This window comes from Nonomuraea sp. NPDC005730 (assembly GCF_040630865.1).
Taxonomy (GTDB): Bacteria; Actinomycetota; Actinomycetes; order Streptosporangiales; family Streptosporangiaceae; genus Nonomuraea.
Window position 1 is genome coordinate 1 of record NZ_JBEXYK010000057.1, and the last position, 54,085, is coordinate 54,085.

Consider the following 54,085-nt stretch of genomic DNA (forward strand, 5'->3'; position numbering starts at 1 on the left):
GCCAGGGCCGCCCGCCGGGTCCGGCCCCGCCGGTGCGCCCGCCCGAACGCCCAGACGACCGCGCCCACGCCGGCCGCCAGCAGCGCCACGCCCGCCAGCGCCTGCGGCGGCCATCCGCGGGCCGCCGCGACGACCGTCGCCGCCGTCACCAGGGCCGCGGCGACCGTGATCGTGATCCCGGCCGTGCTCCGGACGGCCGCGCCGAACAGGAGGGCGACGCCGACGAGCATGCACCACAGCAGAACGGAGCTCACGGCGTCAGGCTAGCTTCCGCGCATCGGCCGCGCCCATGCCCGCGTTCGTTGGCTACCGTCGGGACATGACCCTCTACTGCCTGGCCTGCCTGCAGCAGAAACGTTCCACCGAGGCGTACACGATCATGCGTGGCTACGCGCTCTGCTTCGACCACGTCGAGCAGATCCTGGCCGACCGGCGGATGAGCCACCCGTCGCTGGACGGGTCGGCGTTCCGCAGGGACCTCGCGCGGATCATCGGCCGCGACTGACCCGCTGGCGGCGTACCTTGTACCGCAGGTGCAGCACCGCGTGATCGATCGGAGCGGGCCCTCGACCGGGCCCGGGGACGTTCGCTGGACCTTCGGCCGCGCGTTCCCGGCCGTCGCCGCGATGGCGTGCGCGACCGCGGGCACCTGGTACGAGACCTCCTTGGTGGCGCACGCGCACATCTATCGCGCGGGTGACCTGAGCGCGGGTGAGGGCTTCGCCGGCGCGGTCCGGGTGCTCCTGACGGTGCTCGCCCTCGCCGTCACGCTCGCCGGGCCGGTCGCGCTGACCCTGTACGACCTGGCCACCCAGGGCACCCCTGACGACTGCGTCCTGCCCTGGTGGCCTGCGTGGCTGCCCTCGTAGGACGGTCGCCCGGGGCTCGGCGGGCCCGGCCGCGCACCTACAGTAGGGGCTTGTGCTCTACGGCAGATCTGCGGAAATCAGCGTTCTCGACGAGGTGATCGCGCGCGCCCGCGACGGCGCCGGCGGCGCGGTGGTGTTGCGCGGCGAGGCGGGGGCGGGCAAGACGGCCCTGCTCGACGCGGCGGCCGCGCGCGGCGGCGAGATGCGGGTGTTGCGGCTCACCGGCGTCGAGTCGGAGTCCGACCTGGCGTTCGCGGCGCTGCACCAGCTTCTGTGGCCGGTGACCGGCTCGCCCGACACGCTCGACGCCCTGCCCGAGCCGCAGCGCCTCGCCGTCCGCGCGGCCCTGGGGCTGGCGGCCGGGGGCGCCGGTGACCGGTTCCTGCTGGCGGCCGGCGTGCTCTCGCTGCTGGTCGAGGCCGCCGCGCCGGACGGGCTGGTCTGTGTGGTGGACGACTTCCAGTGGGTCGACCGGGCCTCGGCCGACGCGCTGCTGTTCGCCGCCAGGCGGCTCTCGACGGAACGCGTCGCGATGCTGCTCGCCGTGCGCGGGGACGCCGCGGTCAAGGGCGTGCCGCTGACGGTGGAGGTGCGCGGCCTGGCCGAGACCGCCGCGGACGAGCTGCTGGAGTCCCGGCACGGCGCGCTGCCCGTCCAGGTGCGGCGCGAGCTCGTCACGCTGACCGGCGCGAACCCGCTCGCCCTGCGCGAGATCGCCGCCCGCCTGACGCCCGCCCAGCTCGCCGGACGCGAACCGCTGCCCGACCCGCTGCCCGGCGGCGCCCGGCTGTTCGGCGACCGGGTGGCCGCGTTGTCCGCCGCCGCCCGGCTGGCCGCCCTGGTCGCCGCCGTGGAGGGCGACCTCGACGTGGCCCTTCGCGCCACCGCCCGGCTGCTCGCCGAACGCGCGGGCCGGACCGGCCCGCAAGCCGACCGCCCGGCGCCTGCTTCCGCGGAGGCGGAGGCTGAGGCTGAGGCTGAGGCTGAGGCTGAGGCGACGGCGACGGCGACAGCGACGGAGGCCGGGCGGGCGGCGCTGGCCGAGCTGGAGGAGGGTGGGCTGGTGGAGGTGTCGGGCACCGGCGTGCGCTTCCGCCACCCGCTGATCCGTTCGGCGGTGCACGAGGCGGCCACTGCGGCCGAGGTGCGCCGGGCGCACGCCGTCCTGGCGGAGCTGACCGCCGACGACCGCCGCGCCTGGCACCTGGCCGGGGCCGCCCTGGGCCAGGACGAGGAGGTCGCCGCCGCGCTGGTGGCCGCCGCCGGGCGGGCCCGCGACCGCGGCGGGTACGGCGCCGCCGCGACCGCCCTGGCCAGAGCCGCCGAGCTGACCCCCGAGCCGCGCGCACGGGCCGTCCGGCTGAAGGACGCCGCCGTCGCGGCCTGGCTCGGCGGCCGTCCGGGGCTGGCGGAGTCGCTGCTGGCCGAGGCGCGCGAACGGGCCGGCGGCGACGTCGCCGTGACCATGGAGATCGCCCAGCTCCGGGGCCGGTTCGAGCTGAACTCGGGCAACGCCGCCGAGACCGTGCGGATCCTGGCGGCGGGCGAGAGCCTGGACATGCTGGCCGACGCCTCCGAGGCGGCCGCGTACGTCGGCGACACCGCGATGATCGTCGAGCTCGGCCGGCGGGCCGCCGCGTATCCGGAGGGTTTCCTGCGGGACACGGTGGCCGGCATCGGCCTGACCCTGGGCGGCGACGCCGCCGGGCCCGGCCTGCTGCGCCGGGCGCTGGCGCGGGCCGGCGAGCTGGAGGACCCGGCGGGCCACCTGTGGGCGGCGGCCGCGGCCAGTCAGCTCGGCGAGACGGACCTGGCCGCCGAGCTGAGCGACCGGGCCGGGCAGGTGGCCAGGGTGTCGGGGATGGCGGGGCAGCTGCCGGTGGTGCTGGAGTTCGTGGCGACCGCCGAACGCCTGGCCGGGCGGCTGGCGCGCAGCCAGGCCCTCTCGGAGGAGGGCCTGGAGCTGGCCCGCGAGGCCGGCTACGAGAACACGGTGGCCGCGCATCTGGCCAACCTGGCGGTGGTGGCGGCGCTGCGCGGCGAGGAGGAGGACTGCGAGCGGCAGGCCCGCGCGGCGCTGGCCATCGCCGTCCCCCATCGGGTGGGGCTGCGGGCGGGGGTGGCGGCGTACGCGCGGGCGATGCTCGACCTGTGCCTGGGCCGGCACGCGGCGGCGCGCGACCGGTTCGCGGCCATCGCCGCGGCCGGACCGGGCACCGGGCATCCGGCGGTCGTCTGGCGGACGACCCCCGACCGCGTCGAGGCCGCCGTCGGAGCGGGCGACGAGGCGGGCGCGCGGGCGGCGCTGGAGACGTACGAACGGTGGTCGCGGCACGCGGCGACGCCGGAGTCACGCGCGTTGCTGGCGCGCTGCCGGGGCCTGGCCGAATCGCGCGAGGACGCCTTCGACGAGGCGCTGCGGCTGCACACCAACCCCTTCGAGGCGGCCAGGACGGCCCTGCTGCTGGGCGAGCGGCTGCGCCGCGGGCAACGTCCTGGCCAGGCGCGGGCGCATCTGCGGATGGCGTGGGAGACGTTCGAACGGGCGGGCGCGCGGCCGTGGGCGCGGCGCGCGCAGGAGGAGCTGCGGGCGGCGGGCGAGAGCGGGCCGGCGCCGGCCGCGGCCGTGCTCGACGCGCTGACCCCGCAGGAGTTGCGCATCGCGGGCCTGGTCGCCGACGGGTTGTCGAGCAAGCAGATCGCCGCCCAGCTCTTCCTGAGCCCGCGGACGGTCGAGTACCACCTGTACAAGATCTATCCGAAGCTGGGCATCGGCTCCCGTACGGATCTGGCGCGGCTGGTAGTTCTACAGAAGGCGCCCGTGGCCGGGCCGGGCAAGCTGTGAGGCATGCAAAACGTGAACATCTGGAGTGAAGAGTTCGGCGCCGCCACCGACGAGCCGATCCTGCTGATCATGGGTTCGATGTCGCAGGGCGTCCTGTGGCCGGACGAGTTCGTCGGGCTGCTGACCGCGGGCGGCCGCCGGGTGGTCCGGTACGACCACCGCGACACCGGCATGTCGGACACGGTCGACTTCGCGGCGCACCCGTACACGTGGGACGACATCAAGGACGACGTCTACCGGGTGATGGACGCGCACGGCCTGGACAGCGCGCATCTGGTCTGCCATTCGGCGGGCGGCCTGCTGGGGCAGTTCGTCGCGGTGGAGCGGCCGGAGCGGGTGCGGTCGCTGACGGTCATCGGCTCCTCGCCGCTGGGTGGTGGCGAGGGGCAGGTCATCATGCGGGCGCTGCTGGGGCAGCCGCAGCCGGAGGGCAGCCTGCCGGTGCCCGCGCCGGAGTTCGTGGCCTTCTACCAGGCCCTGATGGCCGCGCCGGCGCCGCGGGACCGGCGGGAGGCGATCGAGGGCATGATCGCCGAGCAGCGCCTGCTGCACGGGACCGGGCTGCCGTTCGACGAGGACACGGCGCGCCGGTTGCAGGAGCGCATCTACGACCGGGCGCGCGACCTGTCGGCGACGGTCAACCATCGGCTGGCGGCGGGCGCCAAGCCGGATTTCGAACCGGTGGGCGTGCTGCACCAGGTCAAGGCGCCGACGCTGGTGATCGAGGGCACTCACGAGCCGGCCAAGCCGGGTCATGGCGCGCTCATCGCCGAGCAGCTGCCGGGGGCCCGGTTGATGATCGTGGAGGGCATGGGGCACACGCTGCCGCCGGAGGTGCACGAGGAGCTGGCCGCCGCCGTCCTCGCGCACACGGCCCCTCGCGATCGCTGACTGGCGGGCTCGCCGATCATGCCCGATGCTGGGCCGGTGATCAGCATCCCGCCGCGTACGGCCACCGACGCCTATTTCACCGAGAGGGGCGGGTCGAGGCGTCTCGACCTCCTCTTCGACATCGATCTCGGCGAGCTGCTGGCGGGCCATCACGTGGTGGCCCGCGGGCTGGAGCCGTCGGAGGGCAGGGCCGCGCACGGGAGCCGTTACCTCGGCGGGGTGGTCCCGCGGTCGGCCCGCCGGTTGAGCATCGGCTTCGAGCCGGCCTGGGGGTGGACGCCGCCGGGGCCGTGGTGCCGGCGGCTGGACGTCGCGCTGCCGGACGGTCCCGTCACGGAGGTGTGGACCGGACCGCGCGAGGCCGATTGACGACCGTTCGGCCGTCGGCGGGCCGGTTTCGGATGCCCTGAACTGCTCGTTTTCCGTCCGTAAAGAGATTTAGTACGGTAGGCGTCCACCTTACAGCTGTGGCAGAAATCGGCCGCTGGTACGAGAGGTACGCCGTTTGAGCGACGAGTTCGGGCTGACCGTCGAAGCGTTGGCCAAGGAGTACAACCGGCAGGCCCGCGAGCTGCGCACGGCGTACGGCAAGTTGTCGGAGCTGGTGGCGACCGCGGAGAGCCGCGACGGCCTGGTCAGCGTGACGGTGGGGCCGCGCGGTCAGGTGCAGGACATCGCGCTGGACCCCCGGGTGTACCGCAAGCTCGCGCCGTCGCAGCTCGCCCGCTCGATCATGGAGCAGATCGGCGCCGCCACCGAGCAGGTGGCCGACCAGACCAAGGAGCTCATGAGGCCGTTCATGCCGCAGGGGCTGCCTCTGGAGGAGGTACTGGGCGAGGGGGCGGGCATCGAGTCGTTCCTGCCGAAGCCCGTGCGGCTTGCGCCGGAGGACGGCGCGGCGCATGAGTGACCCCGGCGGCCAGGGATACAAGGCGGTCTTCAGCGGTCTGCGGCAGCGTTCCGCGCAGGCCGACTCCAGCCTCACAGCCCTGTGGAGCCTGCGCGACGTGTTGCAGGCCGCCTTCTACCGCGAGGGCAACCCGCTGGGCGACGACCATTACGGCGCAGAGCTGGAGAAGAACCGTTACAAGATCGAGGACGCCGTCATCGGCGCCTTCGACAGGTACTACAAGGCGCTGGCGGACATCCGGGACGGGCTCCGGGACAGCGCGAGGAACTACGAGGACGCCGAGGGCTACGGCGACCCGGGTGGCGACGACCCCGGCTATCCGGGCTCGGGCGGCGAGGGCGCTCCGTATCCGCCCCTCGACGGCCAGGTCCCGCCACGCGGGGACATGCCTGCCCAGGGCGACGACCCGTCCCTGCCGATGCTGCCGGGGAGGTGAGCTGCCTTGGGGTTCGACGGTTTCCTCGTCCCTGACTGGGCGAAGCCCTTCATCGGCTACGCCGTCGGCATGGACTGGCCCGAAGGTGACGAGGACGGCTGTTTCCGGCTCGCCGACGCGTGCGTGTCCACCGCGAAGGGCGTGCTGGAGGCGCGGGGCGTGGCGGTCTACAGCCGGCTGGGCGACGACTGGGACGGCGACGCGCTGCGGGAGTTCCTCAAGTACGTCCAGGAGGGGCCCGATCAGCTGCTGGCCGAGCTCATCAGGGAGCTCGTCTCGGCCGCCCTCCACTACAACGATCTCGGCGTCCAGGTCCAGTACACCAAGCGGATGATCGAGGTCTCGGTCTGGTTCCTGATCCTGCAGCTCATCTGGCTGCTGGCGGCGGCGGCCGGCCCCTGGGGACCGGCCGCCATGGCCGTGGCCGGCTCCCGGATCCAGCTGACCCGGCTGGTCATCCGCCAGCTCGGCACGCGGCTGCTGATCAACATCGGGCTGTTCGGCGGCCTGATGGGCGGCATGGACTTCGGGGTGCAGGCCACGCAGTCCCGGCGCGATCACGTCGACTGGGACCAGGTCATGACGTCTGCCGGCACGGGCGCCCTCCTGGGCTTCTTCCTGACGGGCTTCACGGGGATCCTGCCCGCCCGGTCGATGCTCGGCTTGATGGGCCGTTCGGGCCTGGCCAGCATGGCCACGGACGGGTTGACGCAGTTCGCCGGCGGGCAGCCGTTCGACCTGGAGAGGCTGCTCAAGAGCTTCACCTCCGGCGTGGTGGGCGGCGCGGACGCGCACTGGGCGAGCTGGAGCCCGGGAGCGCACGTCAAGCCCGACGCCGGCCCGCCGGTGGACTCCGCCGTGAACTCCACGGTGAACTCCGCGGTGAAGTCCGGTGTGGATTCCGGCGTGGGCTCAGGGGTGAAGTCCGGCGCGGACTCCGGTTCGGCCGCCACGCTTCCTCCCGAGTGGATGGGCGGCCTGTACCAGTCCTACGAATACCAGTCCCCGTCGTCCTCGCACTCGTCCTCTTCGTACAACTCCTCGCACGCCTCCTCCCTGCACGACATCTCCTCGTCGTCGTACACCTCGTCCCACTACGGGGACGGTTCGGCGGGGCTTCCGTCCGGGCACTTCCCGGAGAACACCACGCTGGCCGGCGCGGGCGCCAAGCAGGACCTGTCCTTCGGGAGCGGGCACGACTTCGACGCCCTCCTCAACGACGCGCGGACCGGGGACGGGCCGGCCACCTCGCACGCGGGCGAGGGTGTCCTGCCCGCCGGCGCCAAGCCGCAGGGACCGTTCCGGATCCTGGAGAACCCCGGCAAGTCGGGCGACGGTTACGTGAGCGGGGGCCAGTGGGGCAAGTACGGCGCGGCGGGCGTGCTGATCCGGGGCATCGACCAGCACGGCGAGCCGCGCTACCTGCTCATGCAGCAGAGCGAGTTCGTCTCCAACGCCGGCAGGTGGCAGCTGCCCGGCGGCGCGCTCGACAGCCTGGAGAGCCCCGTGCACGGCGCCGCCCGGGAGATCAGCGAGGAGCTGGGCGTCAACCAGGCCTACCTGAACGAGCTGCAGCTCAAGGGCGAGCACGCCGTGCACGTCGGGGACGGCGGCTGGACGTACACCAACCTGGCCGCCGACGGGCCGATGTTCGCTCCGAAGCTCGACACGTTCGAGGCCAGCGGCGCCAAGTGGTTCACGCTGAAAGAGCTCACCTCGATGGCGAACGACGACAAGCTGCACCCCGCCCTGGCCAAGGCCCTGCCGGACATCCTGGGCCTCTACCACCAGGACGCCGGCCCGCCGAAGGACCACTACACCGCCCCGGACACGGCCGGCCGGATCAAACCCCCGGTGGACTTCGGCGCGCACTCCGGCGACCTGCCCTCCTCCGCCCTGGCCCACGGCAAGGGCGGCGCGCCGCCCGCGTACTCGGGGCTGGTCGGCGACGGGTCGAACCCGTCGCTGGGGCAGACGATCCGGCGTACCGAATCGGGCCTGTACTACACCGCGGCCGCGCCGCACGTCCCCGTGGACGCGCCCTTCGGCTCCCGCGTGGTCTCGCCCACGTTCGGCCAGGCCGTCTGGTCGGACGTCTCGGCCGGGTTGTCCCAAGCCGAGCGCGCCGCGGGCCAGGCCTACTCCGGCAGCGGCTACATCGGGATGAACGACTATCTGCGCAACGGCGACTCCTCCATCGAGGGCCGGACGGCCGAGGAGATCGCCGCGAACAAGGCACTTCTCATCGAACAGATCCAAGCGCTGCAGGGGGTCATGGAACGCCGGCCGGTCCCCGAGACGATCGACGTGTTCCGGACGCTGCAGCTGACCCCGAATCTGTTCACCGTGCCCGTCCACGAGCTGCCGGGAACCGTGCAACGCGACCCCGCCTTCTTCTCGACGAACCTCGGCGACAAGAATGTCTTCCCCGGGGACGTACGGCTGCGCCTGCGCGTACCCGCAGGCACCCCCGCCTTCTACCTGGACCTGATCAGCCACCACCGCGAGAACGAGCTGCTCCTGGGCACCGGCGTGTCGTGGTTCGCCGAGGACGTGCAGCGGAAGGACGGCGAATGGTACGTCTACGCCTGGGTGCTGCCGCCGGAGTCCGGCGGATGACGGGAAGGACGAAGAAGTGTCGCTGAAGGACCAGCCCGAGTTCCGGACCCTCTACGCCCCGGACGCCTACCCCCGCACGACGACGTCCGCGGTCCGCTACGTCCCGGTGCTCAAGGACGACACCGTGATCGGCTACCTGTGGGCCGCCGTCACGGACGACGCGGCCCAGTACGTGCCGCGCGAGCAGGCCGGTGACGCCGCCTTCGACGCCGCCGTGGCGTGGACCCGGCGTCTGCGCTGGGCCAAGGCCAACGACGTCACCCCGTTGCGGGCGTTGCGGCACTGGGCGGGCGAGGCCGAGGACGCGCGCGCCGGCCAGGTTCCGGTGCGTCAGCCGTTCGAGCTGCCTTCCCTGCGCGCGCTGGAGGAGCTGGCCGCGGCCGCCTGACGTCCCGCCGTGCGGCCGCCCACGGGCCGGGCCTCACCGGGTGGGCGCCTGCGCGGGAGCGCCGACGGCCCGGCCGGTGCCGCCCCTGGTCAGGGAGGCGACGACGCCGGTGCCGCCGACTCCGGTGACGACGTCGAGGCCCGCCGCCGCCAGCGCCTCGGCCAGGTAGGCGCTCGTCGCGTGCTCGGCGAAGGCCGGCTCGGGCCGCCGGTGCAGGTCGTGCCGCCAGGCGCGCAGCCGGGTGTCGAGGTCGGTCACGAGCGGGTCCTTCCGTGCCGGTGGAGGCACCATGATGGACGCGTCCGGCCGCCCGATCAATGTGGGGAGGGCCGCAGGTGCTCGTCGAGCCAGTTCAGCACCTTGGAGACGAGGCTGACGCGGTTGGCGCGGTTGCGGATCTCGTGGCCTTCGTCCTCGAAGAGCAGCAGGTCGCAGGGCACCCCGCGGGCGCGGGCCGCCCCGAACGCCTGCCGGGCCTCGTGCACCGGCACGTTGGTGTCCTGCGTCCCGTGCACGACCAGGAGCGGCGCGGCCAGCCGGTCGAAGGCGCGCAGCGGGGACAGGGCGTGCAGCAGGTCGCGGTCCGCCTCCGGGTGCCCGTACTCCGACACCGCCGCGGCGGCGATCCACGGTTCGGTACGGGCGTAGAAGGTCGCGAAATCGGCGATGCCGCTCATGTTCACGCCCGCGCGGAACAGGCGGGGATGGGTGACGAGGGCGGCCAGGGTCAGGTAGCCGCCGTACGACCAGCCCATGCAGGCGAGCCTGGACGGGTCCGCCGCGCCCGTCCGCACCAGCTCGGCGGCGCAGTCGGCGACGTCCTCGACGGCGCGGAAGCGCAGCGCCAGGTCGTCGGCCTGGCGGAAGGCCCGCCCGTACCCGCCCGAACCGCGCACGTTGGGCGCGAGCACCCCGATCCCGGCGGCCAGCAGGTTCTGGTAGAGCGGGTTGAAGGTGGGGCGTTCCTGGTCCTCCGGCCCTCCGTGCAGCGACAGCACGAACGGCGCGGGCCCATGGACGTGCGCGGGCCGGTAGAGCCAGGCGGCCAGCTCCAGCCCGTCGCGGGCCGGGAAGCGCAGCAGCTCGGCGCCGGTCGCGTCCGGCAGCCGCCCGGCCCCGGCGGCGTACCGGTACGTCCCGGAGGTCAGGTCGCACAGCAGCACGTGCGAGGGCTCCTCGGGGCTCTCGGCGGCGAGCACCGCCGTGCCGCCGTCCCAGGCGACGCGGACCGAGGTGACCACGTCGGCGGGTGGCGGCGGAAGCGACCGGACGTGCACGGCGGGGAGCTCCACGACGTCCAGCGCCGAGCGGCCGTGCACGTTCCACAGCAGGACGCCGCGGCGGCCGTCGGCGCTGAGCGCGAACCGGTCCAGCTCGGCGTCCGGCCGCTCGGCCAGCACGACGGGATAGGCGTTGCGCCGCACCGCCAGCAGCGCGGCCCGGTCGCGGCCCGCGTCCGACACCAGGTAGGCGACCTCGCCGTCGGGCGACAGGGCCCCCTGGTCGGTCGAGCCGGGCAGGCCGGGCAGCAGGTCGCGCTCGCCGCCCGGCGGATGACCGGGGACGGCGTCGGCCGCGTACATCCGGCGCAGGCCGCGCGGCCCGCGCCGGAGCAGCATGCGCGCGTGGTCGCGGCTGACCGCGGCCGGCCACAGCAGCTCGCCCGCGGCGATGACCTGGCGCGCGCCGGTGACGGCGTCGGCCAGCTCGGCCCGGGTCAGGCCGGCGGCGGAGGTCTCGGCCACCAGGACCGACTCGCCCCGGCCGGTCCAGCGTACGAGCGCGGCCGACCCGTGCGGCGGGACGGCGAGCGGCCGCAGCTCGCCGCCGTGCGGGCGCACGGTCCACACCTGCGTGTGCTCGCCGCCGCCCGGCGCCACCAGGACCGCCAGCCGCTCCCCGGTGGGCGCCCAGCTCACGTCCACGACCGGCTGGTGGCCGGTGTCGACCGGCCACGCCTCCAGGTCCGCGCCGAGCGGCTGGACCCACACCCGGGGCACGCCGTCCTGGTCGCTGACGAAGGCCACGGCGCTGTTGTCGGGCGCCAGCGCGGGCCGGCGGCAGCTCCAGGCGCGCAGTGCGGCGCCCGACGGCAGGTGCGACAGGTCGCCGAGGATGTCCGGCATCACATCTGGTGGGCCTGGAGCCACAGTTCGAGCAGGCCGATCTGCCAGAGCGTGTTGACGCCGGTCGTCGCCCTGTCGGACTCGGGGTCGGCCAGCAGCCGCCGCACGAACTCCGGCCGGAACAGGCCCCGCGCGCGGGCGGCCCGGCTGGTGAGGGCGTCCCGGACGAGGTCGAGCAGGGCCCCTTCGACGTGCCGGACGGCGGGCACCGGGAAGTAGCCCTTGGGCCGGTCGATGATCTGCGCGGGCAGCAACCGGCGGGCGGCGTCCTTGAGCACGCCCTTGCCGCCGTGGGCCAGCTTGAGCCCGTCGGGGCAGGCGGCGGCCAGCTCGACCAGGTCGTGGTCGAGGAACGGCGTGCGGGCCTCCAACCCGTGGGCCATGGTCATGTTGTCGACGCGTTTGACCGGGTCGTCGATCAGCATGGCCGTGGTCTCCAGGCGCAGCACGGCGTCGAGCGCGGTGTCGGCGCCCGGCCGCGCCACGTGTTCCCGGACGAAGTTGCCGCTGACGTCCCGCTCCAGCAGGTAGCCGGGCGCCAGGACGCCGGACAGCTCGTGGTGCGGGCGGTCGGCGAACTCCCTGATGTAGACCTCGGCCGCCCGCTCGCGCGGCACGCCCGCCAGCGGCGGGAACCAGCTGTAACCGGCGAACACCTCGTCGGCGCCCTGGCCCGACTGCACGACCTTCACGTGCCGGGCGACCTCCTGCGACAGCAGGTAGAAGGCGACGCAGTCGTGGCTGGCCATCGGCTCGCTCATGGCGCCCACCGCCCGTTCCAGCCCGTCGAGCAGGCGCTCGTCGGGGATCCGGATGCGGTGGTGGTCGGTGCCGAACCGGCCGGCGACCAGGTCGGAGTAGGCGAACTCGTCCCCCTTCTCGCCGCCGGCCGGCTCGAAGCCGATGCTGAACGTGGTCAGGCCGCTCTGCCCCTCCTCGGCCAGCAGCGCCACGATGAGGCTGGAGTCCAGGCCGCCGGAGAGCAGCACGCCGACCGGCACGTCGGCGACCATCCGGCGGCGCACCGCCGTGCGCAGGGCGTCCAGGGTGGCCCGGCGCCACTCCTGCTCGCTCAGCCCCGCGTGCTCGGGAAGGGCGGAGCGGGTGTAGGACGGCTCCCAGTAGCGGTGGTCGGTGCTCGTGCCGTCCGCCTCGACGACCCGGACGGTGGCCGCCGGCAGCTTGCGCACGCCGGCGAGGATCGTGCGCTCGCCGGGCACGAGCGAGTGGAAGGTCATGTAGTGGTGCAGCGCCATCCGGTCGATGCCGGTGTCCAGGCCCCCGCCCGCGGCCAGCGCGGGCAGGGTCGAGGCGAAGCGCAGGCGGCGGGCGTCGTGGCTGACGTACATGGGCTTGATGCCGAGCCGGTCGCGGCCGAGCACCAGCCGGCCGCTGTCACGCTCGTGGATCGCGAAGGCGAACATGCCCTTGAACCGGCCGACGCACCCGGCGCCCCACCGGTGGTACGCCTTGAGCAGCACCTCGGTGTCGGAGGTGGAGTAGAACCGGTAGCCCGCGCCGCGCAACTCCTCGCGCAGCTCGCGATAGTTGTACAGGCAGCCGTTGAACACCACCGCCAGGCCGAGCCCGGCGTCCACCATCGGCTGGGCGGCCTTCTCCGACAGGTCGATGATCTTGAGCCGCCGGTGGCCCATCGCGACGGCCCCCTGTGCCCACAGGCCGGAGCCGTCCGGCCCGCGGTCGTGCATCGCGTCGGTCATCCGGCCCACCGCGCCGATGTCGGCTTCCTCGCCGTCGAACCTGAACTCGCCGCTCAGCCCGCACATGCCGCCACCCCCGCCTCGCAACCGCCGGCCATCAGGCCGCCGGCCGGTACGAAGGGAGGTCGTGGTCCCCCGTCGGCCGGTCCCACTCGCACGTGCGGGTCTCGCTGAGCACCAGGTCGACCACGTCCGCCAGGCTGCCCCGCTCGGCGTACGCCGCCCGCTGGCGGGCCGCCGACGTGCCCGTCTGCAGGACCTGCCGGGTCAGCCTCGTCACCAGCTCCCAGTCACCGGCCGCCTCCAGTTGCGGGCGCAGGCTCGTCACCAGGTCCTCGACCACCTCCTTGGCCGGGCGCGGCACGCCCTCCACCGGGTCGACCAGGTCACCCTCCAGCCCCCACCGGGCCGCCTGCCAGCTCGCCGCGCGCGCCGCCTCCACCTGCACCTCCGGCCCAGGACCGCGGCGCGCCGCGGCCACCTCCCTGGCCACCAGCGCCCGGAACAGCCCGGCGATCAGCACGACGTCCTCCACCCGGGGGCAGGCGTCGCAGATCCGCAGCTCCACCGTCGGCACGTGTTGCGAGGGCCGGACGTCGAAATAGAGCATCCCCGCGTCGCTGATCACCCCGGACCGGATCAGGCCCCGCACCATCTCCTGGTACTCGGCCGCCGAGCCGAACTTGCCGATCGGCCCCGTCGTCGGCCACCGCTGCCAGACCAGCGTGCGATAGCTGGCGTAGCCGGTGTCGGCGCCGTCCCAGAACGGCGAGCTGGCGCTGAGTGCCAGCAGCGGCGCCAGCCAGGGCGTCAGCCGGTGCGCCACCGCGACCGCCAGGTCCGGGTCGGGCACCTCCGCGTGCACGTGCGTGCCGCAGATGAGCTGCTCACGGGTCAGCACCTGGAAGTCGCTGAGCATCTTCTCGTAACGCTGGTCGGGGAACACCTTCACCTCGTCGAGGTCGGCGAGCTGCGGCGTGCCGACCGCCGCGATCCCCAGCCCCAGCTCGTCGGCGGTGGAGATCAGCTTGCGCCGCAGGCGGCACACGTCGCGGGCCAGGTCGTCCAGGGCCAGGAACGGCGCGCTGTTGGCCTCGACCATCGACCGCTGCAGCTCGTGCGTGAAGCTCTCCTCGGGCAGCGCGCTCAGCAGCGCCCCCGCCCGCGCGGTCACCCGGCGTGTGGTCGCGTCGACGATGTGGTACTCCTCCTCCACACCGACCCGGATCGCTCCCCCGGACCCCTCCACGGTCACCACTCCCATCACTAGGCACTCGAAGCCACCCCCTTCTCCCCCGAAAACGGGCTTCAGCACCTGTTGACCTCCACAAATGAAGGTCAGGCCGCAAATGCGGCCCGTCGGATGCTCAGTGGGCGGGCCGGTGGGGGTCGGCGTGGAGGTGGGTGCGCATGCCCTGGGGGTCGAACAGGATGAGCAGCTCGACCGTGCCGCCGTCGGCGCTGCCCAGCCAGTGGGGCATGGACGTGTCGAACTCGGCCGCCTCGCCGACCGGCAGCGTGAGGTCGCGGTCGCCGAGGACGAGCCGCAGGCGCCCGGTGAGGACGTAGAGCCATTCGAAGCCGTCGTGGGTCTGCGGGGTCGGTTCGAGCGGTCCCGGCCGCGCGGGGATGATCATCTTGAACGCGTGGACCCCGCCCGGCCGCCGGGACAGCGGCACGAAGGTCATCCCGAACCGGGTGATCGGCTTGAGGTGGATCCGGGGGTCGCCGGTGCGCGGGGCGCCGACCAGGTCGTCGAGCGGGACGTCGTAGACGCGGGCCAGCGGGAGCAGCAGCTCCAGCGTCGCCCGGCGCTGCCCGCTCTCCAGCCGCGACAGCGTGCTCTCCGAGACGCCGGTCGTGGTCGCGAGCTCGGCGAGGGTGATGCCGCGGTGACGACGCAGGGCCCGAAGGCGCGGCCCCACCGCGCCCAGCACCTCGTCCATGTCGTCGTGCACGACGGCCATCTTGCCATAACCGCAAGTTTTCGTGCCAGATCGGCGGCCGGCTGGTCGGATTGCTCCCACACCCACGGAAGGAGCACCCATGAGCACGTTCTGGGACGGCGTGTACGCCGCCCGTCCCCCGGCGGCCGATCCGCGGCCGAACGTCCGCCTCACCGAGGTGGTCGCGGATCTCCCGCCGGGCGACGCGCTGGACCTGGGATGCGGCGCGGGCGGCGACGCCCTGTGGCTGGCCCGGCGGGGCTGGCGGGTCACCGCCGCCGACGTCTCGGCCGTGGCGGTCGAGCGGCTGGCCGCCCTGGCCCGCGGGCACGGCCTGGCCGACCGGCTCACCCCCGTACGGCATGACCTGGGCACGTCCTTCCCCGCCGGGGAGTTCGACCTGATCTGCGCCCACTACCTGCACACCCCGGGCGACCTGGACCGGGCGAGCGTCCTGCGCGCGGCCGCCCGCGCCCTGCGCCCCGGCGGCCGGTTGCTGGTCGTCGACCACGGCTCGACCGCGCCCTGGTCGTGGAACCAGGACCCCGGCGTACGGCACCCGGGCCCGCGCGAGGTGGCCGCGGACCTCGCCCTGGACGCGGCGGCCTGGACGACCGAGCGCGCCGACGCGCCCCGCCGGACCGCCACCGGGCCGGACGGCCGCACCGCCGAGGTCACCGACCACGTCCTCGTGCTCCGCCGCACCGCCTGACCACCACGAAGACGACCACGAAAGGAGACGACCGTGCGCCGCCGCGACACCCCGCCGCCCCGCACCGGAGGCAGCGAGATCGAGACCCTGCGCGGCTTCCTCGACTACCTGCGCTCCTCGATCGCCGCGAAGGTCGAGGACGCCCCGGAACCGCAGGTGAGGACCGCCGCCGTGCCCTCGGGCACGAACCTGCTCGGCCTGCTCCACCACGTCACCCACGTCGAACGCGCGATCTTCCTCGGCGCGGAGGTCACCGCCTGGCCCGCGACCTTCCACGCCGACCCTGCGGACGGCGTGGCCGAGGTCGTCGCCCGCTACCGGGCGGCGGTCGAGCAGGCGAACGCCGTGCTCGACACCTGCTCCGACCCCGGCGCGCCGGTCCCCCGCCCGCGGCCGGGCCGGCCCGCCCCCAGCGTGCGCTGGGCGCTCACCCACATGATCGAGGAGACCGGCCGGCACGCGGGCCACGCCGACATCCTCCGCGAACTGATCGACGGCAGCACCGGCCGTTGACGCCGCCACTCTCCTCAGGACAGGACCACATGACCACCGCTCCACGGCCGTCGCCGGGCCGCCTCGCCCGATCCGCGCGCACGGCGGCGACCGTCGCGCTCGCCCTCCTGCTCCCGCTGGCCGCCGCCTGTTCGACGCCGGCCGCCGCTCCCCCGCCCGCCGCCGCCTCCCACACCACCGCCACCCGGGACGACCCGCGGTTCGGCAAGACGTTCCGGCACGAGTTCGCCGAGGTGGACGGCGTGCGCATGCACTACGTGAAGGGCGGGACCGGCACGCCGGTGGTGCTGATCCACGGCTGGCCCCAGACCTGGTACGGCTGGTGGCCGATCATGCCGGACCTGGCCCGGCACCACACCGTCTACGCCGTGGACCTGCCGGGCCTGGGCGACAGCGAAGGCTCGCCCACCGGGTACGACAAGGCCACGCTGGCGCGGTACGTGCACAGGCTGATCGCCGAGCGGCTCGGGATCCGGGACGCCGCCGTCGTCGGCCACGACTTCGGCGCCGCGGTGGCGTTCCAGTACGCGAGCCGGTTCCCCGCCGACACCGCCCGCCTCGGCTACCTGGACCTGCCGCTGCCCGGCCCGGCCGTCGACGCGGCCACGTACCGGTCGCTGAGCTGGCACATCGCCTTCCACTCCCAGCGCCGGGTGCCCGAGGCGGTGGTGGGCGACGACGTCCGCGAGTACCTGGCGCTGTTCTATCCCCAGGTCTCCTACGGCGGAACGGCGTTCGGCGGCACCTCGGAACGCTCCCCGTTCACCGAGGCCGAGGTCACCGAGTACGCCCGGACCTACAGCCGGCCGCAGGCCCTGTCGGGCGGCTTCGAGCTCTACCGCGCCCTGGACCAGGACGTGCGCGACACGACGGCGGCGCCGCCGGTACGCGTCCCGGCGCTGCTCATGACCGCCCAGGGGCAGCTCGACGCGATCCGGGCCACGGTGTCACCGCGCCTGACCAGGATCGTCCGCGCGGTGGACGTCCCGCGCGCCGGGCACTGGCTCGTCGAGGAGAACCCCGGTTTCGTCACCGCGGAGCTGGAGCGCTTCCTCGACGGCTGACCCGGCCGACGCCCAGGACGGCGGGTCCACCCGCGCCAGTTTGCTCCAGCCGGTCCAGCCGCGCCGGCGCAGCAGCCCGATCAGCCGGCGGGCGGGCGGGACGGCGTCGAACGCCAGGGCGTCCATCAGGCGGACGAACTGCGGCTCCACGTCGAGGTCGTCGACGTAGCCCGCGCCCCGCTCGCCGGTCAGCCGGGTGAGGCAGGCGGCCAGCTCGTCGGCCAGCTCAGCCAGCCGCGGGTCGTCGGCGGACAGCGTGAGTGCCTGGCCCAGGATGCGGAAGAAGCCGACGAAGTCGGGGTCGGCGAGCTGCTCCCGTTTACGGGCCATCCATTCCGGCACGCGTCCGGGCGAGTGCGCGGCCAGCAGGATCCAGCCGTCGCGTTCGGCGTGGACGATGTGCTCGTCCACGCCGAGGGCCCGCAGCCGGTCGAGGTAGCCGACCACCTCCGGCGGCAGCGCCAGGCCGTCCCCGGCGGCCAGCCGGGCGATCCGCTCCCGGTGGCGCTGCTGCCGCCGGATCTCCGCGCGCAGCCGCCGGTCGATGTCGGCGAGCGCGGCGGCGAACTCCTCCTCGCCGGCGCGCAGCAGCTCCCGCACCCGCGCGAGCGGCACCCCGGCCTCGGCGAGGGTCCGGATCCTGATCAGCTCGACCACGGCGGCGGCGTCGTACCTGCGGTAGCCGTGGCGGTCGCGCTCGGGCTCCGGCAGCAGTCCCTTGGCGTGGTAGTGCCGCACCGCCCGCACGGTCACCGCCGCGTACGAGGCCAGTTCGCCGATCGTCAGCATGGGTCCAGCCTTCCAGGGGTCGTCAAGAAGCCGCCTTCCGGATGATCCGGGCGATCTCGGCGGCGTGCGTGAAGACCAGCCCGTGGTCGGCGTCGAGCCAGGTCGTGGCGATGCGCGGCTCACTCCGGGCGAGCCGCTCGATCCCGGCCCGCCAGTTCCGGTTGAACCGCGCGGCGTGCCCGCCGTCGCCTACTTCCTCCGTCGGGGCTTCCCCCGCCATCGAGGCCGACATGATCATGCTGATCGGCCGGTCGATCATGCGGTACCGGGACAGGATCACGGACCGGACCACGTCGATCTCGACGTTCAGGTCGAGGATCTGCCGCGCGGTGAGCAGCACCTGGCGCGGGGTGCCGCGCCGGCTCTGCTGCTGCGCCGCCAGCTGCGCCCACATCGCGCGGAACTCCGGCAGGACGTCCTCGGTGAGGAACGGCTCGGGCACCGGGTTCGCCCCGTCGATCAGGACGAGCCCGGCGACGCTCCCGGGATGCCCGGCGGCGTGGTGCACGGCCAGGTCGGCGCCCAGCGAGTACCCCACGAGCACGGGGGCCTGGTCGAGGCCGAGCCGTCCCACCCGGGCCATCACGGCGTCCAGGTCGCCGAGGAACGCCTCGAAGGAGTACCGGTCCGCGGCCGGGGTGCGGCCGTGGCCGCGCAGGTCGAAGGTCACCACGTCGTGGTCGCGCCGCAGCAGCCCGATCAGTTCGCGCAGGTCGGCTCGGGTCGAGTTCAGCCCGGGGCACAGCACCAGCGGACGGCCCCGCCCGCCGCGGGACAGCGGGATCGCGAGGCCGTCGTGATGGGCCGTCAGCTCGCCGGACGGCGGGCGGTTCGTACTGGTCGTCGTGGTCATGCCACCATGCTGGGACATTGACCCTGCGTCAGGGGAAGAGCGCCGGACGCGGCCCGGAGGACGCGCGTTCTCCCGGTCCGGCATGATCCTGCTAGCCTGATCGCCGTTTCTGCCGGAGGGCGGGAGCCGAGACGATCGTGTGCCCCGGCCGCGGCGAGCCGCTCGGCCCACCCCGCCATGGAGTCTGGGGCGACTGACGATGAGCGCGGAAGAGGATTTCCTGCAGGTCGGCGCCGAGCTGGCCGACCTGGGGGTGCAGATCTCCAGAATGATGGGGAGGCCGGCGCTCAAGGATCAGGCGGGCAAGGTCTTCGCCAGCCTGCAGCGTGACGGCGCGATGGTGTTCCGGCTGGTCAGGGACACCCCTGAGCACGCGGCCGCGCTGGAGCTGGCCGGGGCGTGCCTGTTCGATCCCTCGGGAAAGGGCAGGGCGGTCAAGGACTGGGTGGTCGTGCCGCACTCCTCGGCCGAGAAGTGGACGGATCTGGCCGAGGCCGCCCTCAGCCGGCCCCGCTGACCGGCGGACGAGGACGGGGCGCCCCTACGACGGGTGTGCCCGGCGCCTCGACTCCCAGGCCCAACCGGCCGTGAGCACCAAGGCGGACGTGATCACGATCAACGGGATCACCCAGATGCGGTCGCCACGCCCGACGCCGGCCATGGCCAGGAACACGGCGATGCCGTCGAAGGCGAGCGCCACGGCACCGGCCCCGGCGAGGAACCCGGCGGCGCCCCCGGCGACCGCGACGGTCGTACCGGTGACCGGCGCCAGGAGCCGGGCGACCCGGGCGCACAGCAGGCCGGCCAGGCCGGCGTCGACGACGAGGACGGCCGCGAGGGCGGCGCCCCAACGGTGTCCCGTCACCAGCGAGCTCATGTAGTCCCAGGGGTCGTCGGCTTCAATGAGGCCGAGCACCTTCGTGAGGCCGAGCACCGCCAGTACGGCGACGGCCGCCGTCATCACCGTGACGGCCCTGCGCTGCCACCCCCGCGCGGGGATCTCGGCGGGAGGCAGGACCTTGGTGCGGTCCCCGGCATCGACCCGGCCCGGCTGCTGCCCGCCGAGCAGGGCCGGCGCCTCCTCGGCGGTCGGCCGGCCGTGCGGCTCCTTGTCGAGCAGCCGGGTGATGAGCGGCGCGAGCCGGCCGGCCCGGCGTGGCGGCGGGGGCTCCTCCAGCAGGACGGCGGTCAGCGTCGCCGGCTGGGTGTCGCGGCGGAACGGCGAGACGCCCTCGACGGCCTGGTAGAGGGTCACGCCGAGGGAGAACAGGTCACCGGCCGGGAGCCCGTCGGCGCCGCGCAGCCGTTCGGGGGCCGTGTACTCGGGTGAGCCGACGAGCATCCCGGCGGTCGTCAGGGCGGTGTCGGCGGTGTGGACGGCGATGCCGAAGTCGGTGAGCAGCACCTTGCCGTCCGTGGCGAGCATGACGTTGGCCGGTTTGACGTCGCGGTGCACGATCCCGGCCCGGTGCGCCGCGCCGAGCGCCGCCAGCAGCCCGGCGGCCAGCTGTGCGACGCGGTCCACCGGCAACGGCCCGTGCGTGTCGAGGTGCTCCTGCAGTGACCGGCCCTCGACCAGCTCCATCACGATCCAGGGCAGCCCGTCCTGGACGATGTCGTGGACGGCGACGACGTTCTCGTGCGCCCGCAGCCGGACGGCGTTGCGCGCCTCGCGGGCGGTGCGCTCCAGCCGCCTGTCCTGCTCCGCCTGCGGCAGGCCGGGCGGCAGCCGCAGTTCCTTGATCGCCACCTCGACGTCCAGGACCTGGTCGTGGGCGCGCCAGACCTGCCCGAACCCGCCGGCGCCAAGAAGGGCGACCAGCCGGTAACGTCCGCCGACCAGGTGACCAGGCTGCGCCGATGTCATGACCATCCGCCCTCTTGCCCTGCATGACGGTGATCACAATAGCCACCGGACGGGTGCCCGGCGGGTCACATGACGATCAGGGTTCGCCGGAGTCGAGGCGGGCGCGCAGGGCGCTGGGCGTCTCGGCGAGATGCTTGCGGACCGTCCGGGTCAGGTGCGCGTGGTCGGCGAAGCCGTACATGGTGGCCAGCTCGGCGAGCTGGGCGCCGCCGTCGGCCAGGTGCTCCAGCACGGCCCGCACCCTCAGCTCGTTGCGGTACTCGCTGATCGTGCGCCCGGTGACGTGGCGGAAGATCCGGCCGACGTGTTTGGGCGAGGCGCCGACCAGCCGCGCCAGGTCCTCGACTCCGTCGTTGAGATGACCGCAGGAGAGCGCTTCCTGCAGGGCGACGGTCATGCGGCGGTGGATCACCCGCGTCGTGGGCGGCATGCCGGGGCCGGGCCGCTCGGTCCGGGGCGGGAGGGCCGCCAGCAGGCTCTGCACCCGTTCGCCCACCTCCAGGCGGTCGGCGCCCTTCCTGCAGGCGGACAGCTGCTCGCGATGGCGCAGGTCGAGCAGGGCGGTGATCGCCAGCATCCAGCCCGGGGCGCCCTGGACGCCCGCGACGTGCTCGTCGTAGGCGTCGGGGGTCAACGCGATCCAGGTGTAGCGGATCTCGCCCGCCGACGGATAGGCGAAGCGTTCCTCCAGCCCTTCGCTGGTCACGTAGCCGCCGGCCGCGTCGAGGAAGGAGTCCTGCCCCGACGCGTGCCGGCGGAAGCCACCCATCCGCATCAGCACCACGGCGTGGCCGACGTCCGGAGCCCAGGGCGACCAGCCCTTGACCTGCCCTCCACTGCGCATGTCATGGACGGACACGCCCAAGCCGGGATCCTTGCCGAGCTCCTGTCGCCACATGACATCCAGACTCGCCGCCCGATCGCCCTCACCGGCGCCGAGATCATCGCGATTCGGCAACACCTGGGCCGGGCGCGCGATCGCCGGCGGAGCGCGACGCCGGCGCCGGGGCTCCGGCGGCGGACGGCCGGCGTCAGCGAATCGGCTGGATCAGCTGGGTGCGCCAGGTCTCAGGGGCCGGCCAGCTCGCCGGATCGGGCTGCGCGTCGAGGTCGAACCAGTGGTAGATCTCCCACGCCCCGCCGTCGGGCTCGCGGTCGTGCTCCTTCAGCCATGCGTCCAGCAGGGCGTAGGTCTCGCCCAGACTGTCGTGCGATCCGAGGTGCCAGGTGGCGACGGCCGTGCCGCCCGGCAGTTCGGCGGCGGCGACACGTCCCGCGCTGACCGGGCGTCCGGCCACGGGCACGCCCACCTCCACGTCCGTCTTGCCGTCGGTGAAGGTGTGGTACCTGACGAAGGGCTGTCCATCCACTCTCACGCCGGACTCCTGGGTGTACTTCCACAGTTCCGCGAACCCTTCGCCCTGAGCCTCCGCCAGGCGGGCGATCGCGACCGTCGTCCTGATGCTCACCGTGGTCCGGGGATCGCGCTGGAGGATCTCGAACGTGGGCCCGTGCGGCTGTTGCGTCATCGTCGTCCTTTCCTGGGCGGCTGGTCGCGTCTCATCCTGTCCGAACCGGTCGGGGCGAGGCTTGAACATCGGTGCGCGACTCGCTTCCGTATGGTGTACGGTACGTCGTACGATTTGAGGAGGAGCAGCATGTACCAGCCGAGCGCCGAGGAACTGAGGAACATCGACGATTGGTTCGCCGCCTACGACGCGCTGGCCGAGGAGGGCGCGATCGAGCGGCTCGCCGACCTGGCGGTCTTCCCGATGAACGTGGCCACCGACGTGCCCGACGGCCACGCGAGCGTCGCCCAGTGGACGCGGGCCGAGTACGTCGAGGGCATGAAGCAGTCCATGGGCGGCGGCACCGCCGGGCTCGACCTGCGCTCGACGCGCACCCCGCGCTTCGTCAGCCGGAACCTGGTGGTCGTCGAGACCGAGGCGACGATGACGATCGAGGGCGAGGAGCACCGCATGCACTACGCCGACCTGCTGGTGCGCACCGAGGACGGGTGGGCGTTCCAGACCATGGTCCAGGGCGGCTGGGGGCACGGCTGGCCGTCCGCCAGGCGCGGCTGACCCTGCCGCCCCCGGTCAGGGCGCGGCTCCGGCAGACCTGACCGGGCGCTACCGGACGCCGCCGCGGGTCATCCTCGCGGCGGCGTCGCGGAGCACCTCGGGAGCCAGCCGGCGATGGATCGCCGACAGGGGCGGCCACACGACGCGCCCGAGGCGCCGGTCGTGGCGCAGGAGGGTGGTCAGCGACACCCGCCCGTCCGCCGCCCGTACGACGAGGTTGGCGGTCAGGAACCAGGACGCGGTCTCCAGCCGGATCCAGTCGTCGCCACGTGCGGCGATCCGCCACCCGGCCACGGTGGCGGGCGATCGACCGGGGACGAGCCGGAGCCCCAGGAGACCCCGCCAGATGAACCGCTCCGCCGCGCCGGGCACGTCGCCGAACATCGCCCGCGCCCACCGCTCCGCCGTCGCCCCGGCATCCGCGGCGTCCGTGGCGAGGGCGTCGGTGGCGAGGGCGAAGTGGTCGGCGTAGTCGACGACGGGCAAGGAGCTCAGCGCGCGGACGGACGGCGGGAGGTCGCCCGTCCCGACGACGGACTCCAGGACGCCCGCGGCACGCTCCCGCCAGGCGCGCTCCAGCCGCCGGACGAAGGCGGGCAGGACGAGGGCCCGGCGGAACGGCGTGATGGCGGCCATGTAGCACCGTCCGAGCAGGCCGTCGGGGCGTACGAGGACCGCCATCCGGAGCTCGTGCCCGCCGCCGGCGGCCGGCGCCCACGCCAGGTGCATCACCGCGTGCACGGTGCGGTTCGCCAGCTCCAGCGCGCATTCGTCGTCCAGCGCGTAGACCGGGGAGAAGGGCGCCAGGCCGGCGTCGGAGCCGCGCGGGGCCCGGCGCAGGTCGGCGGGCAGGCGGTCGCACAACGACGGGACGCGCCCTCCGACGCCCGCCGACGGCCCGTCCCAGCCGAACAGGGCGCCCAGCTTCCAGCGCACCGCGAGCAGCAGCCGCAGCGGCAGGGGGCCGCCGCCGGCGTCGCGCATCGCGGCGAGCACCGCGGAGAAGTCCTCCCGTCCGGCGCCCGGGGTGCGGATCAGCCAGACGTCCTCCAGCTCGAAACCTGCGGCGATGTCGTGGATGCGCCAGGGCCGGCCGGTGTGGGCGGCGTTCGCCAGCCTCATGATCCCTCCAGATCTATACGCTGCCGTATATACTGAGGTAACCACGGTTATACGGTGGCGTATATATGCATTCGAGTGAGGTGGCACACACTGTGGGCGCGGTCCGTACGACACGTGAGGGGTGGATCGAGGAGGGGTTGCGGGCGCTGGCCGCCGGCGGCCCCGACGCCGTGCGCGTGGAGGCGCTGGCCAAGCGGCTCGGCGTCACCAAGGGCGGGTTCTACGGGTACTTCGCCGACCGCGAGGCGCTCCTTGAGGCGATGCTGGACACCTGGGAGCGGGAGAGCACCGACGAGGTGATCGAGCGCGTCGAACGCGAGGGCGGCGACCCGAAGACCAAGATCAGGCGCGCGGGCGTGCTCACCTTCTCCGGCGACCGCCTGCTGCCCATCGACCTCGCCGTCCGCGACTGGGCCAGGCGCGACGAGGGGGTCGCCGAACGCCTGCGGCGGGTGGACGACCGGCGCATGGCGCTGCTGCGCGAGATGATCGGCAGCTTCTGCTCCGACCCCGAGGAGGTCGAGGCCCGCAGCCTCCTCGCCTTCTGCGTGGCGATCGGCGCACACTTCCTGGCCGCCGACCACGGTGGCCGCACCCGGGCGCAGGTGCTCGCCCGGGTGGCCGGCCTGCTGCTCGACAAGGCGGAGGACCAGCCGGGCCTCGCGGACGTGCGCCCGGCCGCGGCAAAGCAGCCGTATCTCTGCGCACCTCATGACATGCGGGCCAAAATGGCCCATATGACGATCATGCCCGAGAACCGTGTCGCGGATTCACCCGAGAGCAACGCCTACGACGCGATCGCCGAAGGTTACACGGCCGAGAACGAGACCAGCCTCGTGAACGCGTACTACGAGCGGCCCGCGATGCTGGAGCTCGCCGGGGACGTGACCGGCCGGCGCATCCTCGACGCGGGCTGCGGCTCGGGCCCCCTGTTCGCCGAGCTGCGCGATCGAGGCGCCGTCGTCACCGGGATCGACGCGAGCGCCGGGATGCTGGAGATGGCCCGGCGGAGGCTGGGCGCCGACGCGGACCTGCGGGTCGCCGACCTGGCCGACCCGCTGCCCTTTCCCGACGACACCTTCGACGACGTCGTCGCGTCGCTGGTGCTGCACTACCTGAAGGACTGGGGGCCGGCGCTGGGCGAACTGCGACGCGTGCTGCGGCCCGGCGGCCGGCTCCTCGTCTCGGTCGATCATCCCTTCGCCATCACCCTCACGCAGCACAAGGCCGGCGAGAGGCCCGCTTACTTCGGAACCCGTAACCGGGTCGAGGAATGGACCATGGGCGGGCAGACCAGCCGGCTCAGCTTCTGGGACCGGCCGCTGCACGCGATGACCGAGGCCTTCACCACGGCGGGCTTCCGCATCGGCGTCATCAGCGAACCGCCGTACGTGCCGGAGGCCCGCGAGCTGTTCCCCGAGGAGCTCCGCGAGATCACCGGCGCGCGGTTCCTGAGCTTCCTGTTCTTCGTCCTGGAAGCCGGCTGAAGCGGCCCGGCGCCCGCCCGGCGTCAGGACGTCACGCGGGCGGCTGGGTGACGGTGACCGCCTGGGTGGTGCGCGCCGACTCCACGGCCGAGTTGCCCACCAGGTTGACGGTGCAGGTGTGTGCACCGGCCACGGCCGGCGTGTCGGGAAGCTGAACGACCCGTCGGCGGCGGGGACCGACTTCGCCACGTTCCTTGAGGTGACGGCGCCGTCCGGGCCGACGACCTTGGCGCCCGTCCGCCGCCGTGGTGACCTCCGTGAAGCGTGGTGGTGCCGTCCGGAGGACCCGTCCATGGGTCCGTCGAAGCAGTCGCTTGACTTACGGGGGCGCGCGTCGGTTACTGGACGCGTCAGGCCGGAAGTCGACGAGCGCGTCCGGGCCCGGCGAGCGGAAGGAACACCGTCATGACGGCCATTCCGGATCAGGACATGTCCGGCACGTTGCCCGAGTTCCCCGGCGTCAGGGCGGCGGCGTGCCCGTTCGACCCGCCGCCGGCCCTGCAGGCGCTCCGGCAGGACGCGCCGCTGACCCGGGCACGGCTGCGCGACGGCGGCACCGTGTGGCTGGTCACCGGCTACGCCGAGCAGAAGGCGGTGCTGAGCCATCCGCAGGTCAGCTCCGACGTCACCCGGCCCGGCTACCCGTTGCCGATCCTGGCGCCCGACCGGCCCGACAGCACGATCAGCTTCGTCTTCATGGACGACCCCGAGCACCACCGGCTGCGCCGCATGGTGCAGGGGGCCTTCACCGTCAAACGGGTCGAGACCATGCGCCCGGCCGTGCAGCGCATCGTCGACCGCCTCATCGACGACCTGCTGGCCGGGCCGAGGCCGGTGGACCTGGTGGAGGCGTTCGCGCTGCCGGTGCCGTCGCTGGTGATCTGCGAGCTGCTCGGCGTCCCGTACGCCGACCACGGCTTCTTCCAGGACAACAGCCAGATCATCGTCAAGCGGGACGTGTCGGCCGAGGACCGGGCGGCCGCGGGCGGGCGTCTGAGGCAGTACCTGGACGGGCTGGTCGGCGACAAGCTCGTCCGCCCCGGCGACGACCTGCTGTCGCAGGTGGCCGCCCGGGTCACGGCGGGTGAGCTGACCAGGCAGGAGGCGGCCCAGATGGGCGTGCTGCTGCTGGTGGCCGGCCACGAGACCACCGCCAACATGATCGCCCTCGGCACTCTCGCGCTGCTCCGCCATCCCGGCCAGCTCGCCCTGCTGCGCGGGAGCGACGACCCTGCGCTGATCGCGGGCGCGGTGGAGGAGCTGCTGCGCTACCTGAACATCACCCACGGCGGACGCCGCCGGGTGGCCAAGGAGGACATCGAGGTCGGCGGCCAGATCATCCGCGCGGGCGAGGGCATCATCGTGGCCAACGACATCGGCAACCGCGACCCCGAGATCTTCCCCGCCCCTGACGAACTCGACGTGCGCCGCGACGCCCGCCGGCACGTGGCCTTCGGCTTCGGCGTCCACCAGTGCCTGGGCCAGCCCCTGGCCCGGCTGGAACTGCAGGTCGCCTACGGAACGCTCTACAAGCGCATCCCCACCCTCGCCCTGGCCACCGAGTTCGAGAAGATCCCCTTCAAGCACGACGGCCAGGTGTACGGGGTGTACGAACTTCCCGTGACCTGGTGACCGCACAAGCTCGACCTGGTGCCGGAGGCGCACCCCGGCGGCCTCCGGGGTGCGCGCGAGCACGCGGCCGGTGGTCACCATGTGCCCGTCCGCCGAGATCAACGCTGCGGGCCGCCCGTGAGAGGATTTCCCCGCAAGACGGGTGAATCCGGGACGGAAAGGCAGTAATGTTCGCGATCTCCCTGGGCGATGACGGCGCGGAGCTGCGTCCGCTGGAGCCCTGGCGGGCCGAGGAGTTCCTGAGCCACATGGACCGCGGACGCGAGTTCATCGGACGGTTCATCTCCCTGCCCGACCTCGTCGCCGACGTGGGGTCCGCCAGGTCGGTGCTGCAGGCGTACGCGGACAAGGCCGCGGCCGACACCGGGCGGATCTACGGCATCTGGACCGGCGGCAGGCTGGTCGGCGGCGTGTTGTTCCGGACGATGGACGTCCGGCAGGGCACCGCCGAGGCGGGCTGCTGGCTGGAGCCGTCGGCGGCGGGCAAGGGCCTGGTGACCAGGGCCATCCGCGTGATCATCGACTGGGCCGTCGAGGAACGCGGCATCCACCGCGTGGAGTGGCAGGCCGCGGCGGGCAACACCGCCAGCATCGCCGTGGCCCGGCGGCTCGGGATGAGCAAGGACGGCGTCCTGCGCGAGAGCTACCCCCTGCGGGGCGTACGGCACGACGTCGAGGTCTGGTCCGTGCTCGCCCCGGAATGGCGGGCCGGCCGCCGGAAGGACTGAACCGCTTCCGGACTCGCGGCTACCCGGCTTCGTCCAGCTGCCTGGTGGTCTGGTCGATCCGGCGGATGCGGCCGTCCGGGGCCAGGCGGCCGAACATGAAGATCTCCGCCGCGAAGGTCCTGCCCTTGCGCAGCTTGGTGCGCAGGGTCCAGCGAGCGGCGATCCGGTCGGCCGAGACCAGCGTCTCGTGGATCTCGACACCGGCCCGGTCGCCGGCGGCCATGGCCTCCGTGTCGACGTTCCGCCGGACGGGGCCGACATGATCGATCATGCGCTGCCGATCGATCACGAGCCCGTCGTTGCAGTACTCGAAGTCCGGCACGAAGTAGCGGTCGATGATCGTGGCGGGCTCCTCGGGGGAGACGGCCAGGTCCCGGGTGTAGGTGGTCAGGAAGTCGGCGAGGTCGCGCTCGCAGGTGATGCCCATGAAGCGTCCTTGAGGGAGTGGGGTGGTTGCCGTCCCGATCCTCGCCGCCCGTGCCCACCGCCGTCGTCGTACGGCCGGAGACGGTCGGCGCTACTCCCGGCGTCGTACGTCCCCGCGCGGCTACGGCGCCGGGACCACACGACCGCCCGTCAGGGCCGGGCCGTCACGTCGTTCACGGGGCTGCGGGGCGCCTGCCCGGTCAGGACCCGTACGGCCTCCTCCGCGGCGAACCGCCGCACCGTCTCGACCGCCTGCTCGGAGTAGTAGGCGGCGTGCGGGGTGACGATCACGCCGGGCAGCGTGAACAGCGGGTTGTCCGGACGCCAGTCGCGCTGCTTGGCCGGCTCCTCCTCCAGGTCGTCCAGGGCCGCGCCGGCGATCCACCCCTCGGCGATCGCCTGGTGCAGCGCCTCGTCCTGCACGATCGGGCCGCGCGCGGTGTTGACGAGGACCGCGCCCGGCTTCATCCTGCGCAGCGTCGCGCGGTCGAAGGCGTGGTGCGTCCCCGAGGTGAGCGGCGCCTGGATCACCAGGTAGTCGGCGCCCGCCACGAGCTCGTCGAACGACACCGGCCGCACGTGGCGGGACAGGAGCTCGGAGTCGTCCTGGAAGGGGTCGTGCGCCCAGACCTCGACGCCGAAGGGCCGCACGCGTGCGGCGATGAGCTGGGCGATGGCGCCGAAGGACAGCAGCCCGAACACCCGGCCGCGCAGCCGCCGGATCGGCTCGCCGGTCTGCCAGCGCCACACGCCGCGCCGGGTGGCGCGGTCGTACTCGCAGATCTTGCGGGCGGCGGCCAGCCAGAGCGCGACGGCGTGGTCGGCGACCTCCTCGGCGCACCACTCGTTCGGCGCGTTGGTGACCTGGATGCCGCGCCTGGTCGCGGCCTCGACGTCGACGATGTCCACGCCCGTGCCGTAGCGGGCGATCACCCGGCAGCGGGTGAGGGCGTCGACGGCGCGGGAGCCGATCCGGGCGTACTGGGTCAGGACGCCGTCGGCGTCCCGGCCCTTCTCGATCACCTCGTCCTCGCTCTTGCACTGCTCGGCGCGGAGCTCGAACCCGGCGCCCTCGACGATCGCGCGTTCGATGTCCACGTCGCCGAAGTCGGAGTCGGCGATCATGACGGTGCCTCTGGCGTCAGTGCGAGTCACGGGGAATCCCCTTGGTGTGTACGAGGTCCTGGTACGACAGGGCCAGCTCCAGGCATCCCCCGCCGTCGAGCTGCCCGACCGTGGCGCGGTAGATCTCCTGCCACGGCGTCTGGTTCTCCAGCGCCGGCGGCGTGTGGCGGGCCCAGCGTCCGGCGATCTCCTCCTCCGTCAGCAGCACGTCGACGCGCGCGTTGTCCACGTCGACGCGCACGAGGTCGCCGGTGCGCAGGATGGCGAGGTTGCCCCCGGCGGCGGCCTCGGGGCTGGCGTTGAGGATGGACGGCGCGTCGGAGGTGCCGCTCTGGCGGCCGTCGCCGAGCGTGGGCACCGTGGTGACGCCCAGCCGCAGCAGCGCGGCCGGCACCTCCATGTTCACCACCTCGGCCGACCCCGGGTAGCCGATCGGCCCGGTGTAGCGGATGACGAGGATGCAGCTGTCGTCCACGCCGAGCTCCGGATCCTGGATGCGGGCGTGGTAGTCCTCGGGCCCCTCGAAGACGATCGCGCGGTAGTCGCGGGCCGTGCGGAACTCCTCGCCGAGGACCGAGGTCTTCATGACCGCGGAGTCGAACAGGTTGCCCGTCATGATGAGCAGCCCGCCGCGCGCGGCGAGCGGGTCGTCGTAGGGGCGGATGACCTCCGGGTCGGCGGGCGGGGCGTCGGCCAGGTTCTCGGCCACGGTACGGCCGGAGACGGTCATGGCCTCGCCGTGCAGCCGCCCGGCCGCCAGCAGCGTCCGCATGACGGCGGGCACGCCTCCCGCGCGGTAGAAGTCCTCGCCCAGGAACTCGCCGGCGGGGGCGACGTCGGCCAGCACCGGGACGTCGGCTCCGACGCGCTGCCAGTCGTGGATCGTCAGCGGCACCCCGGCGTGCCGGGCGATGGCGTTGACGTGGATGGGCACGTTGGTGGAGGCGGCGATGGCCGAGGCGACGACGATCGCGTTCTCGAAGGACCGCATGGTCATGATCTTGCGCGGGGTGAGGTCCTCGTGGACCAGCTGCACCGCCCGCAGGCCCGTGTCGTAGGCCATCTGCGCCCGGCGGCGGTAGGGCGCCGGGATCGCCGCGCAGCACGGCAGCGACATGCCGAGCGCCTCGGCCAGGCTGTTCATCGACAGGGCGGTGCCCATGGTGTTGCAGTGGCCGATGCTGGGCGCGGAGGCGGCCACGCGCGCCATGAACTCGTCGTAGTCGATCTCGCCGGTGGCCAGCAGCCGCTTCGACTGCCAGATCACCAGCCCCGACCCCGACGCGGCCATGCGCTTGCCCTGGTGGTAGCCGTTGAGCATCGGCCCGCCGGACAGGACGATCGCCGGGAGGTTCACCGTCGCCGCCGCGGCCAGGCACGCGGGCGTGGTCTTGTCGCAGCCCGTCGTCAGGACGACCCCGTCGAGCGGATATCCGTAGAGCACCTCGACCAGCCCGAGGTAGGCGAGGTTGCGGTCGAGGGCGGCGGTCGGGCGTTTGCCGGTCTCCTGCAGCGGATGGACGGGGAACTCCAGCGGGATGCCGCCGCCGTCGCGGATGCCGTCCCTGACCCGGTCGGCCAGGGCGAGGTGGTGGCGGTTGCAGGGCACGAGGTCGCTGCCCGTCTGGGCGATGCCGATGATCGGCCGGCCGGACTGGAGCTCCTTCGGGGTCAGCCCGAAGTTGAGGAAACGTTCGAGGTAGAGAGCCGTCATCTCCGGATTGCCGGCGTTGTCCCACCAGGCCTGGCTGCGCAGGCCGCCGCTCTCGGGATGCCCGGTCGGACGCATCAGCTCGCTCCTCACTCGCGCGGGCCGCCGGCCGGGTGTCGGCGCACCTCGGGCGGGCGATGACTGGCCTACCCCGCCGCCGTCACCGCCCAAACGCCTCAGATCATCGCCGCCATCACCTGCTCGACGCTGCTGACCTCGGGAAACTCGATGAGCCACCAGGTCGCGCCCGCGTCCTCGTAGGGGCCGGGATGCACCCCGGGCGGGACGCCGACCGCGACCTCGAAGCCCTCGAGCCCCCCTCGGTGCTCGGCGACGACGGCCAGCATCTCCCGCAGCCCGACCGGGGTGGTCTCTGGACAGAGACCGTCGAAGCGGGCGGCGCGGCGGAGCGGGCCCTGCTTGACCGACTGGGCGGCGACCCAGACGGGGATCCGCGGCCGCTGCACGGGCTGGGGCTGGAACGCCAGGTCGTCGACGCGGTAGTGGCGGCCCCGGTGGCGGACGGGCAGGCCGGTCCAGAGCCGGCAGATGACGTCGAGGCCCTCGTCGAGCATCTCCGCCCGGACGCGGGGGTCGCCGGTCTCGCCGAGCCTGCTCAGCTCCCCGCCGTTGTCCGAGCCCAGCCCGACGCCGAGCACCATCCGCCCGCGGCTGAGGTGGTCGAGGGCGGCGGCCTGCCTGGCCACCTCGTACGGCCTGCGCCGCGACAGCGGGGTGACCCTGGTGCCGATCCGGATGCGCTCGGTGGCGGTGGCGATCGCGGCCAGAGCGGTCCAGGCGTCGCAGACGGCCAGCCCGGGGCTCAGCGGGCGCACGACGTGGTCCCACAGGAAGACGCCGTCGAACCCGGCGTCCTCGGCGCGGGCGGCCAGGTCGGCGAGCACCCGCGGGTCGGCCAGCTCCCCGAACGGCGGCAGGTACAGCGCGCGGCGCATCACAGCAGGCCCTTCAGGTGCGGCGCGGTACGGCTGCGCGGGCTGGCGGCGACCTGCGCCGGCGTGCCCGCGGCCACCACCGTGCCACCGGCCGAGCCGCCGCCCGGCCCGAGGTCGATGACGTGGTCGGCGGTCGCCACCACCCGCATGTCGTGCTCGGCGACCACGACCGTGCCGCCGCCGCCGACCAGGTCGTGCAGCCGGTCCATGAGCACGTCGGTGTCGTGCGGGTGCAGGCCGGTGGACGGCTCGTCGAGCAGGTAGATCGTGGACTCGGCGCGGCGGCCCTGCAGCTCGGCGGCGAGCTTGATGCGCTGGGCCTCGCCGCCCGACAGCTCGGTGGCGGGCTGCCCGAGCCGCAGGTAGCCGAGCCCGACCTCGTGCAGCGTCTCCAGCGGGCGGCGTACGGCGGGGACGTCGCCGAAGAAGCCGGTGGCCTCGTCGACCGTCATCTCCAGGATCTGGGCGATCGTGCGGTCGCGGTAGGTCACCCGCAGCGTGTCGGGGTTGTAGCGGGCGCCGCCGCAGTCGGGGCAGGGCGCGTACGTCGTGGGCAGGAACAGCAGCTCGACCGCGACGTATCCCTCGCCCTGGCAGGTCTCGCAGCGTCCGCCGGGCACGTTGAAGGAGAACCGGGCCGGGCCGTAGCCGTGGGAACGCGCGCCGTCGGTGGCGGCGAACAGCTTGCGCACCGTGTCGAACAGGCCGGTGTAGGTGGCCAGGTTGGAGCGCGGGGTGCGGCCGATGGGCTGCTGGTTCACCCAGACCACCCGCCGCTCCCCGGCGGCGGCCTCGGCGACGGCCGCCAGCAGGCTGCTCTTGCCCGCCCCCGACACGCCGGTGACGGCGGTGAACACGCCCAGCGGCACGTCGACGTCCACGCCCCGCAGGTTGTTGCGGGTGAGCCCGCGCAGCTCCAGCCGGCCCGCCGGCCGGTGCGCCGGTCGTTCCGGCACGACGGTGTGGAACAGGTAGCGGCGGGTCACCGACCCGTCGACCTCGCGCAGCCCGGGGACCGGCCCGCTGTACAGGACGCGCCCGCCGTCGCCGCCCGCGCCGGGGCCGACGTCCACCACCCAGTCGGCCTGGCGCACGACGTCCATGTCGTGCTCGACCAGGCAGACGGTGTTGCCGGTGTCGCGCAGGCGGCGCAGGAGGTCCGACAGCGCGGCGGAGTCGGCGGGGTGCAGGCCGGCCGAGGGCTCGTCCAGCACGTACACGACGCCGAACAGCCCGGCGCGCAGCTGGGTGGCCAGCCGGATGCGCTGCAGCTCGCCGCTGGACAGGGTCGGCGCGGGCCGGGCGACGCTCAGGTAGCCCAGCCCCAGCTCGTCCAGCACGTCGATGCGGTCGAGGATGTCGCGGGTGAGCGCCCCCGCCGGTCCTGGTTCGTCCCGGTGCGGGCCGAGCACGCCGGCCAGTTCGCCCATCGGCATCGCGGCCAGCTCGACGACGGTGCGGCCCGCGTACGTGACCGCCAGCGCCTCGGGACGCAGCCGCCGCCCGCCGCAGAGCGGGCAGGTGCGGGCGGTCATGAACCGTTCGGCGCGCAGGCGGCTCTTCTCGCTGGCCGAGGACGCGTACGCCTTGAGCACCAGCCGCCGGGCGCTGGCGTACTTGCCCTGGTAGGGGCGGTGGATCCGGCCCGCCTCGCGTACGGGATGGACGGTGACCACCGGCTCCTCGTCGGTGAACAGGATCCAGTCGCGCTGCTCCCGCGGCAGGCTGCGCCAGGGCGCGTGGATGTCGTAGCCGAGCGTCGCCAGGATGTCGCGCTGGTTCTTGCCCTGCCAGGCGCCCGGCCACGAGGCGATCGCGCCCTCCGCGATGCTCAGCGACGGGTCGGGCACCAGCGACTCCTCGGTGACCTCGTGCAACACCCCCTGCCCCTGGCACTGCGGGCAGGCGCCGGCGACGGTGTTGGGCGAGAACGCGTCCGAGTCCAGGCGCGGCGCGCCCGCCGGGTAGGCGCCGGCGCGGGACATCAGCATGCGCAGCGAGTTGGAGACCCGGCTCAGCGTGCCGACCGTGGACCGCGCGGACGGCGTGGAACGCCGCTGGCCGAGCGCGACCGCGGGCGGCAGGCCGGTGATGTCGTCGACGTCGGGCATCGGCAGTTGCTGCAGCAGCCGCCGCGCGTAGGGCGCGACCGACTCCAGGTACCGGTGCTGCGACTCGGCGAAGATCGTGCCGAACGCCAGCGACGACTTGCCCGACCCGGAGACCCCCGTGAACGCCACCAGCGCGTCGCGCGGGATCGCCACGTCGACGTCCCGCAGGTTGTGCACCCGCGCCCCGCGCACCCGGATGCCGCCGACCACCTCGTCTTCCACTCTGCGCAATCTACCCATCGCCCGCCGGGCGACCGCCGGGCGGCTACCGTGGCGGGATCAGGCCGCCCTCAGCGGGCGCAGTGCCGAGCCCCAGGCGAGGACCTGGTCGAGGACGGCGTTCAGCCGGTCCTCGTGGGCGGCGGCGGGCCGGAAGCCGTCGGCGAAGTCGGTGTGGATCGACAGCCCGACCTGGTTGGCCACGGTGGCCACGCTGAGCAGGCCCAGCACGTGCCGCAGGTGGGCGATGGCCCGGGGCGCGCCGTCCACGCCGTAGCCGACGAACCCGGCCGCCTTGTTGGTCCACTCCGCGTACAGGAAGTCGAGGGCGTTCTTGAGCGCGCCCGGGTAGGAGTTGTTGTACTCCGGGGTCACGATCACGAACGCGTCCAGCGCCGAGACCGTGGCCGACCAGCGCCTGGTGTGCTCGTGCCGGTAGTTGCCCATGGCGGGGTGCTCGGGTTCGTCCAGGATGCCCAGGTCGTAGTCCTTCAGGTCGATGAGCTGGTACTCGGCGTCGCCCCGCTTGGCGGCCAGATCGCGGACCCAGCGGGCCACCGCCTCGCCGTTGCGGCCAGGACGGGTGCTGCCGAGGATGATGCCTACCTTGAGCATGTCCCTCTCCCTCAGTTCGGTTACGGAAACCAACCGTAGGGAGAACGGCTGAGATACTGAATGCGCTGCAATCCCCCATTTATACGCGAGCGTCTCAGCCCTTAGACTCAACCCCTATGGACGTGCTGAGCGACGTGATGGCCTTCATGCGGTGCGGGCGCCCCACCTCCTCCCGCATCTCCTGGCGGGCCCCCTGGGGGGTGGCGTTCCGCTCGGTGCCGGGGTCGGCGGGTTTCCAGGTGGTGCTGCGCGGGTCGTGCTGGCTGATCCCGCCGGACGGCGAGCCCGTTGCGCTCAGCGTGGGCGACGTGGTGTTCCTGCCGCACGGCGACGACTTCGGGCTGGCCGACGATCCCGCCCGCCCGCTGGCCGAGGCCGACTGCGAGCCGCACTCGGAGCTGTTCGCGTCGGCCGGCTTCGGCGGCACGGGGGCCGAGACGGTGGTCCTGTCCTGCGGCTACCGGCTCGACCTCGACCGGACCCACCCGATCCTGGGCTCGTTGCCCGGCGTGATCCACCTGCCCGCGACGCTCGGCAGCCGTCCGGAGCTGCGGGCCGCCGTCGAGCTGCTGGCCGCCGAGATCGACGGCCCGCGGCCCGGCACGGACACCGTCGTGTCGTCCCTGCTCGACATGTTGCAGCTGTACGTCCTGCGGGCCTACTTCGAGACCCAGGACGAGCCCTGCACGGTCTCCGGCTGGGCCGCCGCGCTGGCCGACCCCGTCGTCGGCCGCGCGCTCGACGCCGTCCACCGCGACCCGGCCCGCCGCTGGACCGTCGAGTCGCTCGGCGCGCACGCGGGCATGTCCAGGGCCGGCTTCGCCCGCCGCTTCACAGGGCTGGTGGGGCAGCCGCCGCTGGCGTACCTGACGTGGTGGCGGCTGATGAGCGCGGCCCGTCTGCTGCGCGAGTCCGACGCGCCGGTGGCGCGGGTGGCCGAGCAGGTGGGGTACGGGTCGGAGTTCGCCTTCGGCAACGCCTTCAAGCGCGAGTTCGGCGTCGCCCCCGGCCGCTACCGCCGGTCGGCGGCCTGATCCCCCGGGCGCCCACGAGCCGGCCGGTCAGGGCCCCCATCGTTCCTGGGCGTACTGGCGGCGGACGCCGGCCGACTCGCCGATCCGGGTCCAGGAACGGCCGTCCTTACGGGCCGCGCGCACGGCGGCGTCCAGGTGGCCCTGGGCCCGGCGCACGACCTCGGCGGCCTGGCGGACGGCGACCAGGCTCGGCGGGTCGAGGTGGGTCTCCCACTCCGCGCGGATCGCGACGGCCACGTCGTCGGGGGCGGCGCCGGACAGCAGGCATTCGCTCAGCGCGTAGATGCGCCGGGCCGCGAAGTCGTGGCGGGTCTGGGCCACGCGTTCCCACAGCGGCCCCTGCCATCCGCAGGCGCAGTGGCCGCGCCAGCCGATCGCGGTGCGGCCGTCCACGACGTCGCCGCGGCCGTAGCCGATGCGGCCGTCGGAGCCGATCAGGTGCACCCTCGCCCCGCCGTCGGCCGGGCCGGTGGAGACCCGGCCGTCCGGGAAGACGGCGGCATCCCAGCCTTCATGGCGTCCGTCGTCGCCCTCCCACCACCTCATGGCACCCCCTCCAGAGATCGTCCGGATCAACCGGCGCCTCCATGGTGGCAGGCGGCACCGGCCCTTGCGAGGGCCCGCGGATTACGGTGTCACGCTGGGGGAATATCGGCCCGGCACGGAGCGCCGACTGGATCGGTCCACACGCTGACCAGGTCGTGCCTTCCGCCGGGGCCCCTCGTCCGGCCAGCCTGAGTGGCATGATCAGCGCGCTCGTCGTCATCGACGTCCAGAACTCCTTCCTGCAGCTTCCCGACTGGCGGCACACCTCCAGGCCGGACATCGTCCCGCAGGTCAACCGCCTGGTCGCGGCCGCCAGGCAGGCCGGGGACGCGGTCGTGTGGGTGCTCGGGTCGCGGCCCGGCTCGGGCACGGTCTTCGATCCGGCCCGCGGGTTCGTCCAGCTGATGGACGGCCTGGAGCCCCTTCCGGACGAGCCCATCCTCACCAAGTCGGCGCACAACGCCTTCACCACCACCAACCTCCACCAGTTCCTCACCCGGCGCGGCGTCAGGCGGCTGACCGTCTGCGGCATCCGGACCGAGCAGTGCTGCGAGACCACCACGCGCCTCGCCTCCGACCTGGGCTTCGAGGTCGACTTCGCCATCGACGCCACCGCCACCACGCCGCTCCCCCACCGCGACGCGCCCGGCGACGTCCCCTTCGACGAGCTCGTGCGGGACCCGCGCACGCTCGGCGTGGACGAGATCCTGGCCCGTACCGAATACGCTCTGTCGGGTCGTTTCGCCACGATCAGGACCGTGGACGAGCTCACCGGGAACTGAGGAGGAGCCGGTCATGTCCCGAGTCGTCTTCCTGCTCATCCCGCGGGTGCACCTCCTCGACGTGGCCGGGCCCGCCCAGGTGTTCTCCACCGCCGCCGACCTCGGCCGGCCGTACACCATCGACTACGTCGCCGAGGAGCGCGAGGTGGCCAGCGTGCAGGGGCTGACGCTGCACGCGCGGACCTCGTGGCCGTCCCTGACGCCCGACGACCTGATCGTCGTGCCGGGCTGGCGGGGGCCGGCCCGGCCGGCGAGCGGCGAGACGTTGCGCCGGCTGCGTGAACACCACGCGGCGGGCGGCACGGTGGCCAGCGTGTGCGCGGGGGCCGACGCGCTGGGCCGGGCCGGGCTGCTCGACGGCCGCCGGTGCACGACCCACCACACCGTCCAGGACGAGCTCGCCCGCCTCTATCCGCGGGCGAGCGTCGCCAGGGACGCGCTGTACGTCGAGGACGACCGGATCGTCACCTCGGCGGGCGTAGCCAGCGGCATCGACGTGGCGCTGCACCTGGTGACCACCCGGCACGGGCCGTACGCGGCGGGGCAGGTGGCCCGCGCGATGCTCGTGCACGCCCACCGCGACGGCACGGCGGAGCAGGTCAGCCCGCTGCTGCGGCGGCGGTCGCACGTGGACGAGACGGTCCACCGCCTCCAGGACCTGATCGAGACCAGGTTCACCGAACGGCTGCCGCTGAGCCTGCTGGCCGAAGCCGTGGGATGCAGCGAGCGCACGGTGACCCGGCTGTTCCGGCGGGCGACCGGGCTCACCCCGCTGGCCTACCAGACCGCGCTGCGGCTGGAGCGGGCCGGACACCTGCTCGGCCGCGGCGCGACCGCCGAGGTCGCCGCGCGCGAGGTGGGCTTCGCCGACGCCCGGATGCTGCGCCGGTTGCGCACCCGCGCGGCGGCGTCCTGACCGTCGGCGGGCGGCGTCCTGACCGTCGGCGCGGTGGGTCAGGCGGCAGGTCAGAGCGAGGTGGTGCGGGTCAGAGCGAGGTGGTGCGGTAGCGGGAGCGGAACTCCGCCAGCAGCTCGTCGGTGATCTGCGCGCCCGCGGCGACGGCCGCGTGCACCTCGCGGAAGTACCCCTCGTAGCCCGAGGGCGTGTAGAGGCAGAGCGCGCGCACGGTGTCGTCACCGGCGTTCCTGAAGCCGTGCGGGGTGCCGCGCGTCGCCGCCAGCAGGTGGCCGGGGCCCACCGTCACCTCGCCCGCGCCGTCGTGCAGGGTCAGCTCGCCGTCGAGGACGTAGAAGTACTCGTCGTGGCCGTGGTGGACGTGCGGGCGCGCCCCGACGACGCCCGGGTCCAGGGTGAACTCCTCGAACGCGAACCGGTCCCCCGTGTGCTCCCCGGTCAGCCGGAAGAAGTGCCGGACGCCGGCGACGTCGATGAGCTCGCCCTCGGCGGGACGCCGGAGCAGGGGACGCGGTTCGGGGCTCTCGTTCGCGATCATGCCGGGCATTCTGCCATCCGAGCGAACGACGGCCCCCGCCCCTACGCGAAACGGCGAAAGGGGATAATCCGGATCATGGGAAAGACCTACGACCGGATCGACGGCCGGTTGCGCACGTTCATCGAGTCACAGCCCATCTTCTTCACGGCGACCGCTCCCCTGGCCGGCGACGGCACGGTCAACCTCTCGCCCAAGGGCCTGAAGGGCTCGTTCGCCGTCCTGGACGACCACACCGTGGCCTACCTCGACTTCGCCGGCAGCAACGCCGAGACCATCGCCCACCTGCGCGAGAACGGCCGCGTCACGCTGATGTGGTGCGCCTTCGACGGCCCGCCGAACATCGTGCGCGTGCACGGCCACGGCGAGCCGGTCTTCCGCGACGACCCCCGCTGGGCCGGGCTGCTGCGGCACTTCCCCGACATCGACCCGGCCCCGCACGGCCTGCGCGCGATCATCGTCGTGACCGCCCGGCTGATCCGCGACACCTGCGGGTACGCCGTCCCGTTCATGACCTACGACGCCGACCGCCCGCTGCACGGCTCCCGCTTCGCCCGCGAGGACGACGAGTCGCTCGACGCGTACTTCCACAAGAAGGAGCACGTGGCGACCAGCATCGACGGCCTTCCCGGGCTGCCGCTCCCGCTGCCCCCGCTCCCCCTGGACGGCTGACCGGACGGACCGGCGTCACAGGACGGCGAGGGCCTTGGCGATGTTCCACTCGGCCAGGTCCAGCATCCAGCGCCGGTCGGGGAAGTCGGTCTCGGCGATGCGCAGCGGGCCCTCGATCAGCGAGAGCACCTGCGCGTACCGGTAGAGCTCCAGTCGGTGGGGGTCGAGGGCGACCGGGCGCAGCGCCGGGTAGGCGTCCTCGAAGCGCATGCGCAGCCAGGCGTGCTCCCACTCGACGTCGAAGCAGGTCAGACCCTCGAAGTCGATCATGACGGGTTCGCCCCCCGGCGTGACCAGCACGTGGTCCGGCCCGAGTTCGCCGTGCACGAGCCCGTACCGTTCGCGGGGGGCGACCGCGTCGCGCAGGAGGCGTACGTGGGCGGCGATCCGGTCGTGTGCCCGGCCCATCCGGGCGTCGCGGGCGGCGACGGCGGCGAGATGGGCGAGCGCGCGGTCCATGATGACGTCCTCGGCGAGCCGGGACGGCCGGGCCTGACCGTCGGCCAGGTGGGCCAGCTTGCCGTAGGACGGGCCGAGGGTGGTGTGCATGCGGCGCAGGGCGTCGCCGAGCGCGGCCAGCGGCCCGGCGGCGGCGGCCGGGTCGCGTTCCATCAGGGCCTCCAGCGTCGTGGCGCCCGCGTCCTCGACCAGCGCGAGGGCGGCGCCGAGGTGGCGTCCGTCCGGGTCGAGCGCCAGCAGCCGGGGAACCCGCACGTCCGCCGCGGTCAGGGCAGCGTGGCCGGCGGCGAACAGGTCCGCTCCCGACGCGTCGGTGAAGGGGTCGTCCTCGACCGCCGGGGACGGCGGCCAGTAGTTCTCGCCGGCCGCCCAGACGTAGAGGATCACGCTGGCCGCGTCGTCCAGCCGGAGCCGGTAGACGCCCTTCTTGCTGCCGCCGGTCAGCCGGTCGAGCGCGGCCGGCCGCCGGTCGGCGCCGAACTGCTCGGCGACCAGGTCGCGCACGTCGTCGGGCCGCAGGAACGTTCGGGTCATGATCGTTTTTCTACCACTCCCGGGACTCGCGGCGTTGAAAACAAAATTCCAATCTGGTTTTATGGATGCAGAGCGCCGGGGAGGTCCCGGCGGCTCCCCCTCAAGGAGCGACGAGGAAGCTCACCCAGGCCGCGGCGGCCACGTTCGGACTCGACGACGAGGCCGTACGCCACGGCCGCCGCCGGCCTGGGCGTCATGGCGTACGGGCTCGTCCGCGTCGAGCCGTGGCCGTCCGTCTTCGGCCTGACGCTCATCATCGTCTCCCAGCTGTGGCAGATCGACCGTTTCGTCGCCATCTACGAGGAGAGCCTGCGCCACGCCGCCGTCGCGGGTTCGTGAAAACATCTGATCGGCACGTCTGATCGGCATGATCGTTCGCAGGAAGGTTGTCCCCGATGCCGCCCGCGTTCACCGCAGAGGAGAAGGCCCGCATCACCGCCCTGTTGCTGGCGCACGGCGAGAAGCTGTTCACCGGCCAGGGGCTGCGCAAGACCTCCCTGGAGGAGCTGATGGCCCCCACGGGGGTGGCCAAGAGCAGCTTCTACGTCTTCTTCGACTCCAAGGAGGCGCTGTACCTGGAGCTGATGCTGCGCCAGACCGGCGAGGTGCGGCGCCGGGTCATCGACGGCGCGCTGATGAGCGCCGCCGACCCGCGCGAGGCGCTGCGCCGGTTCCTGCACGCCACCGTCGAGGAGTTGTCGGTCAACCCCCTGTGGCGCCGGCTGATGACCCATCCGGAGGAGATGCAGGCGGTGGCCCGCAAGCTCGACCCCGAACGGGTCGCCGCGATGTCCGGCAGCCCGGCCGCCGCCCTCACCGAGTACGTCACCGCCCGCCGGGCCACGGGCGAGCTGGTCGACGCCGAGCCCGCCGTCATCATCGGCGTGCTGCAGTGCGTGCTGCTGGTGCCGATGTTCGCCGAGCGGCTCGGCGACCCGGCCCTGCACCCCAGGATCATCGACCTGCTCATCGACATCGTCGCCTCGGGGCTGGCCCGTCCCGGCGGATGACCTCCCGGGGGTGGAGATAACTACAGGGAGAGTCGAGAGCCAGCCGCAATGGCGGCCGCCGCGCGATCGGCGAGGCTCCTGGGTATGGCAAACACCGCAACCACGGCGATCCCCCACCTGGCCGGCGGCCGGCGAAAACACGCCTGGCTGGCGGCGGGGATCGTCAACCTCGCGCTGGAACGCCGGGTGGCCTGGCCGCCGATCCGGGGCGTCACGCTGACGTACCTCGCGGTGCTCGGCTACAGCCTCGTCCGGCAGACCAGCAACGGCCTGGCCGGGCTGACCGGGCTCGCCGTGCTGCGGCGGGCCGCGTACCGGGGCTGACCATGGGATTTCCGGAGGAAGGTGCGATGATGCCACGGGCGCGGAACGGGACGACACGGACGGCGGGGAGACGAGGAGTGAAGGCGAGACTCGCGACGCCGGTGCTGGCGCTGGCCATGATCGGGCTGTCGGTGGCCGGCGTCGTCGCGGCCGTCCTGGTCGTGATCAGCGCGGTGCCGGCGGTGGCCGGCGTGGGCCGGTGGGTGTTCCCGCCGGCGGTGTCGCTGCTGCGCACGGTCGCCGGCGCGGCCCGGCGGCTGGCGGGCCGGCTCGGCGTGCGCGTCGAGCGTCCCTACGGGCCGGGGACGGACGCGTCCGCGCTGCTGAAGGACCCGGCGACCTGGCGGGACGTGCTGTGGGGCGTCCTCGACCCGCTCATGGGCACGTGGGCGTCCGCGCTGGCGCTCGGCATGCCGCTCTACGGCCTGTACGGCGTGGCAGTGCAGCCGTTCGTATGGCGGGCCAACCTGCGGGCCGGCGGCGCGAACGCCTACGGCGTCATCCACGTCACCTCGACGGCCGCCGCGCTGGCGGCGATCCCGGTCGGGCTCGCGCTGATCGCGCTCGGCCTGTACCTCGGCCCCGGGCTGCTGCGCCTGCGCGCCCGGTGGGCCGGCGCGCTGCTCGGGCCGTCGCGCACGGCCGCGCTGGAGCAGCGGGTCGAGACGCTGGTGGAGACGCGCGCCGGCAGCGTGGACGCCCAGGCCGCCGAGCTGCGCAGGATCGAGCGCGACCTGCACGACGGCGCGCAGGCCCGGCTGGTCGCCCTGGGCATGGGCCTGGGCCATGCCGAGCGGCTGTTCGACGAGGACCCGGAGACGGCCCGCGCCCTGCTGGCCACGGCCCGCGAGTCCTCCTCCAAGGCCCTGGACGAGCTGCGCGACCTGGTACGCGGCGTGCATCCGCCGGTCCTGGCCGACCGCGGCCTCGCCGACGCGATCCGGGCCCTGGCGCTTGACTGCCTGCTCGACGTCGAGGTCACCACCGACCTGGCCGGACGGCCCGCGCCGCCGGTGGAGTCGGCCGTCTACTTCGCCGTCAACGAGCTGCTCGCCAACACCAGCAAGCACGCCGGCGCCGCGACGGTCCAGATCACGCTGGGCTACCGGCACGGGATACTGAGCTGCGACGTCGTGGACGACGGCGGCGGCGGCGTCGATCCGGCCGACGGCACCGGGCTGCGCGGCATCCAGAGCCGGCTGGCCGTCTTCGACGGGACGATCGCCGTCGACAGCCCGCCCGGCGGGCCCACCCGGGTGCATCTGGAGGTGCCGTGCGCGATCAGGTCCGAGTAGTCGTCGCCGAGGACCTGTTCCTCATCCGGGACGCGCTGGTCCGCATGCTGACCGAGCACGGCTTCACGGTCGTGGCCGCCGTCGACAACGGGCCGTCGCTGCGCAAGGCGCTGGCCGAGGAGCGGCCGGACGTGGCGGTGGTCGACGTGCGGCTGCCGCCGTCGTTCACCGACGAGGGGCTGCAGGCCGCGATCCAGGCGCGCCGCGACCGGCCCGGCTTCCCGGTGCTGGTGCTGTCGCAGTACGTGGAGCAGCTCTACGCCCGCGAGCTGCTGGCCGACGGCGCGGGGGCGGTCGGCTACCTGCTGAAGGACAGGGTGGCCAACACCGGGCAGTTCATCGACGCGGTCACCTCGGTGAGCCGGGGCGGCACGGCGATGGACGCGCAGGTCATCGCCAAGCTGCTGACCCGCGGCGACGCGCGTGGCCGCACCGGCGAGCTGAGCCCGCGCGAGCGGGAGGTGCTGAGCCTGATCGCCGCCGGGCGGTCCAACACGGCGATCGCGCACCAGCTCGTGATCTCCGCCAGCGCGGTCAACAAGCACATCGCCGGCATCTTCGGCAAGCTCCAGCTGCCCGAGTCCGAGGACGACAACCGCCGGGTCCTGGCCGTCCTCGCCTATCTCAACCGCTGACCGCGCCGCGGCGGGCGTAGTCGCCGATGGCGGGCCGCAGCAGGTCGTAGGCCTGCCGCGCGATGCGGGCCAGGGCCGCGAAGATCTGGTCGGGCCCCTCTCCCGCGAGGACCCGGCGCTGGGCCTCGTCGAACAGCAGCCGCTCCACCGCGGCGAGCGCGGCGGCCACCAGGCGGGGCGTGAGGCCGGGGTCGTCGGTCTCCTCGGCCAGGAGGGCGGCGAGCCTGGCCTCGGCCTGGTCGTGGAGCTGGCGCAGGCGGGCCCGCAGCACCGGCGTGTCGCGCACCATCCGCTGCCAGTCGGCGCCCGCGTCGGGGATCGCGCCGTCGCGGCGGCGCAGCCGTTCGTCGTAGTCGCGGTGGGCGGCCTCCAGGGCCGACTCGCCGGGCCCGCGCCGCGACACGGCCCCGGCCAGGCCGTCGACCAGCTCCTCGTGCCGGTCGAGGATGAGGTCCTCCTTCAGCGGGAAGTGGTTCGTGACGGTCATCTTGGCCACGCCGGCGGCGGCCGCGACGTCGGCGATGGTGACGTCGTCGTAGCCGCGCTCCAGGAACAGGCCGGTCGCGACATCGGAGATGAGCTGCCGGGTCTGGTGTCTCTGGCGCTCCCGCAAGCCCTTGGATCGTTCGGTCACGAGCTGCCGCCCTTCCGCGCGTTCATTAGGTTTGACCTAGGGATTAGGTCGGACCTAGTGTTTGGAGTCGTCCTAGTCAATCGATCCTAAGGGTGTTCGATGACCACCACCTCTGCTGCCGGGGCCGCGCGCGACCGGCTCGATCCGCACCTGCTGCGCATGGGGATCGTCCTGATCGCGGCCCCGATCCTGGCCACGATCGACGCCACCGCCGTGGGCATCGCGGCCGACGCGATGGCGGCGCACTTCCGTACGTCGCTGACCGACGTGCAGTGGGTGGCGGCCGGCTACCTGCTCGCGATCGCGGTGGTCATGCCCCTGTCGGGCTGGCTGAGCCGGCGGTTCGGGGCCAAGCGCACGTGGATGGCCGCCGTGGCGGTCTTCACGGCCGGTTCGGCCCTGTGCGGCCTGGCCTGGTCACTGCCGGCCCTCATCGCGTTCCGGCTCGTGCAGGCCGTCGGCGGCGGGCTGATGAACCCCGTCGGCCAGGCGATCCTGGCCCAGGCGGCCGGGCCGTCCAGGATCGGCCGGGCCATGAGCGTGCTGACGATACCCGTCATGTTCGCCCCGGTGCTCGGGCCGATCGTGGGCGGCCTGGTCGTCCAGCAGCTCGACTGGCGCTGGATCTTCTACCTCAACCTGCCCGTCTGCCTGCTCGTCCTGCCGGTCGCGGCCCGCGTCCTGAACCGGGACGAGGCCGGGCTCGACAACGCGCCCAGGCTCGACCTTCTCGGCCTGGCGCTGCTCTCCCCCGGCCTGGCGGCGGTGGTCTACGGGCTGACCATGGTGGGCGGGCGCGAGGGGGCGTGGACGCCGGCCGTGCTGATCGGCGCGGGGCTGGCGCTGGTCGCGGGCTACCTCGTGCACGCGCTGCGCACCCGCCGTCAGCCGCTGATCGACGTACGGCTGTTCGCCAGGGGCGGCTTCACCGCGGCCTGCGTGGCGCTGTTCCTGCTCGGGGCCTCGCTCTACAGCTCCATGATCCTGCTGCCGCTGTTCTTCCAGCACGACCGGCACGCCGACACGCTCTCGACGGGCCTGCTGCTCACCCCGCAGGCGCTCGGGGCCGCGGTCGGCTCGTTCGCCGCCGGGCGGCTGGCCGACCGCCACGGCCCGCGCGCCGTCGTGACCGGCGGGCTCGTGCTCTCGCTGGCCGGGCTGCTCGCCTTCACCCAGGCCCCCGCCCGTCCGGACACCTGGCTGCTGGCCCTCTGCCTGGTCCTGTACGGCCTGGGCATCGGCGCCGTCTCCGCGCCCACCATGGCCGCGGCCTACGCCTCGGTCGACAGGCAACAGACGCCGGGCGCCGCCGGCGCGCTGAACGTCGTCAACCGGCTCGGCGGCTCGCTGGGCACCGCCATCCTCACGACCGTCCTGGACAGCGGGCTGCGCCAGGGCGCGGGCCCGGCGCACGCCTACGGCACCGCCTTCTGGTGGGCCTTCGGACTGTGCCTGGTCACCCTGATCCCGGTGGCCTTCTTCCGCTCGGCGCACCGTGGTGGTCGGCCAGGCGGGTGAGCAGCGCCCGGCTGGTGCAGCCGTTGCGCGAGCTCGGCCCGGAGAAGGACGCCTGCGCGGCCATGCCGTACACCCGGATCACCGAGATCTACCAGGACCCCCGTCACCCGGTCTCGGCGCACCTGCACAGCGCGCTGCTGCGTGAGCTGGACGACGACGCCGCCGCGGAGCTGGCCTCGTTCAAGGCCCGGTACGACCCGGACCGGCTGTTCCGCGTCAACCACAACATCGCCCCGGCCGCGCAGTGAGGCGGCACCGGCCCGGAGGGGTCCGGGCCGGTGCCGTACGGCCGGGTCACACCGGCCGGAAGTACCACAACTGCTGGCCCGCGTACTCGTCGCAGGTCCACTGCTGGATGTTGGCGCCGTTGTGCGTCCAGCCGTGGTCGACGTCGAGGCACTTGCCGCTCTTCTGGTTCTCCAGGAAGTAGAAGGTGTTCCACCACGCGTCGGTGTAGGCGTACTTCCAGCGCCACATCTGCTGCGGGACGTTCACGCACTGCCACTGCTTCACGTTGGCGCCGTCGAAGGTGTAGCCGTTGTCGACGTCCAGGCACTTGCCGCTGTGCTGGGCGCGCAGGAAGAACCACTCGCTCCCGGGAGCCACCCGCTGGTACTGCCAGTGCTGCTGCGGGACGTTCACGCACTCCCACTGCTTCACGTTGGCGCCGTCGAAGGTGTAGCCGTTGTCGACGTCCACGCATTTCTCCGGCGCGGGGAAGCGCCGGCGGATCTCGAACAGGTAGGACCAGGGCTCGGCGAGCGTGCGCCCGCGGGCCGCCACGGCCCCGGAGGCCGGGGCCGCCGCCGACCACAGGGGCACGGCGACCGACACGACCATGATCATGGCCAGCAGCCCCCGGCGGCCGATCCGTCGAAGATGTACGCCCTTGCGCATCGCATGCTCCTTTCCGCCGTTCCGTCCCTTGCAGGGTGCGCCGCCGGCGGCGGGAGGGCATGAGTACCGCCCTACTCAGGTGCGCGGGAAGCGGCGGCGGGCTGGCCATCGAGGGGTGGGAGCGTCCATGATCGGCTCATGCTCAGCACCAGTGAGGGCGCGCCGATGAGCGCCTACGTGACCCGCCGGCCACTGCTCGCCGGCGCCAACCCGTACGTCACCCTCTACGACGACGACGTCCCCACCGGGTACGCCTCCCTGTGGCAGGTCGACTGGTCCACGCACGGCACCGGCGCCGTGATGGTGGTGTGGACGCCCGCCGGGCTGCGCGTCGTGAGCGACGACCCGGAGCTCGGGACGTGGATCGAGGAGCACTTCGTCCGGCACTTCGACGAGGCCACCGCGCTGCCGTCCTGGCCCGTCGCGCGGGTGCAGCAGGCCGCCGTGGACCTGCGCGTGGACCCCGTCACGGGCGCGCACGCCAGCGCGGCCGGCCTGGCGGTCAGCATCACCGGGCCGCTGGACGCCAGGCCGTTCTCGATGGCCGACTTCCCGCTGCTGGGCGTCAGCCACGGGCTGTCGATGCAGATCATCCCGTGCGAGCACGCCTCGATCACCGTGGACGGCGTCCCCGTGCCGGGCCGGCCGGCCGTCACGCGGCCCGGCGGCCGGCCCGTCTCCTCGGCCATCACCACCGTCCACGAGGCCTGGAGCAGGTGAGACCGGACGCCGCCTAGGGCAGGGGGATGCCCGCGGTGACCTTCTCCGCCCAGGCGAGCTGGCCGCGCAGCCGGGTGGAGGCGCCGCCCTCGTGCCCGTTGAACGGATGCACGACGATCTCGGCGGGCCCGGCGTAGGCGTTGAACGCGGCGTAGACCGTCGAGGGCGGGCACGTCTGGTCCATCAGGCCGACGGAGAACAGCGCAGGGGCCGTGGCCCTGGCCGCGTGGTTGACGCCGTCGAAGTAGGACAGGGTGTCGAAGGCGCGGTCCACGGCGTGCCGGTTGGCGGCGCAGAACCGGGTGATCTCGGCGTACGGCTCGGTGCCGACCAGTTCCACACCCCGCCGGAAGTGGCACAGGAACGGCACGTCGACGAGCGCGCCCGCCACGTCCCGGCGCAGGCCCGCGACGGCCAGCGCGAGGCCGCCGCCCTGGCTGCCGCCGGCCACCAGGATCCGGGCCGGGTCGATCGCCGGATGGGCGCGGGCCGCCTCGACGGCCAGCACGGCGTCGGTGTAGAGCCTGCGGTAGTAGTAGCCGTCGCGGCCGGGCAGGCCGTGGGTCAGCATGCCCTGGGTCGCGCCGGCGGGGTCGGGGGTGGCGCCGACGTGCTCGGCCGACAGCAGGCCCTGCCCCCTGCTGTCCATGACGAGCGTGGCGTACCCCGCGGCGGGCCAGGTCAGCCACGAGTACGGCTCGCCCCTGCCCCGTCCGTAACCCAGGTACTGCACCACGCAGGGCACCGGCGAGGTGGCGGCGGGCAGCACCAGCCAGCAGCGGATGGGGGCGCCGCCGTACCCGGCGAAGGTGACGTCGAACACCTCCACCAGTGGCAGGCCCGCGTCCACCGGTGTGAGGACGGGGGCGGCCGGGGCGTGGGCGTCGAGGGTGGACGCCCAGAAGTCGTCGAAGTCGTCCGGGCAGGGCACGGCGGGACGGTAGGCGACGAGCTCGTCGAGCGGCAGGTCGAACAGCGACATGAGTTCTCCTCGGGGTCCTGGGTGGGCGTCAGTTCTTGACGGTGACCGCGACGCCGAACCTCTCCTGGACGTCCCAGATGCGCGGAATCTGGTACGGGTAGGTCATCGGGCTGTCGGTGACCACCCAGACGCCGAAGTTCATGATCGCGATGACGCTCTGGTGCTTCTTGGCCAGGTCGTGGTAGACGCGCTGGACGGCCTCGATCTTCTCGTCGGTGTCGTACGGGCCGGTGTAGCGGGCGACCGCGGTCGGCGGGAACAGGTAGGTGCGTTTGGTGCCGCCGGTCATCCGTTCGAGGGTGGTGAGCAGGCCGTCGAGCCTGGCCTCGTCGGCCGCGTAGTCGTCCACGCCGATCCAGTCGACCTCGGCGGGGATGAGGGTGGAGGGCTTCACGTCCCCGCTGGCCAGGGTCAGCATGATCGGGTACGGCCCGAAGCCCTTGCCCGGCGCCATCGACTCCTCGACGGCCGTGGCCATGGTCTGCAGGTCGGCGTTGGTGACGCCGTAGATCTGCGGCTCGTCCTTGAGGTAGATCGCCCCGATCCGGTCCTTGTACGGCTTGACCAGCTCGACGAACGCCTTCCAGCGCTTGAGCGAGGCGTCGATCGGGCACACGCCGTTGCCCTTGCAGGTCTCCGGCGGGAAGAACTCCTCGCCGACGTACAGGGCGCAGGAGCGGGGCGGGCAGCCGGCCAGGTCGGAGGTCCGGTAGCCGCTGCCGGGGACGTCCCAGTCCGGGGAGACGCTGATCCAGTGCAGGTTGGCGAAGCCGGTGACCTCGGGCAGGTGGTTGCCCCAGCTGCGCAGGGCGTCGGTGGCGAAGTAGCCGTAGTACTCCACGTTCGGGTAGAGGTCGACGCGGCTGACCGTCAGGTCGTCGGCGGTGCTGACCTGCTTGTCGTTGCTGACGTACGCGCCGAGGTAGAGGTAGGGCTTGGCGATCGGGGTGCCGAGGCCGGTGGTGCGGGTGACGCCGTTGACCGTGACGGTGACCGACGGGTCGGCCTTCGACGCCCCCGTCACGGCGACGGTCACGTGGAAGCCGTCGCCCGCGCGGGTGGTCCTCAGCGTGCCGCTCCACAGGGCGTTGCCGGCGCGGAAGAGCTGCACCTCGCCGTTGCGCGCCACGGTCAGGCCCAGTTGCACGTCGCCGTTGGCTACGTAGCCGCTGGAGTCCCGGTTCCGGGACAACATGATCGAGCTCCAGTCGCCGTCGGTGCCGCGCAGCTTGGGGTCGGGGTCCACCGTGACCGACACGGTGTAGGCGTCGTCCTGGCCGGGCGTGACGGGGGCGTCCAGGCGGACGGCCGAGCGGCGCAGCGCGAAGGCCAGCTTGCCCGGATAGTCGGGATGGTTGACCTGCGAGTAGTACGGCGGCGGCTGGTCGAAGGACTGCCAGTCGCCCGAGACGCGGGTGTAGGCCGAGGTGCCGAGCGGCGGCTGCCGCTTGGCGAGCGCGTCGTTCAGGCCGTAACCGGGTTCGGCGTCCTGGGCGTCGTCGAAGGTGTCGGCGAAGCGGGACAGGCGGCTGACCGTCAGGTCGTCGGCGGTGCTGACCTGCTTGTCGTTGCTGACGTACGCGCCGAGGTAGAGGTAGGGCTTGGCGATCGGGGTGCCGAGGCCGGTGGTGCGGGTGGCGGCGTTCACGGTGACGGTGACCGACGGGTCGGCCTTGGACGCGCCGGAGACCGCGACGGTGACGTGGAAGCCGTCGCCCGCCCGGGTGGTCTTCAGCGTGCCGCTCCACAGGGCGTTGCCGGCGCGGAAGAGCTGCACCTCGCCGTTGCGCGCCACGGTCAGCCCGAGCTGGACGTCCGCGCTGGTGACGTAACCCGCCGAGGACGGGCTGCGCGACAACATGACCGAGCTCCAGTCGCCGTCGGTGCCGCGCAGCTTGGGGTCGGGGTCCACCGTCACCGAGACGGTGTAGGCGTCGTCCTGGTCCTGGGCGAGGGGGGCGTCCAGGCGGACGGCCGAGCGGGCCAGGGCGAAGGCCAGCTTCCCCGGGTAGTCGGGATGGTTGACCTGGGAGTAGTACGGCTCGGGCGGGGTGGCGGTGGTCCACGAGCCGGACACGCGGGTGTAGGTGACGCCGCGCGCGCCGCCGCTCTGCCGGGCTCCGAGCGAGTCGTTGAGGCCGTAGGTGGGGTGGGTGTCGCGGGCGTGCTCGAAGGTGTCGGTGAGCTGCGGCGTCACAGCGGCGCTCGTGGTGGCGGTCGTGGTGGCGGTCGGCGGGGTGGCGGTGGTGTTCGCGGCGGCGGTCGCCGGGGTGGGCAAGGCCGTCAGGCCGGAGGCGAGCAGGGCGAGGCATAACAGGGTGCGTTTCATCGGAGCGCCTTTCGCAGGTCGTGGCGGGCGAGGCGGGCCGCGGCCAGGGCGCCGTCGCCCGCGTGGCTGATCGGGGCCGCGGGCCAGCGGGCGGCGGCCTGCCGCCGTACGGTCGCGGCGAGCGGGGATCCGGCTGCCAGCAGGCCGCCGCCCAGGACCAGGGGCGTGCGCTCGCCCGGCTCCCGGACGGCGGCGAGGGTGGCCAGCAGGTGGGCGGCGGCGCGGGCGAGGATGCCGGCGGCGTCGGGGTCGTCCTGGAGTGCCAGGCGGGTCACCACGGGGGCCAGCGCCGCCATGGCGGGGACGGGGGCGGCGTGCACGGCCTCGATCACCCTCCCTGCGGCGGCCCGGTCCGCGGCGACCCCGCCGGTGAGCTGCACCAGCACAGCCGCGGCAAGCGGCGGGAGGGCGGTGGAGGGGGTGAGGTCGATGGCGCGTAGGGTGTGGCGGATGGCTTGGCGGCCGATCCACACGCCGGAGCCGAGGTCGCCGAGCAGCCAGCCGTGCCCGTCGGCGCAGCGGGCCGTACGCCCGCCGGTGATCCGGCAGGCGGCGGCGCCCGTCCCGCAGACCAGGACGGAGCCGGAGTCCGGCCAGGTGGCGGAGTCCGGCCCGAGGCCGGGCATTTGTTCGGTGTCAGGGGCCGGACCGGTTCCGGCGGCGAAGGCGAGTTCGACGTCGCTGATCAGCCGGGGCGTGCTGCCGAGCCCGAGCCGGGCCCAGAGCCGGTCGAAGTCGGCGGCGTACCGCCCCATGCCGCCGGCCAGCCCGATCACCCCGGCCCGTACGCGGCCCGGATCGAGCCCCGTCAGCGCCTCGCGCACGGTCGCGCCGACCCTGTCCACGGCCGCCGCCCCGTGGGCGACCGGGTTGCCGCCCTCGCCCGACGCCCTGGCCAGCACCGTGCCGTCCAGGTCGGCGACCAGGGCGCGGGTGGTGGTGCCGCCCACGTCGAGGCCGAGGACGAGGCTCATTTGACCGCCCCCTCGGTCATGCCGGCCTGGATGTGCCGGTGGAAGGCGACGTAGACGGCCAGCATGGGCAGGATCGACAGGCTGAGCGCGGCGAACAGGGCTCCCCAGTCGGCGCTGTAGCCGGTGGCGGTGGAGATGTCGGCGATGCCCTGGGTGAGCACCCATTTGTCCCGGGCGTTCCCGCTGAGCAGGATCAGCGGCAACTGGTACTGGTTCCACTGGCCCAGGACGTTGAAGACGGTGATGCCGGTCAGGGCGGGCCGCGCCATGGGCAGCATGACCTGGAAGAACACCCGCGTGTGCGAGGCGCCGTCCATGAACGCCGCCTCGGCGACCGAGCCGGGCAGCGTCCTGAAGAAGGCCGTCAGGAAGAACACGGTGAACGGCAGCGAGTAGGCGATGTAGACCAGCACCAGCCCGCCGCGCGTGTCCAGCCCGATGAACGGGCCGATCAGCGGGATCGAGCCGCTGTTCCTGACCACGAAGAACAGCGGGGTCAGCGCCAGGTAGACCGGGAAGGCCATGCCGGAGACGAACAGCAGGTACACCGCGCCGCTGCCGCGGAAGGGATAGCGGGCCAGCACGTACGCGGCCATCGAGCCCAGCACCATGGTGCCCGTCGTGGACAGCACCACGACGACCACGGTGTTGACCAGGTACGTGCCGATGTGCGCCTGCTCGAAGGCCCGGACCCAGTTGTCCACCCGCAGCCGGGCCGGCAGCGTCCAGGCGGGCCCGAAGATCTCCGCGGTGTCCTTGAAGGAGGCCAGCAGGGTCCAGGCCATCGGGACGACCACCAGGACCGTCCAGAGGGCGAGCACCACGTGCGCCGACCGCCGGAGCCCGAGCTCGCGCCGGGCCGGGCTCGCGGCGCGCCGCCCCACGGCGGGACGGACGTCGACTGCCATCGTCAGTACTCCAGTTTGTCGCGCCGGGTCAGCCGGAGGGTGAGCGCGGCGAAGGTGATCGTGCAGAAGAACAGGGCGACCCCGAGGGCCGAGGCGTAGCCGAACTTCGCGTAGCCGAAGGCGTTGCGGTAGACCTCGTTGGCCAGCACGGTGGTGCTGTAGTCGGGGCCGCCGCGCTCGGCCGACAGCACGAACACGATCGAGAACGCGTCGAAGGCGGCCACCCCGAGGTAGACCCAGCCGACCTGCACGGTGTGCCGCAGCAGCGGAAGGGTGACGTGGAAGAAGGACGCGGCCCGCCCGGCCCCGTCGATCTGCGCCGACTCGTGCAGCTCGCGGGGGATGGCGGCCATGCCGGCCGAGAACAGCACGACGTGGAAGCCGACGGCCTGCCAGACCAGCACGCCCAGGATCGACCACAGGGCCAGCCCTGGGTCGGTGAGGAAGCCGACCGGGTCCAGGCCGAGCTGCATGAGCAGGCCGTTGAGCACGCCGCTGCGGTCGGGGCGGAGCACCGACTGGAACATCACCGCGATGATCGTGACCGACAGCACCTGCGGGAAGAAGAACACCACCCGGTAGAAGCCCGACCCGGTGACGCCGGTGCCCGGCCGGTCGCCGCCGGCGTTGAGCAGGTACGCGAACAGCAGCGCCAGCCCCAGGGTGATGACCGGCAGCGCGGCCAGCAGGATCGCGTTGTGCGAGATGGCCTTCCAGAAGACCGGGTCGGCCAGCAGGCGCCGGAAGTTGTCCAGCCCGACGAACGCGGGCCGGGCGTCGATCCCGCGCCAGTCGGTCAGGGAGATCTGGAACGCCTGCGCGTACGGGGAGATGACGTAGAGGACGTAGAGGAGGACGGGCAGGGCCAGGAAGGTCGCGGCGAAGCGCCGCCGTCCGTGCCGCACGGCGGGTTACCTCGAGAACTTCTTGATCGAGGAGTCCTTCTTGACGGCGTCGGCCTTGCGCTGCAGCCGCTCGGCCCACTGCGCGGCGGTGATGCCGCCGGTCATGAGCTGCCCGGTGGCGGCGTCGAGCTCGGTGGCGATCTCCTTGTACCACTCGTGCACCCGCCAGTTGACCAGGCCGGTCCCGGCGGCCTCGAGCGCGGCGGCGGCGCTCCTGAGCCCGGCCCCGGCCTGCGGCGGCAGCGCCGCGCCGCGGACCGTGGTCAGGGTGCTGACCAGGCCGCTGTACTTGCCGGCGCCCTCGCGGGAGACCATCGCGCGCAGGTACTCCATGCCCGCCGCCGGGTTGCGGCTCCTGGCGGCGACGACGAAGCCGGAGCCGGGCATCGCGTGCAGGGCGGTGCCCGGCATCGCCTCGGCCGCCTCCAGCGCGGGGACGGGGAACATGGCGTAGCCGAAGTCGGCGGGGGCGACCTTCTTCTGCTCGTTCTCCAGCCAGGAGCCGTTGGGGATGACGGCGACCTCGCCGCTGTTCTGCCGGGCCTGCGACTCGGTGTGGTTGAGCCCTTCGGTGCCCTGCAGCAGGAACCCCCTGGCGTGCAGCTCGCCGAACGCGCCGGCCGCCGCGGTCAGGGCGTCGGCCTGCCAGGCGCCGTCCTCCAGGTTGTCCACCCGCTTCATCACCTCGGGGCCGCCGTGCTTGACGGCCAT

At 73.4% G+C, this 54,085-nt stretch carries 58 protein-coding genes and 1 pseudogene (1 of these 59 cut by a window edge); 30 read left to right on the forward strand and 29 right to left on the reverse strand.

Features of this window, described 5'->3' with window-relative positions:
* The coding region (locus ABZ444_RS40030; RefSeq protein WP_358008902.1) for a hypothetical protein at positions 1–254 on the reverse strand (254 nt) is incomplete at its 3' end.
* 65 nt (positions 255–319) lie between these two features.
* Here ABZ444_RS40030 and ABZ444_RS40035 point away from each other — a divergent pair.
* The 9 genes from ABZ444_RS40035 to ABZ444_RS40075 all read left to right on the forward strand — a co-directional run bounded on the left by ABZ444_RS40035 (position 320) and on the right by ABZ444_RS40075 (position 8,958).
* On the forward strand, positions 320–505 hold the full coding sequence (locus ABZ444_RS40035; protein WP_357977837.1) for a hypothetical protein: 186 nt from the start codon (positions 320–322) through the stop codon (positions 503–505).
* A 40-nt stretch (positions 506–545) separates the two neighbouring features.
* Entirely contained in the window at positions 546–869 is a 324-nt protein-coding gene (locus ABZ444_RS40040; RefSeq protein ID WP_358008904.1) for a hypothetical protein, read from the forward strand.
* Between the two features lie 52 nt (positions 870–921).
* Positions 922–3,714 (forward strand): AAA family ATPase, encoded by a 2,793-nt coding sequence (locus ABZ444_RS40045; RefSeq protein WP_358008906.1) that lies wholly within the window; start codon positions 922–924, stop codon positions 3,712–3,714.
* A 3-nt stretch (positions 3,715–3,717) separates the two neighbouring features.
* Positions 3,718–4,605, forward strand: coding sequence for an alpha/beta fold hydrolase (locus tag ABZ444_RS40050; protein WP_358008908.1), 888 nt, complete (start codon positions 3,718–3,720; stop codon positions 4,603–4,605).
* A gap of 36 nt (positions 4,606–4,641) precedes the next feature.
* The gene (locus tag ABZ444_RS40055; protein WP_358008910.1) at positions 4,642–4,974 is read left to right on the forward strand and encodes a hypothetical protein; all 333 of its coding nucleotides are present in this window, start codon (positions 4,642–4,644) and stop codon (positions 4,972–4,974) included.
* A 136-nt stretch (positions 4,975–5,110) separates the two neighbouring features.
* Complete coding sequence (locus ABZ444_RS40060) at positions 5,111–5,515, forward strand: YbaB/EbfC family nucleoid-associated protein (RefSeq protein WP_358008912.1); 405 nt, start codon at positions 5,111–5,113, stop codon at positions 5,513–5,515.
* Entirely contained in the window at positions 5,508–5,951 is a 444-nt protein-coding gene (locus tag ABZ444_RS40065; RefSeq protein WP_358008913.1) for a hypothetical protein, read from the forward strand. Before ABZ444_RS40060 ends, ABZ444_RS40065 begins: the two co-directional genes overlap by 8 nt.
* Before the next feature lie 6 nt (positions 5,952–5,957).
* Positions 5,958–8,570, forward strand: a complete 2,613-nt coding sequence (locus tag ABZ444_RS40070) for an ADP-ribosyltransferase (protein ID WP_358008914.1) — start codon at positions 5,958–5,960, stop codon at positions 8,568–8,570.
* 16 nt (positions 8,571–8,586) lie between these two features.
* A complete protein-coding gene (locus tag ABZ444_RS40075; protein WP_358008916.1) occupies positions 8,587–8,958 on the forward strand; it encodes a hypothetical protein in 372 nt (123 codons plus the stop codon).
* Positions 8,959–8,991: 33 nt separating this feature from the next.
* Here ABZ444_RS40075 and ABZ444_RS40080 read toward each other — a convergent pair whose 3' ends face one another.
* From ABZ444_RS40080 to ABZ444_RS40100, 5 genes are all read right to left on the reverse strand, one after another.
* A complete protein-coding gene (locus ABZ444_RS40080) occupies positions 8,992–9,216 on the reverse strand; it encodes a hypothetical protein (protein WP_358008918.1) in 225 nt (74 codons plus the stop codon).
* Positions 9,217–9,272: 56 nt separating this feature from the next.
* A complete protein-coding gene (locus ABZ444_RS40085) occupies positions 9,273–11,084 on the reverse strand; it encodes a S9 family peptidase (RefSeq protein WP_358008920.1) in 1,812 nt (603 codons plus the stop codon).
* A complete protein-coding gene (locus tag ABZ444_RS40090) occupies positions 11,084–12,871 on the reverse strand; it encodes an N-acetylglutaminylglutamine amidotransferase (protein ID WP_358008922.1) in 1,788 nt (595 codons plus the stop codon). Before ABZ444_RS40090 ends, ABZ444_RS40085 begins: the two co-directional genes overlap by 1 nt.
* Before the next feature lie 31 nt (positions 12,872–12,902).
* A complete protein-coding gene (locus ABZ444_RS40095) occupies positions 12,903–14,069 on the reverse strand; it encodes a glutamate--cysteine ligase (RefSeq protein ID WP_358008924.1) in 1,167 nt (388 codons plus the stop codon).
* A 103-nt stretch (positions 14,070–14,172) separates the two neighbouring features.
* A complete protein-coding gene (locus ABZ444_RS40100; protein WP_358008926.1) occupies positions 14,173–14,763 on the reverse strand; it encodes an XRE family transcriptional regulator in 591 nt (196 codons plus the stop codon).
* Between the two features lie 88 nt (positions 14,764–14,851).
* On the opposite strand from ABZ444_RS40100, the gene ABZ444_RS40105 reads away from it, so the two are divergent.
* Genes ABZ444_RS40105 through ABZ444_RS40115 form a run of 3 tightly spaced genes read left to right on the forward strand, consistent with a single transcriptional unit; the run spans position 14,852 to position 17,040 of the window.
* Positions 14,852–15,463, forward strand: coding sequence for a class I SAM-dependent methyltransferase (locus ABZ444_RS40105; RefSeq protein ID WP_358008928.1), 612 nt, complete (start codon positions 14,852–14,854; stop codon positions 15,461–15,463).
* Between the two features lie 33 nt (positions 15,464–15,496).
* Positions 15,497–15,976: a DinB family protein gene (locus ABZ444_RS40110; protein WP_358008930.1), complete on the forward strand. Its 480-nt coding sequence runs from the start codon at positions 15,497–15,499 to the stop codon at positions 15,974–15,976.
* Positions 15,977–16,005: 29 nt separating this feature from the next.
* Positions 16,006–17,040: an alpha/beta hydrolase gene (locus ABZ444_RS40115; protein WP_358008932.1), complete on the forward strand. Its 1,035-nt coding sequence runs from the start codon at positions 16,006–16,008 to the stop codon at positions 17,038–17,040.
* On the opposite strand, the gene ABZ444_RS40120 is transcribed toward ABZ444_RS40115, so the two are convergent.
* Together ABZ444_RS40120 and ABZ444_RS40125 are read right to left on the reverse strand one after the other, a co-directional pair.
* Entirely contained in the window at positions 16,924–17,829 is a 906-nt protein-coding gene (locus ABZ444_RS40120; RefSeq protein WP_358008934.1) for a MerR family transcriptional regulator, read from the reverse strand. The genes ABZ444_RS40115 and ABZ444_RS40120 overlap by 117 nt on opposite strands.
* 22 nt (positions 17,830–17,851) lie before the next feature.
* Complete coding sequence (locus ABZ444_RS40125) at positions 17,852–18,682, reverse strand: alpha/beta hydrolase (protein WP_358008936.1); 831 nt, start codon at positions 18,680–18,682, stop codon at positions 17,852–17,854.
* 199 nt (positions 18,683–18,881) lie between these two features.
* On the opposite strand from ABZ444_RS40125, the gene ABZ444_RS40130 reads away from it, so the two are divergent.
* Positions 18,882–19,199 (forward strand): hypothetical protein, encoded by a 318-nt coding sequence (locus tag ABZ444_RS40130; RefSeq protein ID WP_358008938.1) that lies wholly within the window; start codon positions 18,882–18,884, stop codon positions 19,197–19,199.
* Between the two features lie 24 nt (positions 19,200–19,223).
* Here ABZ444_RS40130 and ABZ444_RS40135 read toward each other — a convergent pair whose 3' ends face one another.
* From ABZ444_RS40135 to ABZ444_RS40145, 3 genes are all read right to left on the reverse strand, one after another.
* Positions 19,224–20,549, reverse strand: a complete 1,326-nt coding sequence (locus ABZ444_RS40135) for a serine/threonine-protein kinase (protein WP_358008940.1) — start codon at positions 20,547–20,549, stop codon at positions 19,224–19,226.
* 76 nt (positions 20,550–20,625) lie between these two features.
* Positions 20,626–21,447, reverse strand: coding sequence for a helix-turn-helix transcriptional regulator (locus tag ABZ444_RS40140; protein ID WP_358008942.1), 822 nt, complete (start codon positions 21,445–21,447; stop codon positions 20,626–20,628).
* Positions 21,448–21,580: 133 nt separating this feature from the next.
* Positions 21,581–22,078 (reverse strand): GyrI-like domain-containing protein, encoded by a 498-nt coding sequence (locus ABZ444_RS40145; protein ID WP_358008944.1) that lies wholly within the window; start codon positions 22,076–22,078, stop codon positions 21,581–21,583.
* A 129-nt stretch (positions 22,079–22,207) separates the two neighbouring features.
* Between ABZ444_RS40145 and ABZ444_RS40150 the strand changes: the two genes are divergently transcribed.
* Positions 22,208–22,633, forward strand: a complete 426-nt coding sequence (locus ABZ444_RS40150; protein WP_358008946.1) for a nuclear transport factor 2 family protein — start codon at positions 22,208–22,210, stop codon at positions 22,631–22,633.
* Positions 22,634–22,681: 48 nt separating this feature from the next.
* On the opposite strand, the gene ABZ444_RS40155 is transcribed toward ABZ444_RS40150, so the two are convergent.
* Positions 22,682–23,755 carry a DUF2867 domain-containing protein gene (locus ABZ444_RS40155; RefSeq protein ID WP_358008948.1) on the reverse strand — a complete coding sequence of 358 codons (1,074 nt, stop codon included), beginning with the start codon at positions 23,753–23,755 and terminating at the stop codon, positions 22,682–22,684.
* Between the two features lie 65 nt (positions 23,756–23,820).
* Here ABZ444_RS40155 and ABZ444_RS40160 point away from each other — a divergent pair.
* From ABZ444_RS40160 to ABZ444_RS40175, 4 genes and pseudogenes are all read left to right on the forward strand, one after another.
* Positions 23,821–24,006 (forward strand): annotated as a pseudogene (locus ABZ444_RS40160) (helix-turn-helix domain-containing protein); the annotation flags it as partial.
* Between the two features lie 477 nt (positions 24,007–24,483).
* Positions 24,484–25,242, forward strand: a complete 759-nt coding sequence (locus ABZ444_RS40165) for a class I SAM-dependent methyltransferase (protein ID WP_358009032.1) — start codon at positions 24,484–24,486, stop codon at positions 25,240–25,242.
* A 405-nt stretch (positions 25,243–25,647) separates the two neighbouring features.
* Positions 25,648–26,874, forward strand: coding sequence for a cytochrome P450 (locus ABZ444_RS40170; RefSeq protein ID WP_358008950.1), 1,227 nt, complete (start codon positions 25,648–25,650; stop codon positions 26,872–26,874).
* A gap of 167 nt (positions 26,875–27,041) precedes the next feature.
* The gene (locus tag ABZ444_RS40175) at positions 27,042–27,602 is read left to right on the forward strand and encodes a GNAT family protein (protein ID WP_358008952.1); all 561 of its coding nucleotides are present in this window, start codon (positions 27,042–27,044) and stop codon (positions 27,600–27,602) included.
* Between the two features lie 19 nt (positions 27,603–27,621).
* On the opposite strand, the gene ABZ444_RS40180 is transcribed toward ABZ444_RS40175, so the two are convergent.
* The 6 genes from ABZ444_RS40180 to ABZ444_RS40205 form a co-directional block, all read right to left on the reverse strand.
* Entirely contained in the window at positions 27,622–28,029 is a 408-nt protein-coding gene (locus ABZ444_RS40180; protein ID WP_358008954.1) for a nuclear transport factor 2 family protein, read from the reverse strand.
* Positions 28,030–28,178: 149 nt separating this feature from the next.
* A complete protein-coding gene (locus tag ABZ444_RS40185; RefSeq protein ID WP_358008956.1) occupies positions 28,179–29,183 on the reverse strand; it encodes a C-terminal binding protein in 1,005 nt (334 codons plus the stop codon).
* On the reverse strand, positions 29,170–30,942 hold the full coding sequence (locus tag ABZ444_RS40190; RefSeq protein ID WP_358008958.1) for an IlvD/Edd family dehydratase: 1,773 nt from the start codon (positions 30,940–30,942) through the stop codon (positions 29,170–29,172). Before ABZ444_RS40190 ends, ABZ444_RS40185 begins: the two co-directional genes overlap by 14 nt.
* Before the next feature lie 98 nt (positions 30,943–31,040).
* Positions 31,041–31,820 carry an LLM class flavin-dependent oxidoreductase gene (locus tag ABZ444_RS40195; RefSeq protein ID WP_358008960.1) on the reverse strand — a complete coding sequence of 260 codons (780 nt, stop codon included), beginning with the start codon at positions 31,818–31,820 and terminating at the stop codon, positions 31,041–31,043.
* Entirely contained in the window at positions 31,820–34,171 is a 2,352-nt protein-coding gene (locus tag ABZ444_RS40200) for an excinuclease ABC subunit UvrA (protein WP_358008962.1), read from the reverse strand. Before ABZ444_RS40200 ends, ABZ444_RS40195 begins: the two co-directional genes overlap by 1 nt.
* A gap of 39 nt (positions 34,172–34,210) precedes the next feature.
* Positions 34,211–34,765, reverse strand: a complete 555-nt coding sequence (locus ABZ444_RS40205; RefSeq protein ID WP_358008964.1) for an NAD(P)H-dependent oxidoreductase — start codon at positions 34,763–34,765, stop codon at positions 34,211–34,213.
* A gap of 116 nt (positions 34,766–34,881) precedes the next feature.
* On the opposite strand from ABZ444_RS40205, the gene ABZ444_RS40210 reads away from it, so the two are divergent.
* Entirely contained in the window at positions 34,882–35,799 is a 918-nt protein-coding gene (locus tag ABZ444_RS40210) for an AraC family transcriptional regulator (protein WP_358008966.1), read from the forward strand.
* 27 nt (positions 35,800–35,826) lie between these two features.
* On the opposite strand, the gene ABZ444_RS40215 is transcribed toward ABZ444_RS40210, so the two are convergent.
* On the reverse strand, positions 35,827–36,345 hold the full coding sequence (locus tag ABZ444_RS40215) for a hypothetical protein (RefSeq protein ID WP_358008968.1): 519 nt from the start codon (positions 36,343–36,345) through the stop codon (positions 35,827–35,829).
* A 197-nt stretch (positions 36,346–36,542) separates the two neighbouring features.
* On the opposite strand from ABZ444_RS40215, the gene ABZ444_RS40220 reads away from it, so the two are divergent.
* A complete protein-coding gene (locus ABZ444_RS40220; RefSeq protein WP_358008970.1) occupies positions 36,543–37,127 on the forward strand; it encodes an isochorismatase family protein in 585 nt (194 codons plus the stop codon).
* Between the two features lie 13 nt (positions 37,128–37,140).
* Entirely contained in the window at positions 37,141–38,043 is a 903-nt protein-coding gene (locus ABZ444_RS40225; protein WP_358008972.1) for a DJ-1/PfpI family protein, read from the forward strand.
* A gap of 70 nt (positions 38,044–38,113) precedes the next feature.
* Here the strand turns inward: ABZ444_RS40225 and ABZ444_RS40230 are convergent, their stop codons facing one another.
* Positions 38,114–38,581, reverse strand: coding sequence for a cupin domain-containing protein (locus ABZ444_RS40230; protein WP_358008974.1), 468 nt, complete (start codon positions 38,579–38,581; stop codon positions 38,114–38,116).
* A gap of 75 nt (positions 38,582–38,656) precedes the next feature.
* Here ABZ444_RS40230 and ABZ444_RS40235 point away from each other — a divergent pair, with 75 nt between their 5' ends.
* Positions 38,657–39,250 carry a pyridoxamine 5'-phosphate oxidase family protein gene (locus ABZ444_RS40235; protein ID WP_358008976.1) on the forward strand — a complete coding sequence of 198 codons (594 nt, stop codon included), beginning with the start codon at positions 38,657–38,659 and terminating at the stop codon, positions 39,248–39,250.
* 15 nt (positions 39,251–39,265) lie between these two features.
* Here the strand turns inward: ABZ444_RS40235 and ABZ444_RS40240 are convergent, their stop codons facing one another.
* The gene (locus ABZ444_RS40240) at positions 39,266–40,243 is read right to left on the reverse strand and encodes a phosphotransferase (RefSeq protein ID WP_358009038.1); all 978 of its coding nucleotides are present in this window, start codon (positions 40,241–40,243) and stop codon (positions 39,266–39,268) included.
* A 51-nt stretch (positions 40,244–40,294) separates the two neighbouring features.
* On the opposite strand from ABZ444_RS40240, the gene ABZ444_RS40245 reads away from it, so the two are divergent.
* From ABZ444_RS40245 to ABZ444_RS40265, 5 genes are all read left to right on the forward strand, one after another.
* Positions 40,295–40,582, forward strand: a complete 288-nt coding sequence (locus ABZ444_RS40245) for a DUF6653 family protein (protein WP_358009034.1) — start codon at positions 40,295–40,297, stop codon at positions 40,580–40,582.
* 56 nt (positions 40,583–40,638) lie between these two features.
* Positions 40,639–41,253: a TetR/AcrR family transcriptional regulator gene (locus ABZ444_RS40250; protein WP_358008978.1), complete on the forward strand. Its 615-nt coding sequence runs from the start codon at positions 40,639–40,641 to the stop codon at positions 41,251–41,253.
* Between the two features lie 84 nt (positions 41,254–41,337).
* On the forward strand, positions 41,338–41,577 hold the full coding sequence (locus tag ABZ444_RS40255; protein ID WP_358008980.1) for a hypothetical protein: 240 nt from the start codon (positions 41,338–41,340) through the stop codon (positions 41,575–41,577).
* Between the two features lie 77 nt (positions 41,578–41,654).
* Entirely contained in the window at positions 41,655–42,872 is a 1,218-nt protein-coding gene (locus ABZ444_RS40260) for a histidine kinase (protein ID WP_358008981.1), read from the forward strand.
* 44 nt (positions 42,873–42,916) lie between these two features.
* A complete protein-coding gene (locus ABZ444_RS40265) occupies positions 42,917–43,507 on the forward strand; it encodes a response regulator transcription factor (protein ID WP_358009036.1) in 591 nt (196 codons plus the stop codon).
* On the opposite strand, the gene ABZ444_RS40270 is transcribed toward ABZ444_RS40265, so the two are convergent.
* Positions 43,497–44,141: a TetR family transcriptional regulator gene (locus tag ABZ444_RS40270; protein WP_358008983.1), complete on the reverse strand. Its 645-nt coding sequence runs from the start codon at positions 44,139–44,141 to the stop codon at positions 43,497–43,499. The genes ABZ444_RS40265 and ABZ444_RS40270 overlap by 11 nt on opposite strands.
* 99 nt (positions 44,142–44,240) lie before the next feature.
* On the opposite strand from ABZ444_RS40270, the gene ABZ444_RS40275 reads away from it, so the two are divergent.
* Positions 44,241–45,659, forward strand: coding sequence for an MDR family MFS transporter (locus ABZ444_RS40275; RefSeq protein WP_358008985.1), 1,419 nt, complete (start codon positions 44,241–44,243; stop codon positions 45,657–45,659).
* On the forward strand, positions 45,656–45,907 hold the full coding sequence (locus tag ABZ444_RS40280) for a BBE domain-containing protein (RefSeq protein ID WP_358008987.1): 252 nt from the start codon (positions 45,656–45,658) through the stop codon (positions 45,905–45,907). Before ABZ444_RS40275 ends, ABZ444_RS40280 begins: the two co-directional genes overlap by 4 nt.
* A 46-nt stretch (positions 45,908–45,953) precedes the next feature.
* On the opposite strand, the gene ABZ444_RS40285 is transcribed toward ABZ444_RS40280, so the two are convergent.
* A complete protein-coding gene (locus ABZ444_RS40285) occupies positions 45,954–46,556 on the reverse strand; it encodes an RICIN domain-containing protein (protein WP_358008989.1) in 603 nt (200 codons plus the stop codon).
* Positions 46,557–46,694: 138 nt separating this feature from the next.
* Between ABZ444_RS40285 and ABZ444_RS40290 the strand changes: the two genes are divergently transcribed.
* A complete protein-coding gene (locus ABZ444_RS40290; protein WP_358008991.1) occupies positions 46,695–47,276 on the forward strand; it encodes a hypothetical protein in 582 nt (193 codons plus the stop codon).
* Positions 47,277–47,289: 13 nt separating this feature from the next.
* Here the strand turns inward: ABZ444_RS40290 and ABZ444_RS40295 are convergent, their stop codons facing one another.
* The 6 genes in view from ABZ444_RS40295 to ngcE are tightly spaced (at most 28 nt apart) and all read right to left on the reverse strand, a layout consistent with a single transcriptional unit that may run on beyond the window.
* Positions 47,290–48,258, reverse strand: coding sequence for an acetylxylan esterase (locus tag ABZ444_RS40295; protein WP_358008993.1), 969 nt, complete (start codon positions 48,256–48,258; stop codon positions 47,290–47,292).
* 28 nt (positions 48,259–48,286) lie between these two features.
* Positions 48,287–50,587: a hypothetical protein gene (locus ABZ444_RS40300; RefSeq protein WP_358008995.1), complete on the reverse strand. Its 2,301-nt coding sequence runs from the start codon at positions 50,585–50,587 to the stop codon at positions 48,287–48,289.
* Positions 50,584–51,561: a BadF/BadG/BcrA/BcrD ATPase family protein gene (locus tag ABZ444_RS40305; RefSeq protein WP_358008997.1), complete on the reverse strand. Its 978-nt coding sequence runs from the start codon at positions 51,559–51,561 to the stop codon at positions 50,584–50,586. Before ABZ444_RS40305 ends, ABZ444_RS40300 begins: the two co-directional genes overlap by 4 nt.
* A complete protein-coding gene (locus tag ABZ444_RS40310; protein WP_358008999.1) occupies positions 51,558–52,469 on the reverse strand; it encodes a carbohydrate ABC transporter permease in 912 nt (303 codons plus the stop codon). Before ABZ444_RS40310 ends, ABZ444_RS40305 begins: the two co-directional genes overlap by 4 nt.
* 2 nt (positions 52,470–52,471) lie before the next feature.
* Positions 52,472–53,374, reverse strand: a complete 903-nt coding sequence (locus tag ABZ444_RS40315; protein WP_358009000.1) for a sugar ABC transporter permease — start codon at positions 53,372–53,374, stop codon at positions 52,472–52,474.
* 6 nt (positions 53,375–53,380) lie between these two features.
* Positions 53,381–54,085: the 3' portion of an N-acetylglucosamine/diacetylchitobiose ABC transporter substrate-binding protein gene (gene ngcE, locus ABZ444_RS40320; RefSeq protein WP_358009002.1), read on the reverse strand. Its footprint extends 696 nt past the window's final position; only the last 705 of its 1,401 coding nucleotides appear in the window; the start codon falls outside the window, past its right edge; its stop codon occupies positions 53,381–53,383.

Bases quoted from the DNA above. Each gene is read 5' to 3' on its own strand.
- ABZ444_RS40035 (WP_357977837.1), top strand. From the start codon at position 320: ATGACCCTCTACTGCCTGGCCTGCCTGCAGCAGAAACGTTCCACCGAG.
- ABZ444_RS40050 (WP_358008908.1), top strand. From the start codon at position 3,718: ATGCAAAACGTGAACATCTGGAGTGAAGAGTTCGGCGCCGCCACCGAC.
- ABZ444_RS40065 (WP_358008913.1), top strand. From the start codon at position 5,508: ATGAGTGACCCCGGCGGCCAGGGATACAAGGCGGTCTTCAGCGGTCTG.
- ABZ444_RS40085 (WP_358008920.1), bottom strand. From the start codon at position 11,084: ATGCCGGACATCCTCGGCGACCTGTCGCACCTGCCGTCGGGCGCCGCA.
- ABZ444_RS40090 (WP_358008922.1), bottom strand. From the start codon at position 12,871: ATGTGCGGGCTGAGCGGCGAGTTCAGGTTCGACGGCGAGGAAGCCGAC.
- ABZ444_RS40095 (WP_358008924.1), bottom strand. From the start codon at position 14,069: ATGGGAGTGGTGACCGTGGAGGGGTCCGGGGGAGCGATCCGGGTCGGT.
- ABZ444_RS40105 (WP_358008928.1), top strand. From the start codon at position 14,852: ATGAGCACGTTCTGGGACGGCGTGTACGCCGCCCGTCCCCCGGCGGCC.
- ABZ444_RS40115 (WP_358008932.1), top strand. From the start codon at position 16,006: ATGACCACCGCTCCACGGCCGTCGCCGGGCCGCCTCGCCCGATCCGCG.
- ABZ444_RS40120 (WP_358008934.1), bottom strand. From the start codon at position 17,829: ATGCTGACGATCGGCGAACTGGCCTCGTACGCGGCGGTGACCGTGCGG.
- ABZ444_RS40125 (WP_358008936.1), bottom strand. From the start codon at position 18,682: ATGACCACGACGACCAGTACGAACCGCCCGCCGTCCGGCGAGCTGACG.
- ABZ444_RS40130 (WP_358008938.1), top strand. From the start codon at position 18,882: ATGAGCGCGGAAGAGGATTTCCTGCAGGTCGGCGCCGAGCTGGCCGAC.
- ABZ444_RS40135 (WP_358008940.1), bottom strand. From the start codon at position 20,549: ATGACATCGGCGCAGCCTGGTCACCTGGTCGGCGGACGTTACCGGCTG.
- ABZ444_RS40140 (WP_358008942.1), bottom strand. From the start codon at position 21,447: ATGTGGCGACAGGAGCTCGGCAAGGATCCCGGCTTGGGCGTGTCCGTC.
- ABZ444_RS40145 (WP_358008944.1), bottom strand. From the start codon at position 22,078: ATGACGCAACAGCCGCACGGGCCCACGTTCGAGATCCTCCAGCGCGAT.
- ABZ444_RS40150 (WP_358008946.1), top strand. From the start codon at position 22,208: ATGTACCAGCCGAGCGCCGAGGAACTGAGGAACATCGACGATTGGTTC.
- ABZ444_RS40155 (WP_358008948.1), bottom strand. From the start codon at position 23,755: ATGAGGCTGGCGAACGCCGCCCACACCGGCCGGCCCTGGCGCATCCAC.
- ABZ444_RS40165 (WP_358009032.1), top strand. From the start codon at position 24,484: ATGGCCCATATGACGATCATGCCCGAGAACCGTGTCGCGGATTCACCC.
- ABZ444_RS40170 (WP_358008950.1), top strand. From the start codon at position 25,648: ATGACGGCCATTCCGGATCAGGACATGTCCGGCACGTTGCCCGAGTTC.
- ABZ444_RS40175 (WP_358008952.1), top strand. From the start codon at position 27,042: ATGTTCGCGATCTCCCTGGGCGATGACGGCGCGGAGCTGCGTCCGCTG.
- ABZ444_RS40180 (WP_358008954.1), bottom strand. From the start codon at position 28,029: ATGGGCATCACCTGCGAGCGCGACCTCGCCGACTTCCTGACCACCTAC.
- ABZ444_RS40190 (WP_358008958.1), bottom strand. From the start codon at position 30,942: ATGCGTCCGACCGGGCATCCCGAGAGCGGCGGCCTGCGCAGCCAGGCC.
- ABZ444_RS40195 (WP_358008960.1), bottom strand. From the start codon at position 31,820: ATGCGCCGCGCGCTGTACCTGCCGCCGTTCGGGGAGCTGGCCGACCCG.
- ABZ444_RS40200 (WP_358008962.1), bottom strand. From the start codon at position 34,171: ATGGGTAGATTGCGCAGAGTGGAAGACGAGGTGGTCGGCGGCATCCGG.
- ABZ444_RS40205 (WP_358008964.1), bottom strand. From the start codon at position 34,765: ATGCTCAAGGTAGGCATCATCCTCGGCAGCACCCGTCCTGGCCGCAAC.
- ABZ444_RS40210 (WP_358008966.1), top strand. From the start codon at position 34,882: ATGGACGTGCTGAGCGACGTGATGGCCTTCATGCGGTGCGGGCGCCCC.
- ABZ444_RS40215 (WP_358008968.1), bottom strand. From the start codon at position 36,345: ATGAGGTGGTGGGAGGGCGACGACGGACGCCATGAAGGCTGGGATGCC.
- ABZ444_RS40220 (WP_358008970.1), top strand. From the start codon at position 36,543: ATGATCAGCGCGCTCGTCGTCATCGACGTCCAGAACTCCTTCCTGCAG.
- ABZ444_RS40225 (WP_358008972.1), top strand. From the start codon at position 37,141: ATGTCCCGAGTCGTCTTCCTGCTCATCCCGCGGGTGCACCTCCTCGAC.
- ABZ444_RS40230 (WP_358008974.1), bottom strand. From the start codon at position 38,581: ATGATCGCGAACGAGAGCCCCGAACCGCGTCCCCTGCTCCGGCGTCCC.
- ABZ444_RS40235 (WP_358008976.1), top strand. From the start codon at position 38,657: ATGGGAAAGACCTACGACCGGATCGACGGCCGGTTGCGCACGTTCATC.
- ABZ444_RS40240 (WP_358009038.1), bottom strand. From the start codon at position 40,243: ATGACCCGAACGTTCCTGCGGCCCGACGACGTGCGCGACCTGGTCGCC.
- ABZ444_RS40250 (WP_358008978.1), top strand. From the start codon at position 40,639: ATGCCGCCCGCGTTCACCGCAGAGGAGAAGGCCCGCATCACCGCCCTG.
- ABZ444_RS40255 (WP_358008980.1), top strand. From the start codon at position 41,338: ATGGCAAACACCGCAACCACGGCGATCCCCCACCTGGCCGGCGGCCGG.
- ABZ444_RS40265 (WP_358009036.1), top strand. From the start codon at position 42,917: ATGCTGACCGAGCACGGCTTCACGGTCGTGGCCGCCGTCGACAACGGG.
- ABZ444_RS40275 (WP_358008985.1), top strand. From the start codon at position 44,241: ATGACCACCACCTCTGCTGCCGGGGCCGCGCGCGACCGGCTCGATCCG.
- ABZ444_RS40285 (WP_358008989.1), bottom strand. From the start codon at position 46,556: ATGCGCAAGGGCGTACATCTTCGACGGATCGGCCGCCGGGGGCTGCTG.
- ABZ444_RS40290 (WP_358008991.1), top strand. From the start codon at position 46,695: ATGCTCAGCACCAGTGAGGGCGCGCCGATGAGCGCCTACGTGACCCGC.
- ABZ444_RS40295 (WP_358008993.1), bottom strand. From the start codon at position 48,258: ATGTCGCTGTTCGACCTGCCGCTCGACGAGCTCGTCGCCTACCGTCCC.
- ABZ444_RS40300 (WP_358008995.1), bottom strand. From the start codon at position 50,587: ATGAAACGCACCCTGTTATGCCTCGCCCTGCTCGCCTCCGGCCTGACG.
- ABZ444_RS40305 (WP_358008997.1), bottom strand. From the start codon at position 51,561: ATGAGCCTCGTCCTCGGCCTCGACGTGGGCGGCACCACCACCCGCGCC.
- ABZ444_RS40310 (WP_358008999.1), bottom strand. From the start codon at position 52,469: ATGGCAGTCGACGTCCGTCCCGCCGTGGGGCGGCGCGCCGCGAGCCCG.